The sequence below is a fragment of the Stenotrophomonas sp. 05L414_2 genome (assembly GCF_056397905.1).
Map to the genome: position 1 here is coordinate 1 of NZ_JBFTOJ010000004.1, position 52623 is coordinate 52623.

Sequence of the window (52623 nt, forward strand, 5' to 3'; positions counted from 1 at the left end):
CGTTGCTGCGGTTCATGCAGCCTCAGACAGAATTCTTCCGTGAGTTGAGCACCGATGGTTGGCTCTGCATCCCGCAATGCGCAGAGCCACTACATGCATGCGAGTCGCCCCATGGCGCTGCTTCGTTCGCAGCACTGGGCGCGCATCTCGTCCACGATGTCCACGCAGGCTTCCGAGGTGCACGATGAGCAACGAATCGAGAGGAGCCCTGCCGCCCCTGGATCTGGATGATGCCAAGGCCGCGCAGATGATTGGCAAGCTGGTGCTGGTGGGCGTTACCCGTTTTGGCGGCGATGGCCAGGTGCAGGGGCTGGAGCAGTTTGCCGGCACCGTGCTGAGGGTCAGTGCCGAAGAAGGGCTGGTGCTGGCCGATGGCGATGACGGCCATGAGCGCTACCTGCCGCCCATGCTGGACCAGTACCTGCCGGCCGCGCCAGGCGAGTACCAGTTGCGGTCCAGCGGGGTGACGGTGATCGATCCTGATTATCTGTCCACCTGGGAGTTGCACGCGCGGCAGTAGGCGAAGGGCATCCAGAGGGGCCGGGCCAGGCAGGGCCACGCTTTGCAGGATGGGGCGACTAGCCCTTCCGGCCCATTTCCCGGTGGGCAGGGGGTGTTAGATTCGGCCCATGCCCGCCGTGCGGGTACCCAACTCACACCCCAGGGGAAAAGGATGCTCATCCGTCGTACCTCTCTGGCGGCGGCCGTTGCCGTTGCCACGCTCGGCCTGCTGGCCGCCGGCCCGGCCTTCGCCGACTACGCCAAGCCGCCGGAACGCCTGCTCAAGGTGCTCAAGGCGCCGCCGCCGCCGGCACCGAACATCGACCCCAGCGGCCAGCGCCTGCTGCTGACCACCGCACAGACCTATCCGTCCATCACCCGCGTCGCCCAGCCGTACCTGAAGCTGGCTGGCGTGCGCCTGGAACCGAAGAACCGCAGCCGCCACGACACGCCCGGCGGCTATGGCATTCCGGCCTGTGTGGCCGACTTCACCCTGGTCGAGATCGTCAGCGGCAAGAGCACCAAGGTGAACCTGCCGCAGGGGTGCGCAGGTGGCGCACAGTGGTCGGCCGATGGCAGCCGTTTCGCCTTCCAGAATGCCGTCGATACCAGCGTGCAGCTGTGGGTGGGCGACGCCGCCACCGGCCAGGTGAAGCAGGTGCCGAACGTGCAGTTGAACCCCATCTTCGGCAGCACGGTGCAGTGGCTGGGCGGCAGCCAGAACCTGCTGGTGAAGCTGGTGCCGGCCAACCAGGGGCCGGCGCCGTCCAACGGCGGTACGCCCACCGGTCCGGACGCGCAGGAGTCGCTGGGCAGCAGTGGCGAGAGCAGCACCTATGAAGCGCGCGACACGCTGACCAGCGTGCACGACGAAAAGCTGTTCGCCTATTACGGTGCCTCGCAGCTGGCGGTGGTCGATGCCGCTGCCGGCAGCGTGCGCCCGGTTGGCCAGCCGGCGCTGTACAACGACGTCAACGCCGCACCCGATGGCGTGCATGTGCTGACCGAGACCCTGAAGGCGCCGTTCTCGCATGCGGTGACCTACCAGCGCTTCGCCAATGATGTGGCGGTGCTGGACCTGGCCAATGGCCGCAATACGGTTCTGGCCAGCCTGCCGCTGGCCGATCGCGTGCCGGTACACGGTGTGCCGGAAGGCCCGCGGGGTTACGACTGGCGCTCCACCGATCCGGCCACCCTGGTCTATGCCGAAGCGCTGGACAAGGGCGACTGGAAGGTGAGCGTGCCGCATCGCGATCGCGTGCTGATGCTGAAGGCCCCGTTCACCGGCAAGCCGGTGGAAATCGCCCGCACTGCACAGCGCTTCGAGGGATTTGCGTGGTCGGCCGACCCGGCCGTGTCGTTCCAGTTCGAGAACGACGAGAACCGTCACTGGATGCAGGCCCGCATCGTGGATGTGGACCAGCCGAAGAAGGAAGGTCGCCTGCTGTGGGACATGTCCAGCGATGAGCTGTACGGCAACCCGGGCAACCTGGTGTTCAAGCGCCTGCCCAGCGGTGCGCCGGTGGTGCGCCAGGAGGGCAACACCGTGTTCCTGCGCGGGCAGGGGGCGTCGCCGCAGGGCGACCGTCCGTTCCTGGATGCGCTCGATCTGGCTACGTTGAAAACCGAACGCCTGTTCCGCAGTGATGCCGATGCGTACGAGCAGTTCCTGGGGTTCAGCAACACGCCGGGTCGCTTCCTGACCTGGCACCAGTCGGTGATGGACCCGCCGAACGCATTCGTGCGTCTGCTCGGTGAGCGCATCAACGATGCCAAGGCCGGCGAGGCACAGTTCCAGTCCAAGCCTGCTGCGTTGACCAAGCTGGTCGACCCGAGCCCGGAAGTGCGGCAGATACAGAAGCGCCTGGTGACCTACAAGCGCGCCGATGGCGTGGACCTGTCGTTCACCCTGTACACGCCGCCGGGCTACAAGGAAGGCCAGCGCGTGCCGGCGATCCTGTATGCCTACCCGGCCGACTTCGCCAATGCCGCACAGGCCGGGCAGGTCTCCGGTTCGCAGCAGACGTTCACCCGTCTGCAGCCGTACCGCCTGATGCTGCTGGCCGGCTACGCGATCATCGACAACGCCTCGTTCCCGATCGTGGGTGACCCGAAGAACGCCTACGACACCTATCTGGAACAGCTGGAAGCCGACGCCAAGGCGGCGGTGGACAAGGCCGTGGAGCTGGGCGTGGTCGACCGCAACCGTATCGGCGTGACCGGCCACAGCCATGGTGGCCTGATGACCGCCAACCTGATCGCCCACACCAACCTGTTCAAGGCCGGCGTGGCGACCAGTGGCTCGTACAACAAGACCTTCACCCCGTTCGGCTTCCAGAACGAGCGTCGCTCGGTATGGCAGGCGCAGGATGTGTACCTGAAGGCCTCGCCGTTCTTCTACGCCGACAAGATCAAGCTGCCGCTGCTGCTGGTCCACGGCGAGGACGACGCCAACCCGGGCACCGAGCCGTTCCAGTCGCGCAAGCTGTACCAGGCGATCCGCGGCAATGGTGGTACCACCCGCCTGGTGATGCTGCCCAACGAGCCGCACTGGTACACCGCGCTGGAATCGAACGAGCAGCTGGTGTCGGAAATGCTCAACTGGTTCGACACCTACGTGAAGAACGCGAAGTAATCCGGCAAGGCCGCCCTCCGGGGCGGCCTTTCTGGTTCAGGCGTCCAGTAGCACCGAGCCATGCCCGGTTGTGATGCACGAAGGCTGCATGTGCCACAGAATCCGCTTTCCAAGGAGCGTCATGAAGGCCTGGTTTCTCGTCGTCGTAGCCCTGTGTCCGGCCGCTATGGCTGCTGCAGCCGATGGGCCCATGCGCATCGACGTGGCCTACGATTGGTCCGGTTGGGGAGGTGTTTCAGAGCACTGGCTTATCGAGCGCGATGTACGTGGAATCACCACGCGTGTTCGTGTCACAGATTCGGCGGGAAGCCAGGAATTGCCCAAGCAGATATTGCCGGCTGCTGCGGTCGAAGCGTTCGAAGCGTTCGAAGCGGCTATTGATGCTGCCCCGCTGTCCAAGGAGGCCACGATCAGTCTGATTGCGGGCCGCCTTGATCGCGCTGAGATGCTGGAGTTGGATCCGAAACTGCGGTCAATGCCGCCGGCATCGTGCACATTCGCCGATCAGCAGGCGTGGGCCCGTCGGACGTTGACTGTCAAGGGGCTGCACCAGCGGGTGCAGCAGCACTTCAGGGGGGACGCGGTGGCGTGGACTGACGATTATCCGGTGATGTCGGTCACGGTGAAGCGCCAGGGCAAGCCTGACGTGGTGTTTCTGTCGAGATCGCAGAAGGCCTTGATGTTGCCATGGAAGCAGCTGTCTAGTGGGCAGGTGAATCAGCGATCACTGTCGCTCGCGCCGGATCAGTGGCGCCCCGCGCTGAGTGACGCGTTGACCCGGTTGCTGCCAGAGGGGGAGGCAACACGTGCCCGCTTCAAAAGCACCTGGCTGCAGCATCGCTTGAAACAGGAGCTTGAGCTGGAGGCATTGAAGTGCACGACCGGGCCATGAACAGGGGGGGGGGGGGGCTGCGAGGGCACAGCCGGGCCAGGTATCCCCCTGTGGGTGTTGCGTAACCATCTGTGATGCAGGCATGGATCGGCCACAAAGCTGCGGTACGCTGCGCATCTGATGTCCGCTACGGGTTCGCTCCATGAAGGCCTTCATCCTCGCCGTATCGCTGTCGATTTCCGTTGTCCCGGGCATTGCATTCGCCCAGCCGTTGCCGGCTGAGCTGGCAGCGTTGGGCATCACTGCCGGCATGCCCTACAGCAAGGCCAAGCGCCTTCTTGATGCCGCAGGATGGCAGGCCAGCCCGCCACGCGATGCGCCCGAAGTGTTGGACGGTTTCCCGGAAGTGGGTTGCCAGAAGGGCGGCAACAATTGCCGTAGCACCTTCGCCAAGGATGGGCAGCAGGTCGCTCTGCAGGTGGGAACCACGCTGGCGGGCCAACCCTTCGTGCAGGGCGGCCGCTGAGCACGACGGGCACTCAGCCCAGCGGCAGGTTCTCCAGCGCACGCGACATCCGGTCATGCAGGTCGCGCACGCGTTCGGCCTTGGCATCCACGCGGCGCTCATCGCCGAAGCTGCGGACATAGGCGCATGCGGCGAAGCCGGCGCTTTCTCTTTCGTACTCGGCGATCCACGCCAGGCGGTCGGGGTTGCTGGCCTGCTCGGCCGACCAGGCCGCCACCGGCGGACGGATGTGCGCGATGATGCCAAGCCGCCACGGTTTGGGTGTCAGCCGCGCACGGAAGCAATGCTGCAGCGTGCACATGCGTGCATACAACGTGTCGGTGCCCAATGCCTTGAAGAAGGCATGCACCTGCGCATCCTGTGGTTCGAACGTGGCATGCATCGCCAGTATGCGCAGCCCGGCCGGGGTGCGGTAAGCGCGCAGGTGCCAGTCGGGGTGGTGCTCGACGAATGCCTGCACGCGCTGCAGTGCGATGCCCTCGACGCCGCCGGACCGGGCCAGCCGTCGATTGCGCCGCCCCGACAGGATCTGGTTGACCACCACCATCGCGATGCCGCCGGCCGCCAGGCCGATGTTGAAGTTGCCCAGCGCACCGCCGATCAGCGCACCGGCCGCCAGAAGCCCCAGCGCACCGAGCAGCGGCAATGCGCAGCCTGACGGAGTGGACACGTGGTCGATATCCGCAAACAGTACGTCCGGGGTGTTCAGGCACAGCGCGCCGTAGCTGTTGCGGGTAACGATGACGTCATCGCTGCGCTGCACGATCTGCTCGCGGATCGGGATGCCTTCCACACCGTAGTTGGTTCGTCGCTCGCGACGCGGCACGGCCTGGCCGCTGAGGATGGCATCGAGCGCTTCGCGCGCACGTGCATCGGCATGGGCCTGCGCGGCATCCTGGTCGTCGTCGGACCAGCCGAACCGGCGTACCACCAGCGGGCGGCCCCTGTACCTGTCCTGCAGACGGGCTTCGGCCCAGTAGGCTGGAACGATCATCATCCTGTCTTCCCCTTGCTTCCATGGCAGCCGCTCGCCGCGAGTCTGGCATAGCAGGGGAGGGCGTTGCACGATACGGCAGCGCATGCGATGACGCGGTGGTAGATTGCGCGCTTCGCGTGCACTCCACCAAGGACGGAGCCATGTTCGTGTCATTGCGTTGCCTGCTTGCCCTGGCCCTCGGCGGGGTGATCGGCACTGCCCAGGCGGCCGCGCCGGGACCGGAAATCCTGACCGCCGATGCCACCCGTTTCTACGCGCTGTACGAGGCCGCTGGCGGCAAGCCCAGCGTGGCCCAGCTTGAGCAGTACCTGGCACAGGGCACGCCGAGCCTGGCCCAGTTCGCCAAGCTGCGCCGGGTGACCGCCCAGCGCATGGCCGAAGCGATGGCGCGCGACCCTGCGCTGTACGCCAATGGACGGGCCTGCCTGGCGGAGTTGCCGGCGGTGCGGCAGCGACTGGTGCAGGTGTTCGCCAATCTGCAGGCGATCTATCCGCAGGCGAAGTTTCCGCCGGTGGCGATCGTGGTGGGGCGCGGCAAGCCGGTGGGCATGACGTACCCCGATGGCGTGGTGATCGGCCTGGAAGCACTGTGCGCGGCCGATTTCATGAACGCCAACGCGCAGGACCGCTTCGTGCACGTGATCGCGCATGAGTACGTGCATATCCAGCAGACCGGCGTGAGCGAGTACGAAGCAGGCGACCCGCAGGCGACGGTGCTGCGCGAGTCGCTGGGCGAGGGGATCGCCGAGTTCATCGCCGAGCTGATTTCCGGCAACGTTGGCAATGGCCGGCATGCCGGCTGGACGCGGGGCAGGGAAGTGCATATCGAAAGTGCCTTCGCGCTGGACGTGGACAGCACCGATCTGACGCCCTGGCTGTACAACTACACGCCGGGTTCGCAGGAGCCCTATGATCTGGGTTACTGGGTGGGCTACCGCATCGCCAAGGCGTATTACCTGCAGGCCGGCAACAAGCGCGATGCCGTGCGCGCGCTGATCCAGCAGAAGGACGCCAAAGCGATCCTGCAGGCCAGTGGCTGGACGCCGGGCATGTGGATGCCGGCGAAGGTGACGGGTGTGGCGGCAAGGGCGGCTGCATCGGCCAAGTGACCATTGGCAGGCCGCGCTAGACTGCCCAGGTCGACAACGGAGGATGCTCATGCGCAGGAGGACTTCACTGGCCTGGCTGCTGGCCGGATCGCTCATGGCGGGGCTGGCCACGCCAGCGTTGGTGCAGGCGGCCAGCAATCCATTGCTGACCAAGCCAGTGGAGCAGGTGCAGCCAGATGAAGTGCGCTTCATGCAGCAGCGTCTGTCCGATTGGCCGCAGCTGCAGAAGTACCGCGCAGCCAATGCTGCATTGCCCGCGCCACGGGACGGCCAGTCACGCGTGGTGTTCTTCGGCGATTCGATCACCGAAGGCTGGGGCAAGGAAGGCAGCAGCAGGTTCTTCCCCGGCAAGGGTTACCTCAATCGCGGCATCAGCGGGCAGACCACCGCACAGATGCTGGTGCGCTTTTCGCAGGATGTGCTGGCGCTGCGCCCGAATGTGGTGGTGATCCTGGCCGGCACCAATGACATCGCCGGGAACACCGGCCCGTCCACGCAGGCGATGATCGAGGACAACCTGCAGGCCATGCTGGATCTGGCCAAAGCGCATGGCATTGCGGTGGTGCTGGCGTCGGTGTTGCCGGTCAGCGAGTACCCGTGGATGCCGGGCATAGCACCTGCGCCCAAGGTGCGTGCATTGAATGCTGCGTTGAAGCGGCAGGCCGATGCGCGCGGGCTGGTCTATCTGGACTACCACACGCCGATGGCCAACCGTGCCGGCGGACTGGATGCGCAGTTGGCAACCGATGGCGTGCATCCGACGGCGAAGGGTTATGCGCTGATGGCACCGCTGGCCGAGGCGGCGATCAAGCGCGCGCAGGCGAACGCGCCCAAGCGCTGAGATTGGGGTAGTGGCGGGGGGGGCGGTGGCCGCCAGGGACGACGAGGCAGGGAATGCAGAACGGAATCGGCAGCAGGCTGCGCTTGGCCGGCGTGGCCACGGTACTGATGTTTGCAGGTCAGGCGAGCGCCCTTGCCGCGCCTGCAGCGTCACCGGTCACACGTGAGGCGGTGGCCGGCATTTCCCTGAGCGAATGGACAGCGCGTTGGTGGCGCTGGGCTGACGAGCAGAGGGTTGCGCCTTACCTGGATCCCGATGGTCGCCTGTGCGAACTGGGCCAGGAGGGGCCGGTCTGGAACCTGGCAGGAACCAATGGCCGCTTCCAGCCACGCAGGCAGTGCGTGGTGCCCGAAGGCAGGCACCTGTTGCTGCCCATCATCAACATGGCCAGCTACCAGACCGGGGAAGACGTCTCCTGCGAGGAGCTGCAGGCCGGCGCGGCGATCAACAACGACCATCTTGTCAGCGCTGTGGTGCTGCTGGACGGGCAGCCGTTGGGTGACGTGCGCCTGCACCGGGTGAAGAGCGAAGGTTGCTTCCGCATGGATCCGGATGACGACGACTCGAGATTGGCTGCGGCCGACGGCTACTGGCTGATGCTCAAGCCACTGACGCCCGGTCGGCACACCGTGAGCGTCGGCGCCAACTATGGTGCGCCCGAAGGTGGCGCGTACAGCCAGATGCGGCAGACCTTCGAGTATGTGCTGCATGTGGGTGGCCGCACGCAGATCACCTTCGTGACCCCCATGATGGTGGAGGCGTCTGCCCCCTGATCCGCGTGGCAGGGGTCAATCATGGTCCTGCTTCAACGCCAGATCGGCAGCCAGCAGCGCCTCCGCTGCCGCACTCAGGGCCGGCGAGGGCGGAGCAACCACGCCGATCGATTCCATCATCTGTGGCATGCCGACGAACTGACGTGCGCGGCGGTCGTAGATGCCGGTGATCAGCAGTGCACGCGTGGCGGTTTTCTGCTCCGGGCCGATCAGTACGCGCTGCTCCATGATGCCGCGTGTGCCGACCCAGCCGACCAGTCGCGTTTCCAGGGTGAAGCGCTGGAACGGCTTCAGCTCGCGCCGGAACTGGATGGTGCCGGCGCCAACAATCGGCGCCCACTTCTCACGCAGCGCCACCTTGCCCAGGCCCATGCGCAGGATCAGGTCCAGCCGGCCCAGGTCGAAGATGTTCCAGTAGCGGCCGTTGGTCATGTGCAGGTTGCTGTCCAGGTCGTTGGGCAGCACCCGGAACTGCAGGCGGGAGACGCCGAACGGGGCCTCCAGCTTCGGCCGGAACAGGCTGCACAGCAGCAGGTGGAGCAGGCGGAACCAGAGATTCATGATTATGACGACTGTTATAGAGCGGTCGATACGCTAGTCTATGACGACTGTCTTAGCAAGGAGCCGGCCGTGAGCCCGCGATCGTCCGATGCCCCCCAGCGTGTGATCGATGCCGCAGCGCAGATGCTCGCGCGTGTGGGCCTCAACGCGACCAGCATCCGCGAAGTGACCAAACTGGCTGATGCGCCGCTCGGGTCCACGTATCACCACTTCCCGGGCGGCAAGCAGGAATTGTTGGCACGGGCCACCACGATGGCCGGCGACAAGGTGGAGGCGCTGCTGATCGAACTGCTGAAGGGCGGCGCGGTGCAGGGGTTGCAGCAGTTCCTGGCGCTGTGGCGCGAGCGCCTGCTGCGCACCGGTTTTCGTGCCGGCTGCCCGGTGCTGGCGGCAGCCGTCGAGGAGCCGGTGGAGGCCACGCCGAGCCAGCCACGCGCGGCGGCCGCCGAGGTGTTTGCCCGCTGGCAGGGGCACCTGGCTGAGGCGTTCGTCGCCGATGGGCACGCGCCTGCCCAGGCGACCGGCCTGGCCAGCCTGGTGATTGCCAGTGTGGAAGGCGCAGTGGCGATGAGCCGCGCACTGCAGGACATCGCCCCGTTCGACCAGGTGGCTGCGCAGTTGTTGAAGGCAGCCGCACCGCCTGCTTGAGCGGCGCGCGGACCACTTGAAGAACATGTAGACCCACCCGGCAAACATGGGCACCATCACAGCGATACTGGATGCCACCAGCCAGCGTACATAGCGGCTGGCCGCATCGGCCCCTTGCCTTTTCAGTGCCCAGGCATGCAGAGGCAAGACCAGCAGGGCCTGCAGGAACAAGGCCGCCATTGCGCCAAGCCAAAGTGCAAACACGCCCAGGCAGCCGTCACTCATGCAATAGGTCGCGAACCACGACCCCCAGCCTGCCAGGCCGATCATCGGCAGGAACATGACGATGGCAACAGGACGGGTGAACTGGGACGCTTGCATGCAGGAGCCGATCCGTTCCGTGGCTGCCCAGAATATAGGATCCACACCGGACTGCGGTTGCCGTGGATCCGGCGGAAACTGGACGGGACGTGACCTGTAGACGCGGCGCCACGGCAGGGTAGAATCCGGCCAGCGCAGCCCGCGCGTGCCTGGCAAGGATGTCTGCATGCTGCACCACCTCTCGTTGGGTGTCCGCGATCTCGAGCGTGCAGGTCGCTTTTACGATGCCGTTCTTGCAGCACTCGGTTACCGCCGCGTTTTCGAAGACGACACTGCGATCGGCTATGGCCTGGTCGAGGATGAAGACCTGTTGTGCCTGAAGCTGCGCGACGATGCGGTTGCGCCGGGACCTGGCTTCCATCTGGCGTTGACGGCAACCTCGCGCGACGCCGTTGATCGGTTCCATCATGCGGCCTTGGCCACCGGAGGCCAGGACAACGGACCTGCCGGTCTGCGCCCGGACTATGGCGAGCGCTACTACGCTGCGTTCGTGATCGATCCAGATGGCCATCGCATCGAGGCGGTGACCAAGGCGGCGGCATGAAACACGCACGCCAGCCCGTTTCAATGCCGGGCAGCCGCAGCGGCGAAGCGATGCGTGCACGTCGGCAGCTGCAGCATCGTGGCTGGCCGCGGCTGCAGATGGCCGTGATTGTCGTGCTGACCGGTGCCGCCGGGTTCCTCGCCTCGCACGTGCTGCGCCTGGCAGGCATGGACGCGATGCTGCTGCGCTATCCGCTGGCCGTGCTGATCGCCTATGGCGTGTTCCTGCTGCTGATGTGGGTCTGGATCCGGTGGCGCTGGGATGCAGTGGCCGATGGGTTGGGCTCCGCGCCCGGCGGCGGTGACAGCCAGGCATCGCCGTGGACCGGCAGCGGCGGGCATTCCGGCGGTGGTGGCGCGTCCGCCTCCTGGGGCGAAGCCGCAGCGTCCTCCAGCGCGAGCGCCGACAGCGCATCGTTGCTGGACGTGGCCGACGGCGAGGCAGGCCTGCCGTTGCTGGCCATTCTCGGCATCATGGCGCTGGTGGCTACAGTGCTCGTGGCCAGTGCCTGGGTGGTCTGGTCTGCGCCGGTGCTGATGGCCGAGCTGCTGGTGGATGCGGCCATCGCCGGGGGTCTGTACAAGCGGATGCAGGGCATGCAGGCACAGGGGTGGTGGCGGCTGTGCCTGTCCCATACGATCTGGCCGCTGCTGAGCCTGCTGGTGTTTTTCGCCGGGCTGGGCTGGCTTGCGCAGCAGTTGGCGCCGGATGCGGTCAGCCTGATGCAGGTATTCAAGGCGTTGTAACAGGATCTGCCACGACGTTTAATATCAATCACACGCAAGGAGAAGCGCATGGATGTCGCTGCACGCAGGAACAGGAAGTTCGTTCGTTGGCTGATGGTGGCGATGTTCGCCCTGTTGATGCCCTTCGCGGTGCTGGCCCAGTCCGGGCCTGCGGCCACCCCGCCCACAACAGATGCGGCCGCCGAAGAGGCGCAGTGCCGCGCCTGCACCTATGAACGCATCGGGCACAAGGTAGACATCGGCCTGGTGGCCTTGGTGTCGCTGCTGGTGGTCGGCCTGCTGGTGGCCATTTCCCGCGAATGGGGGACGACCTCGCAGCGCTGGACCTGCCGCACGATGGCCCTGCTGCTGGTGGGCATCGGGCTGGCCCTGCTGTGGTGGGCGGGCAGCATCATCTACCTAGGCTATAACCCGTGGCAGGAGGACGCCGCTCCGCTGGATGCCGCGTTGGCCTCTACACTGCTCAGCACGTCGCCGAAGTGGCTGGCAGGGCTGTTGATGATGGGTTTCGCGCCAACCGTGTGGCGGCGCAGCGAGCGCCTGCCGTCCTGGCGCATTGCATGATCCATGGGGCGCCGGGCGATGCCCGGCGCTCCCCTTGTGAATCAGTCGAAGCGCCAGCGCACGCCTGCATACACGCCGCGGCCTTCGCCGGGCGTCGAGCGCGCCACGTCCTTGCCGGCATCGTTGTAACCGGGGGTGACGGTGGCGGCGTAATGGCGGTCAGCGATGTTGCGCATCTCCGCCCACAGCTGCCAGCGGCCGCCCGGTGCGTCGTAACCAATGCGACTACCGAAGATGACGTGGCTGTCCGCCCAATAGCTGTTGGCGTAGTCCACCGCGATGCGTGAGGCGTACTCGGTGTTCAGTGCGGCATACAGGCCCGAGGCATGGTCGAAGCGCAGTTCGGCCTGGTAAGCGTGGCGCGGCAGGCCGGGCAGGCGGTTGCTGCCAAAACGTGCATCGTGGCGATAGCGGAAATCGCTGAAGGTGTACACCTGGCGCAACGACAGACGGCCCGGTGCAGCCTGCCACAAGGTGCTGTCCAACCCGGCCTCGATGCCACGGTGCACGGTGGGGCTGGCGTTGTTCTCAGCGATGAACAGGTTCGGCACCGGCTGCAGTTCCACGCTCAGCAGCTCGTGGTTCACGTGCGCGTAGTAGCCGGTCAGTTCCCAACGACCCAGCGCCGCTTCACCGCGTGCGCCCAGTTCCAGCGTGGTGGCGGTCTGGTTCTGCATCGGCACCGGCGCACGCTGGCGGCCGGTGGAAGGGCCATTGCCCGCGCCGAAGTACTGGTTCGAGCCCCAGATCATCGACCACGGGTGCGGCGCTTCCACTGAGCGGCTGAGGTTGCCGAACCACTGCGTCTGCGGCGTCTGCTGCCAAGTGAAGCCCAGCCGCGGCGCGTAGTCCCAGTCGTGGTCGCGCAGGCGGCCGCCGCTGCTCGGCCACGTGACCTGCACATCGCGGCGGGTGTTGATCAGCGCAAAACCGGTCTGTACGCGCAGGCGATCATTCACGGCCAGGTTGTTGCCGATGTGCAGCGTGCTGTCGGTGCCGTGGTGGCGGAAGTCGCGCGTGCGGGTGCCGGCGGCATAACCGTTGTTGGCAAAGCGCAGCGACTCGCGCACATCGGCATCCAGGTCGTGGGTAATGCGCAGCCCGATGGTGGTCTCGCTGTCCAAACCGAACAGCGTGTGCCGGCGACGGTAGTCCAGCGTGGCATTGAGGTTGGCGTAGTCCAGCTGCTGGCGGTACAGGCTCTCGTTCAAGTCCATCGGGTAYKTGTGRTASACCAGCCCGGCCTGCAGCGARGAAKCYTCGTCGATCTGCMRGGTGGTSAKRTTGCCSAYCCAGGTGCTGCCCGGCTGCGGACGGCGCGCRTCGATGGCCAGGTTGGCCGCGTTCGCCGCGCGCGGATCATTGCGGATCTGCTCGCGGGTCAGGCGCCCGGGTGTCTCGTGGTTGGTTTCGCGGTAGCGCACGAAGAAGCGGGTCTGCAGATCGGGGGTGATCTGCCAGCCGATGTTGGCCATCGCGCCCTTGCCATCGCCGGCCGCATGGCGCTGGTAGCCATCGAATTCGGTATCTGTATAGGCCAGGAAGTAGTCGACGTCACCACTGGCGCCGCCCCAGCTGATCCCGCGCTTCTGGTAGCCGCGKSYGCCRGCTTCGTAGTGCAGCTGCACGCCAGCCGAGTCGCGACCGCTGCGGCTGATGTAGTCGATGGCTCCGCCCAGTGCCAGCGCGCCGCGTTCGAAGCCGTTGGCACCGCGCAGCACTTCCACGCGCGACAGCCACAACGGTTCCAGCAGCTCGTAAGGTGTGCCGCCCGGGCCGGTCAGTGGAAGGCCGTCGATCGACACCGCAATGCCGGAAGCATGTGCACCTGGGCCGCGGTTGATGCCCGAGCCGCGGATCGACACCTTGGTGCCTTCATTGCCCGGCGACTGCGTGCTGATGCCGGGCTGGTAGGCCAACACGTCGGCGCTGCTGGACAGGCGGCTGTCCGCCTTGGCCACGTCGATCACGTTGCTGGCGCCCGGCACGCGCTTCAGCGCCTCGCGCGCCTGCGCGCTGGCATCGGCGGCAGTGACCTGCACCGCGTCCAGGGTGGTGGCCTGTGGGGCGGCGTGGGCGGTGGCGGACAGGCCAAGCAGGATGGCCAGCGACAGCAGGGAGGGGGCGGGGCGATGCGGCAGGAAGGGCATGCGGACAGTCTGTAAACCAAAAAACAGGCGCGAAAGTTAACAGATCGAGTGCGGTACGTCACCCCCGGCAGGCCGGGAATCGGCTACATCCCAGGAACAACTCGCCAGTAGTCCGGTTCTTGCGCTCAACCAGCGGCGCAGCGCACTTCCGGCAGGTCGCGGCAGTTGCGGCTTGCGTGGGCGTTGCCAGGGTTGGCTCCAGCCGTTCCAACGGTTCGGTGATCGGCCGAGTCTGCACTTCGCGGATCATCCGCAGTAGCTCGGCGCCGGGCACCAATGCGACGGGTTTGCCCGCCACGAAGGCTTGGGCATCACGGCTGAACTTGCCCGAGCTGACAACCATTGCCGCGTCCGCCTTGTGGTGCGCGAGCAGCCCGTACATCTCGCGCACGACCGCCACGCCTACCTGCTGCCGTCGCCATTGCTTGCATTGCACCAGCGTGCGCTTGCCGTTGCGTCGCAGGATCAGGTCGATGCCACCGTCCGCGCCGCCCAGTCCGGTTTCTTCGACTGCATAGCCTTGGCGCCGGAAGGCTTCGCCGACAAGAAGCTCGAAGTTTCGCCAGCCCGTCGTGGCCAGGCTTTCCAACCCGGTTCGGGTATCCAGCAGCTGGCGTCGCTTATAGGCGCCAGCCAAGGAAAACAAGGTGGCAAGCATGCAGATCGCCAACCAGGCCCAGGCAAATACCGGTTGGGCAAGAACCTGAAGGAGGATGTCGCCAGTGGGGGCAGTGACAGGTTGGCGCCAAGCCGGTAACAACCAGCGCAGAGTGGCGAAGCCGAGCCCGCCCACCGCTGCGTTGATGTACCACGGCCATGTGGCCATGACATCCAGAAGACTGTTGCGCCTGCGTCCCATGCATTTTTCTCCGACGTGCTCGCCATTGTTCAGTCGAGCCTTCCGATTGGTTTTCCGGTGTGCCCCACAGCAAATTCCAGTAGAAGAGGCTCGACTCTACAAAGCGGATTTCACCAGTGCTTTTGATTTGGCGTATAGCGTTTTGGCCATCTCAGCGTTACCGAGCGCAGCATGGCATTCGGCAAGGCTGTCCCAGGCGTTGGCCGAGGTGGGATACAGGGCCGCGTTGAGGGCGAAGACCTTCAGCGCGGGCCGGTTGCCCAGATTGTTGCGGATCGCGTAGCCGGTTGCATTGATGGCCCGCTCCAGTTCGTCGGATGCAATGCCACTGCTTTCGCTCAGCCACGCACGCAGATCACTTTCACTGCTGCTGTCGCCGGTCAAGGCATAGCCGACCAAACGTTCGGACAGTGCTGCATGCGGAAACTCGCCTGGCGCAGCCACTGCCATCGTGCTTTCCACCAGCGTGCTCGACCAGGCACTGCGGGCGCTGCCATTGGTCAGGTACACGAACACCCAGTAGCCGCTGGCCAGCGTGCCCTTGTAGGCCAGCCGCGCGCGCACGCGGGTGCCACCATCGTGGCCGACCTGTGTGTAGCCATCGCTGCGGGTCGTATCCCAGCCGGTGGAGAAGAAGTTGCTGCCACCGCCGGTCAGTGTCTGTGGCTGCCACAGCGCTTCCAGCGTGGCAGTGCGCACCAGCTTGCCGGTCGCCAGTGCCTGCAGGAAACGGTTCATGTCGCCCACGGTGGTCTGCAGATCGGCGTGGCCCCAACCGTAGTTCGGCCATGGATCTTCATTGGCCGGCTGCAGCTGGCCGTCCTTGCCGATGTACGGCATTGCCGCGCGCTGCGCCGGCACGCTGGCTGCTCCCCACGAGGTGCTGGTCATTTTCAGCGGCTGCAGGATGCGTTCGCGTGCAATGACCGGATAGGGCTGGCGGTACTGCGCCTCCAGCAACGCAGTCAGCACCAGGTAGTTGGCCTGCGTGTACTGCACGCGGCTGCCGGTTCTGAACTGCAGCGGCGCCGAACCGGCCACCTTCAACGCAGCAGCAAGATCGGGTGCCACGCCCGGGTAGCCTTTGCTCACCCAGCGGTTGTCCACGCGGTCGTAGTATTCGCCGATGCCAGAGCTGTGGTTGAGGAAGTCACGCACGTGGATGGCCTGCCACGCGGTCGGCAGGTCCGGCACATAACGACTGACGGGGGCATCCAGATCCACCTTGCCCTGGTCCACCAGCTGCATCACCAGCGTGCTGGTCAGCAGCTTGGCCATCGACTGCGCGGCGAAGATGGAGTCGACGGTGGCGGGCGCGTGGGTGGCGGGATCGCGCTCACCACTGGCGTCCTCGTAAAGCACGTTGCCGTCGTGTGCGACCAGTACCGCCTGGCCGGCGATGCCGTAGCGTTCGCGATTGGCCTGGAGCTGGCTGTTGAGCTGGGAAGCAAGATCTGGCGGAACATCCCGCGCCGAAGCGAACGGGGTGGCAAACAGGGCGCAGAGCAATGCAGCAGCGAGCGTGCGGTACATCGCGGTGATCCGTCAGCGGCGATGGCGCATCTTGGTCACGGCGGGGGATAGGGTCAAGCCAGGAGGGTTGTGCCGACCAAGGTCGGCATCCACCAGAGCGATGGCCATCAGGAAGAGCCGGCCAGCGGCCGGCACTACCCGGGTGCTGGGTCAGCCGAGGATTCCCGGCAGATCCAGACCCTTCTCCTTCGCGCACTCAATCGCGATTTCATACCCCGCATCGGCATGGCGCATCACGCCGGTAGCCGGGTCGTTCCACAGCACGCGTGCAATGCGCTTGGCCGCCGCTTCAGTGCCATCGCAGACGATCACCATGCCGGCGTGCTGCGAGAAGCCCATACCCACGCCGCCGCCATGGTGCAGTGACACCCACGTCGCGCCACTGGCGGTGTTGAGCAGGGCATTCAGCAGCGGCCAGTCGGACACAGCATCGGAGCCGTCGGACATCGCTTCGGTTTCGCGGTTCGGCGAGGCCACGCTGCCGCTGTCCAGATGGTCGCGGCCGATCACCACCGGCGCCTTCAGTTCACCGTTGGCCACCATCTCGTTGAAGGCCAGGCCCAGTCGATCACGATCGCCCAGACCGACCCAGCAGATGCGCGCCGGCAGGCCCTGGAACTTGATCTTCTCGGCGGCCATGTCCAGCCAGCGGTGCAGGTGCGGGTTGTCCGGAATCAGCTCCTTCACCTTGGCATCGGTCTTGGCGATGTCTTCCGGGTCGCCGCTCAGCGCCGCCCAACGGAACGGGCCGATGCCACGGCAGAACAGCGGCCGGATGTAGGCCGGCACGAASCCSGGGAARTCGAACGCATCCTCGACRCCTTCTTCCAGCGCCATCTGCCGCAGGTTGTTGCCGTAATCCACGGTAGGCACGCCCAGCGAGTGGAAACCGAGCATGGCGCGGATGTGGTTGGCCATCGACGCACGCGCGGCCTTTTCCACTTCCTTCGGGGCGGTCACGCGCTTGGCATCCCATTCTTCCACCGTCCAGCCCTGCGGCAGGTAGCCGTTCACCGGGTCGTGGGCGGAGGTCTGGTCGGTCAGCAGGTCCGGCTTCACGCCGCGGATCAGCAGTTCGTCCAGCACGTCGGCAACGTTACCGAGCAGGCCCACCGACAGCGGCTTTTTGGCGGTGCACGATTCTTCGATCAGGCGCAGGGCCTCGTCCAGATCATCGGTCCAGGTATCCAGGTAGCCGGTGCGCAGGCGCATCTCGATGCTGCTCTTGCGGCATTCCACCGCCAGGCACGAGGCGCCGGCCATCACCGCGGCCAGCGGCTGCGCGCCACCCATGCCGCCCAGCCCGCCGGTGAACAGCCACTTGCCGGCCAGGCTGCCGTTGTAATGCTGGCGGCCCATTTCCACGAAGGTTTCGTAGGTGCCYTGRACGATGCCCTGKSYGCCGATGTAGATCCAGCTGCCGGCGGTCATCTGGCCATACATCGCCAGGCCTTTCTTATCCAGCTCGTTGAAGTGATCCCAGTTGGCCCAACGCGGCACCAGGTTGGAGTTGGCGATCAGCACGCGCGGTGCATCGGCATGGGTGCGGAACACGCCCACCGGCTTGCCCGACTGCACCAGCAGGGTCTGGTCGTCGTCCAGGCGCTTGAGGGTTTCGACGATGGCGTCGAAGCTCTCCCAATCGCGTGCGGCACGGCCGATGCCGCCGTACACCACCAGCTCCTGCGGCCGCTCGGCCACGTCCGGGTGCAGGTTGTTCATCAGCATGCGCAGCGGCGCTTCGGTGAGCCAGCTCTTGGCGGTGAGCGTGGTGCCGGTCGGTGCGGCAATGGTGCGGGACGGGTCGTTGCGGGTCATGCGGCGCTCCGGTTCGTAGCGAATTCAAGGCAGGCATTGAGCACCTGCGCCAGGGTGTGGCGCAGCGGTGCGGCGTGTTCGGGGTCGAGCGGGGTGGGCCAGCTGTGCTCGTCCACCTGGTCGGGTAGTGGTTCGTGCATGTAGCCGCGGCAGGCCAGTTCCATCTGCAGGCTGTGCACACCACCGGCAATGCTGCTGTAGTGGCGGGTGATCCAGCCGCCCTTGAAGCGGCCGTTGCGCACCTGGCTCATGCCGCTGAGCGCCAGCAGGTTCTCCACCACATCGCTCAGTGCGTTGTCGCAGGAGGTGTCCGGTGCACCGGACGGCCCGGCGGTGCCGAGATTGAACTGCGGCAACTCGCCCTCGAACAGGTGCGGGATGTGCGAACGGATCGAATGCGCGTCGTACACCACCACGGTGCCGTGGCGTGCACGCAGGCGTGCGATCTGCGTGGCCAGTGCGTTGTGGTACGGCGCGAAATACGTGTCGCGGCGCCGGGCAATCTCGGCGTCGTCCGGCTCGCGACCGGCGTGGTACAGCGGCTGGTTGTCGAAGGTGGTCAGCGGGCACAGGCCGGTGGTGTTTTGCCCCGGGTACAGCGACACGCCGCTGGGGTCGCGGTTGAGGTCGATCACCGAACGCGAGATTGCCGAGCGCACGGTGGTCGCGCCCATGCCGCGTGCGAAGTCGTACAGCTCATGCACCCACCAGTCGGCATCGCGGCGCGCCAGCCACGGCGAGTGGAAATCGCCGATCAGGTCATGCGGCAGCTCGCTGCCGGTGTGCGGGAAGCTGACGATCAGCGGCGCGTCGCCTTCGTGCACGGTCAGCCATTCGGGATGGCCGTTCATGCCTGCGGTTCGACCGTGGGCAACAGCTCGGCCAGACCCTTGGCCAATGCGCCGCTGCGGACCAGATCGGTTGCGATCACCATGTCCGGGTGGAAATAGCGGTCGTCCTGCAACATCGGCACCTGTGCACGCAGCGTGGCGCGCACGTTTTCCAGCGCCTTGCTGGAGCGCAGCGGCGCATGGAAGTCGCAGCCCTGCGCAGCGGCCAGCAGCTCGATACCGATTACGTTGGCTGCGTTCTCGGCCATCTGCATCAGGCGGCGCGCACCGTGCGCGGCCATCGACACGTGGTCTTCCTGGTTGGCCGAGGTGGGAATCGAATCGACGCTGGCGGGGTAGGCGCGCTGCTTGTTTTCCGAGACCAGCGCAGCGGCGGTCACCTGCGGAATCATGAAGCCGGAGTTCAAGCCCGGGCGCGGGGTCAGGAAGGCTGGCAGGCCGGACAGCGCAGGGTCGACCAGCATCGCCAGGCGGCGCTCGCTGATCGAACCGATTTCGCACACAGCCATCGCCAGCATGTCGGCGGCGAAGGCCACCGGCTCGGCGTGGAAGTTGCCGCCGGACAGCGCCTCACCGGTGTCGGTGAACACCAGCGGGTTGTCGGACACGCCGTTGGCTTCGATTTCCAGCGTGGTCGCAGCCTGGCGCAGSAYGTCCAGCGCCGCGCCCATCACCTGSGGCTGGCAGCGCAGGCAGTACGGGTCCTGCACCCGCACGTCGTTGTCGCGGTGCGATTCACGGATGCCCGAATCCTGCATCAGCGTGCGCAGGGTGGCGGCGGTGGCGATCTGCCCACGCTGGCCACGCAGCGCGTGGATGCGCGGATCGAACGGCGTATCCGAGCCCTTGGCCGCTTCCACCGACAGCGCGCCGGTGACCAGTGCGGCCTGGAACACGGTTTCGATCTCAAACAGGCCGGCCAGTGCGTACGCGGTGGAGAACTGGGTGCCGTTGAGCAGGGCCAGGCCTTCCTTCGCGCCCAGTTCCACCGGCTGCAGGCCGGCGCGTGCCAGTGCGTCCACGGCGGGCAGGCGTTCTTCGCCGACGAAGGCCTCGCCGACGCCGATCATCACGCTGGCCAGATGCGAGAGCGGTGCCAGGTCGCCCGAGGCACCGACCGAGCCCTGCGCCGGCACCACCGGCAGCACGCCCTTCACCAGCATTGCTTCCAGCAGCAGCAGCGTTTCCTCGCGCACGCCGGAAGCACCCTGGGCCAGGCTGACCAGCTTCAACGCCATCATCAGCCGCACCACATTGGCCGGCATCGGCTCGCCCACGCCCGCGGCATGCGAGAGCACGATGTTCCGCTGCAGGGTGGCCAGGTCCTCGCGCTCGATGCGCACGCTGGCCAGCTTGCCGAAACCGGTGTTGATGCCATACACCGGTGCGCCCTTGGCGACGATGGCAGCCACCGTTGCGGCACTGGCGCGCACCGCCGGCAACGCGGCCGGGTCAAGCGACAGCGGCGCACCGCGATACCCCTGCCGCCACTGGGCGAGGGTGACATGGCCGGGGCGAAGAACCAGGGTGTTGCTCATGTGTTGCTCCAGGAGGCAGGCAGGTCGGGCTGTCCGCGCACCACGCGCGCGTGCAGCGGGTTGAATCCAATGCGATAGACCAGGTCGGCGGGGGCGTCGATGTCCCAGATCGCCAGGTCGCAGTCCATGCCGACGGCCAGGCGGCCGATGCGCTCGCCATGGCCCAGCGCACGCGCCGCTTCACGGGTGAAGCCGGCGATGCACTCGTCCACGGTCAGGCGGAACAGGGTGGCGCCCATGTTCATTGCCAGCAGCGGGCTGGTCAGCGGCGAGGTGCCGGGGTTGCTGTCGGTGGCCAGTGCCAGCGGCACGCCGGCCGCACGCAGCGCGGCGATCGGCGGCAGGGTGGTATCGCGGGTGAAGTAGAACGCGCCCGGCAGCAGCACGGCGACGGTACCGGCGGCGGCCATCGCGGCGATGCCGGCGTCGTCCAGGTGTTCGATATGGTCGGCCGACAGTGCACCGAAACCGGCCGCCAGTTCGGCGCCATGCTGGTTGCTCAGTTGTTCGGCGTGGATCTTGATCGCCAGCCCATGCGCACGCGCAGCGTCGAATACCTGGCGGGCCTGCGCCGGCGAGAACGCGATGTTCTCGCAGAAGATGTCCACGGCCTCGGCCAGGCCTTCTGCAGCGATGGCCGGAATCATCACCTCGCACACCTCATCGGTGTATTCCTGCGCCTCGCGACCGGGCGGCACCGCGTGCGCACCGAGGAAGGTCGGCACCACGTTCACCCGGCATTCCTCGCCCAGCGCGCGGGCCACCTGCAACTGCTTGCGCTCGTCCTGCAGGGTCAGGCCGTAGCCGGACTTGATCTCAATGGTGGTTACGCCTTCGGCGCGCATCGCCAGCAGGCGCGGGCGGCTCTCGCGTGCCAACTGCTCTGGCGAGGCAGCACGGGTGGCGCGCACCGTAGAGACGATACCGCCACCGGCACGGGCGATCTCTGCATAGCTCACGCCCTGCAGGCGCTGCTCGAATTCGTTGGCGCGGTTGCCGGCGTAGACCAGGTGGGTGTGGCAGTCGATCAGACCGGGCGAGATCCATCGGCCTTCGCCGTCGATGCGGGTGGTCGGCTGCAGATGGGCATCGCTGCCGGCGGGGCCGACATGCACGATGCGGCCATCGGTGGCGGCCAGTACTGCATCGCGCAGGACACCCAGGCCCTCGCCATCAAGGGTCATCAGGTGGACGTTGGACCAGAGGGTATCGACGTGCATGGCATCCACAACGCAGCTGTGCTTATATGTCTATACAATATAGGCGTCCAATTCGGGTTGTCCAGCCATGTCCGATTCGCGTTCCGCGCACTCCTTCCATGCCGCCCACGCCCTGCTGGCCGACGGCTGGGCCGCCGACGTCCGCCTGCAGGTGCAGGACGGGCGCATCGCCGCGGTCACGCGTGGGCAGGCTGCGCAGCAAGGCGATACTCGCGTGGGCGTCCTGGTGCCGGGCCTGCCGAACCTGCACAGCCACGCCTTCCAGCGCGGCATGGCCGGCCTGACCGAGATCGGTGGCGGCGACGGCGACAGTTTCTGGAGCTGGCGTGAACTGATGTACCGCTTCCTGGCCCATCTGCGCCCGGATGCAGTGCAGGCCATCGCCGCCCAGGCCTACATGGAGATGCTGGAAAGCGGCTTCACCCGTGTCGGCGARTTCCACTACCTGCACCACGATGCCGATGGCCGCCCCTACGCCAATCGCGCCGAGATGAGTGTGCAGATCGCTGCTGCGGCCGCGCAGACCGGCATCGGCCTGACCCTGCTGCCGGTGTTCTACGCCCACGCCGATTTCGGTGGGGCGCCGCCGAACCCGGCACAGCGCCGCCTCATCCATGACGTAGACGGGTTCGCGCAGCTGCTTGATGGTGCCCRCACCGCGCTGGCCACGCTGCCCGATGCGGTGCTSGGCATCGCCCCGCACAGCCTGCGCGCGGTGACGGGCGAGGAGCTGAGCGCACTGCTGCCGCTGACCGATGGCCCGATACACATCCATATCGCCGAGCAGGTGCGCGAGGTCGAGGCCTGCCTGGCGTGGAGTGGCCGGCGACCGGTGCAGTGGCTGTACGAGCATGCCCCGGTCGATGCGCGCTGGTGCCTGGTGCACGCCACCCACATCACCGACGACGAGCGCGCGCAGATGGTCGCCAGCAACGCCGTGGCCGGGCTGTGCCCGATCACCGAGGCCAACCTGGGCGACGGCCTGTTCCCGATGCAGGCCTTCGCGCGCGAGGGCGGGCGCTTCGGCGTGGGCTCCGATTCCAACGTGCTGATCGATGCCGCAGAAGAGTTGCGCCTGCTGGAATACGGCCAGCGGCTGACCCTGCGGGGTCGCAACGTGTTGGCCCCGGATGCCGGCCGCAGCACCGGGCGCTTCCTATTCGAGGGTGCGCTGCAGGGCGGTGCCCAGGCGCTGGGTGTGGCCGCCGGCCTGCAGGTCGGTGCCAGCGCAGACATGGTTGAACTGGACGCCGCGCACCCCGCGTTGCAGGCGCGACACGGTGACGCATGGCTTGACAGCTGGGTGTTCGCCGCACGTAATGGCGGGCTGCGATCGGTCTGGCGCCATGGCCGCCAGTGCGTGGCCGACGGCCGCCACCTGCAGCGCGAGGCCATCACCAGCGCCTTCGCCGCTGCCCTGCGTGGCGTGCTGGGCTGATCGCCTCCCACCATCGAGACTCCACTACGTGAAGGCCAGCAAGTCCGCCACGCTCAACCAGCGCATCCGCAGCGATCTGGAAAGCCGCATCCTCAGCGGAGAGTGGGCGCCGGGCTTCCGTATCCCGTACGAGCACGAACTGATGGAGCAGTACGGGTGCTCGCGGATGACGGTGAACAAGGTGCTGACGGCGCTGGCCGAGAGCGGCATGATCGAGCGCCGCCGCCGAGCGGGCTCCTTCGTGGCTCGACAGCCACCGCACCTGGAGCAGGTGGCGCTGGAGATCCCGGACATCGCAATGGAGGTCGGATCGCGCGGACATCAGTACGGCTACCGGCTGCTGCAGCGTGAACTGCGCTTGGCCGAGGCAGCCAATGCCGGCGAAGTGGAGTTGGCCGGCAGTGAGCAGTTGCTGGCGATGCGCTGCCTGCATCTGGCCGATGGCCGGCCGCTGGCGCTGGAGCATCGCCTGATCAGCCCGGTCGGCGTGCCCGAGGTGCTGGAGGTGGATTTCAGCACCACCGCGCCGGGCAGCTGGCTGCTGCAGAACGTGTCGTGGACGCGCGCCCAGCACCGCATCAGCGCCTGGGGCGCCGATGCGCCCACCGCCAGGCTGCTGGACGTGAAGCCCGGTACCGCCTGCCTGGTGATCGAGCGCCTGACCTGGCGCGGCGAACAGCCGATCACCCGCGTGCGCCAGATGTTCCTGGGCGATGCCTGGGACCTGGTCGCCCGTTTCGCACCCGGGGCGCGATAGGGGCGAACCCACGCTCGGCTTCTTCCCTGAGCGCTTTCAGCCAAGCGGGAATGAATCGCCGTGAGTAGATCCACGCCATGCGTGGATGTGGTGCCGAGCAGCCGAGCTCGGCACCATCACGCCTCAGCCTATCAATACGTCGCGCACTGCCGCCAGCGCACCGGCTCATCCACACCGGGGCGGGCGTTGAGCTGCACGCGCACGTTGCGCAGGGCGGGGTAGCGCAGCACTTCCTGGCACACGCGTGGCCACACCGTTTCCAGTTCACCGGTGCGGTTGATGGCCAGCGTCTGCCGGGTCAGCCAGACGCCGCTGGCGATGCCGGATTGACCCGCCAGCGCGCGGGCCAGTTCGGCCTGGTAGCGGTCCAGCGTGGCAGCGTCCGGGTTGGGATTGCTGCGCGTGTCGTCGCCATTCTGCGGCGCGGCTGCGGCGACCATGGGAGCGGGCGCATTCGCGGCGCTGTCCGGCGCGGCGGGCGTCGGCACAGGACGTGCAGCCGGCGGTGCGACAGGTGCAACGGCCGGTGCCGGGATCGGGTCCGCCTGTTCCGGGCGCAGGCCCTGCAGGCCAAGCCCGACCAGCAGGCCCAGCGTCACTGAGGCCAGTGCGGCAATGGCGATGCGGCGCAGCGCCTCATGGCGGGCGATCGCGCGCACGCGGGTCTCAACATCGGCCGGCAGGTAGGGCTGCAGCAGTGGCCACAGGCGCGGACCATCGATTACTTCCACTGCCTGCTTTTCCGCCGCGCCCATGCCATCGCGTTCAACCCGGCCTTCGGTGATCAGCATGCCGCCCTTGGCGCCTGCCAGTCGCGCGGCAGCACCCAGTTCGTTCACCGCAGCGGTGCCGATGCGATAGGCCAGGCCGTGCTTGCACGACACCCGCCAGGTGTTCGGTCCATCGCTGAGCAGGAAATCGCTGCTCGGCTCGCGGCTTTCCTCGCTCGGATCCTGCAGTTCACGCAGGCCGCGCTGCTCGCGCAGCATGCGCTTGATCAGCGTGGAAAACTCACGCCAGTGCATGCCCGCCAAGGCCTGCAGGCCCAGTTGCATTTCGGTACGTCGACGCTTGAACCACCACAGGTACACGGTGGCCAGGGTGCAGGTAAGCAGGGCCGACAGCAGGGCCAGAATCCAGGGAAGCATGCAGGGCGACGACGGAAGGGGCGAAAACGGAAGCCCACAGTGTAAAGGGCCGACCGGTTGATTGCGTCAGGGTGTTCCCGACAACAACCGTGATGCAGCCCGCAGATCCGCACGCGCCAGACACGAAAAAACCCGCCAATCCTGAAGCCGTGAGGGGAGGGAACAAACGGCAGCCGAAGCGATTGGCGGGTTCTACGCGATTGTCAACGAAAATTTATTGCGTTGCAACAAAGGCGGTTCAGGGCGTGCTTCCCGGCGACTGGTGGCTGCCCGGCGAGGGAGCATCCACGTCGGTGGAGGCACGGTGTTCGAGCTTGGCCAGGCGCGCGGTCAGGGCATCGATGCGGGCTTCCAGCGCGGTCACCTGATCGGCGGTCGGCACGTGCAGTCGCTTGAGTACGCCCTGCACCTGGTCATCGAAGGCCTTGTTGACCTTGTCCCAGGTTCCGGACGCCTTCTCGCGGGCTTCGTCCAGCGAGTGCTCGACGTTGTCGCGCCAGCCCGGTTCCTGCTCGCCGCTGCGTTCACGGCGGCGGGCTTCCCAGGCTTCGCCTTCCTTCACCAGGCCATCGAAGAAACGGCCTCCCTCTGCCTGCGCGCGCCCCAGGGCGCCCAGACCGGCCAGCCAGACCTGCTGTGCCGAATCGCTCAGCTTGCGCGAAAAGCGCTCTGCCTGGTCGCCGAAGCCGGCATCGTCGTCGCGGCGATCGTCATTCTCGTAACGGTTCATTGCATTCCCCGTGGGAGTTGGGCCTATCCCCGAGAGTAGCGCGGCGCGCCGTTGCTGGGCCGTGATGGCTGCAGCGCAGGTTCAGCCCAGCTTTTCCTTCAACACGCGCTGGATCTCGCTTTCCACCATGCCCTTCATTGCCGACAGCAGGAAGCCCAGCTTGGCCGTGACCCGCACCGCGCCCGGCTGCAGTTCGATCGCACCGTCCACGCCACTGCCGGAGAAATTCAGCACGTCGGCGGCCCACGACGACTTCAGGCCGAAGCGTTCGCCCAGCTTGGCGGCAACCTGCTCGATCGCTTCACGTGCCTGGGTGTCGGGCAGGGTGTGGGCGTGGCGGACATCGATGGTGGACATGCAGGCTCCTGGCGCAGGGCGGGGATCAATTGAGAGGGCGAGCATTGTGCGCATCGACGGCGCCCACGCCAAGCGCTCATCGCAGGTTCTTCTTCGTGGGCGGCCAACCTGCTAGTCTGCGCCGCGTGCAGAACCTGCTAGTTCACTTCAGTCAACAACAACAGCCCGACCAGCCGCTGCGGCCCGGGGTACAGCGCATCGTGCGCCAGGCAAACGGCAGCGTGCGCCTCGGTGATGCCGGCAACGGCGCGCTGCTGCTTGCGCAGTTCTGCATGGACGACCGCGGCCTCTGGCTGCAGGTCGGCAACGGTATCCGTGGCATCCATGTGAATGGTCGCCCGGTGCGGCGCATGGCCCTGCTGAGGGCGGGCGACGCGGTCTACGTCGATGGCGTGGAAATGGTCCTGCAGGGCGAGGTCGACACCCTGCTGCAGGCACCGGCGCCGGCAGCCAGCGTCGAAGGCAGCGGTGACGAGCAGCGCCTGCTGCGCGGTGTGGGCGGCCTGCACCACGGCCGCAGCTACCCCCTGGCGCGCGCGCGGGTGATCGGCCGTGGCAGCGATGTCGACATCGAGATCGRTGAACCCGCCTTCGCCGAACAGCACGCGCGGGTGGAAGTCCATGGCGAGCGGGTACTGCTGCGCGACCTGGGCAGTGCCGATGGCACCCGGGTCAACGGCGTTGCCGTACGCCACTGCTGGCTGCAGGCCGGCGACCAGGTCGTGTTCGACGGCCAGCACCGGTTCGTGCTGGAAGTGCCGCATGACCCGCGCCGGCGGCCGCCACTGGCCGATGACGAAGGCAGCGACGAAGCCGAACAGGCACCGGTGGTACCGGTCGCTCCGCGTCGGGTGCGGCGCTGGCCGTGGCTGCTGGGCAGTGCGTTGCTGCTGGCAGCCGTGCTCAGCCTGCTGCTCTGGTTCGGCGCGCGCTGAATTCGTTCCGCCGGGCATGGCCCGGCGCTACCACCCGGACCAACCCGCTTTGGGTAGTGCCGGCCGCTGGCCGGCAACCTCGGTGAACCAAGGTGATTGCAGTTGCCGGCCAGCGGCCGGCACTACCAGTGCCGCCGCGGCAATGGATACGGATGCAACCAAATTTCCCTTGCGCCACAAGGCCGCAAGGCTGGTGCAGTGCGGCATACTAGGGGTCTTGCCCCACAGGTGTGCCATGACGCGCGCGTTCAACTTCAGTGCCGGCCCTGCAACGTTGCCGGAATCGGTCCTGCGCCAGGCGCAGGCGGAAATGCTGGACTGGCACGGTAGCGGTGCCTCCATCGTGGAAATGAGCCATCGCGGTCCGGAGTTCATGTCCGTGGCCGCCGAGGCCGAGGCCGACCTGCGTCGCCTGCTCGATGTTCCCGAGGACTATGCGGTGCTGTTCCTGCCCGGTGGTGCCACCACCCAGCAGGCGTTGATCCCGCTCAACTTCGCCAGCCCCGGCCAGCGTGCCGACTACGTGGTCACCGGCCACTGGGGCAAGACCGCAGTCAAGCAGGCCAGCCCCTACGTGGACGTCAACATCGCCGCCAGCAGCGAGGCCGAAGGGTATCGCCAGCTGCCCGAGCGCGCCGGTTGGCAGCTCTCTCCCGACGCCGCGTACGTGCACATCACTGCCAACGAGACCATCCACGGCGTCGAGTTCCGTGATGTGCCCGAGACCGGCAACGTGCCGCTGGTGGCAGACTTCAGTTCGTCCATCGCCAGYGAGCCGCTGGACGTGCGCCGCTACGGTGTCATCTATGCCGGTGCGCAGAAGAACCTGGGCCCGGTCGGCATCGCGGTGATGATCATCCGTCGCGACCTGCTGGAGCGTAGTGGCCAGCCACGCGCGGACATCTTCGATTACCGCTCGCACGTCGCCCGCGATTCCATGCTCAACACCCCGCCCACCTGGAACTGGTACCTGGCCGGTCTGGTGTTCAAGTGGATGCTGGCCGAAGGTGGCGTGGTCGAGTTCGCCAAGCGCAACGCCGCCAAGGCCGCGCTGGTGTACGGCGCCATCGATGCTTCCGGCGGCTTCTATCGCAACGAGGTCGCCCATTCGGCGCGCTCGCGGATGAACATCCCGTTCTTCCTGCCCAACACCGACCTCGATGCCCGTTTCGTCGCCGATGCCAAGGCCGCCGGCCTGCTGGCGCTGAAGGGTCACAAGGTGGTCGGTGGCATCCGCGCCTCGCTCTACAACGCCATGCCGCTGGCCGGGGCCGAGGCGCTGGTCGCCTTCATGGCCGATTTCCAGCAGCGTCACGGCTGAGCAATGAACGGCGCGCATCGTCGGGTGCGCGCCCCGCAACAAGGAATTCCGATGGCAAGCAAACCCAGCAAGAAGGCGTCGAAGAAGGCCGAGCCGGCCAAGGACAGCGCCACTTCCAAGCCCAAGGGCAAGTCGAAGGCAACCGCGGTGCCGACCCTGGCGCCACTGGCACTGGCCGATGTGCGTTCGAAGATCGACCAGATCGACCGTGACATCCAGAGCCTGATCGCCGAACGCGCACAGTTYGCCCACCAGGTCGGCAAGGCCAAGGGCAAGCTCGCCGCCGCCGTCGACTACTACCGCCCCGAGCGCGAGGCGCAGGTGCTGCGCATGGTGGTGGATCGAAACGAAGGCCCGCTCAGCGATGAGCTGCTGGTGCACGTCTACCGCGAAATCATGTCGGCCTGCCTGGCCCAGCAGGAGCCGTTGAAGATCGGCTACCTCGGTCCGGAAGGTACCTTCAGCCAGCAGGCCGTGCTCAAGCATTTCGGCCGCTCGGCGCTGGGCCTGCCGATGGCCAGCATCGAAGAAGTGTTCCAGGAAGTGGAAGCGGGCAACGCCGATTTCGGCGTGGTGCCGGTGGAAAACTCGGGGCAGGGCACCATCCAGATCACCCTGGACATGTTCCTCACTTCCAACCTGAAGATCTGCGGCGAAGTGGAACTACGCGTGCAGCAGTACCTGATGTCGCGCAGTGGCCGCATCGAGGACATCGAGCGCGTCTACGGCCATCCGCAGTCGTTCATGCAGACCTCGGCATGGATGCGCGCCAACCTGCCCAAGGCCGAGAAGATCCCGGTGGCCAGCAACGCCGAAGGTGCGCGCCGTGCGCGCAACGCCGACGATGCCGCGGCCATTGGCGGCGAGAGCGCCGGCCATGTGTACGGCCTGAAGAAGGTCGTCACCAAGCCGATCCAGAACGATGCCGACAACACCACCCGTTTCCTGGTGGTGGGGCGCAACATCTTCCCGACCTCCGGCCATGACCGCACCTCGGTGCTGGTGTTCATCCATGACAAGCCCGGCGCGCTGTTCGATGTGCTCAGCCCGTTCGCGCGCCATGGCATCAGCATGAACCGTATCGAGTCGCGCCCCTCGCACCACGGCAAGTGGGAATACGGCTTCTTCATCGACCTGGCCGGTCACATCGACGATGCGCCGATGCAGGCCGCACTGGCCGAACTGGAAGCGCACTCGGCGCAGATCAAGGTGCTTGGCTCCTATCCGGTAGCCGTGCCCTGATCCCTGCTGCGGCGGCTGCGGCCGCCGCCCCTGATGCACCGCCGGCGAGCCGGCGTTTACGGAACCATTCAACGATGAGCAACGCGCAGCACTGGATCGCCCGCAAGGGCCAGCCCCTGCAGGGCAGCCTGACCATTCCCGGCGACAAGTCGGTCTCGCACCGCTCGGTGATGTTCGCCGCGCTGGCCGATGGCACCTCGCATATCGAAGGCTTCCTGGAAGGCGAAGACACCCGCGCCACCGCGCGCATCTTCAGCCAGCTGGGCGTGCGCATCGAAACCCCCAGTGCGTCGCAGCGCGTCGTGCACGGCGTCGGCATCGATKGCCTGCAGGCACCCAGCGCACCGCTCGACTGTGGCAATGCCGGCACCGGCATGCGCCTGCTGGCCGGCCTGCTGGCCGGTCAGGCCTTCGACTGCACGCTGGTCGGCGACGAATCGTTGTCCGGCCGTCCGATGCGCCGCGTCACCGGTCCGCTGTCGCAGATGGGCGCGAAGATCGACACCGAGGAAGACGGCACGCCGCCGCTGCACGTGCATGGCGGGCAGACGCTGCACGGCATCGACTTTGCCTCGCCGGTGGCCAGTGCGCAGATCAAGTCCGCCGTGCTGCTGGCCGGCCTGTACGCGCACGGCGAAACCAGCGTCACTGAGCCGCACCCGACCCGCGACTACACCGAGCGCATGCTGTCCGCGTTCGGCSTGGACATCGCGTTCTCGCCGGGCAAGGCCCGCCTGCGTGGTGGCCAGCGCCTGCGCGCGACCGATATCGTGGTGCCGGCCGACTTCTCCTCGGCCGCGTTTTTCCTGGTCGCGGCCAGCATCATTCCCGGCTCCGAACTGCGCCTGAAGCAGGTCGGCCTCAATCCGCGCCGTACCGGCCTGCTGCACGCGCTGCGCCTGATGGGCGCGGACATCACCGAACAGAACCCGGCAGAGCAGGGCGGCGAAGCGGTGGCCGATCTGCTGGTGCGCTACGCGCCGCTGAAGGGTGCGCGCATTCCCGAGGAGCTGGTGCCGGACATGATCGACGAGTTCCCGGCATTGTTCGTGGCCGCTGCTGCCGCCGAAGGCCAGACCGTGGTGACCGGCGCCGCCGAACTGCGGGTGAAGGAATCCGATCGCCTGGCCGCGATGGCGACCGGCCTGCGCGCGCTGGGCATGCAGGTGGACGAAACCGAAGATGGCGCCACCCTGCACGGCGGCGTATCGCTGGGCAGTGGCACCATTCAAAGCCACGGTGATCATCGCATCGCAATGGCCTTCGCCATTGCCGGCCAGATCAGCCATGGTGAAGTGCGCATCAACGACATCGCCAACGTTGCAACGTCCTTCCCGGATTTCGACGGACTCGCACGCAGCGCCGGCTTCAACCTGGCCTGAGGTAGTCCCGGCGCCGCTGCGCTCGCCGGGCATGGCCCGGCGCTACCCTTCGGCGCCTGTTCCGGTAGCGCCGGGCCATGCCCGGCGGAATCCCAACGCGCGCGCAAAAAAACGGAGGCCGAGGCCTCCGTTTTCATTTCAGGCGTCAGCCGGCGATCAACGCTGTTCGGTACGGAAATCCACCGGCACGCGTACCACGCTGGCCACCGCACGGCCCTGGTGCATGGCCGGCTCGAACTTCCAGCCCTGCACGGTGTTCAGCACGGCACGGTCCAGGTCGCGGCTGCGCTCACCACTGCGCGACACGATCGCAGCGTCGGTCACGTTGCCACGCGTATCCACGTTCAAGCTGGCAACCACGCTGCCCTGCACGCCACTGCGCAGCGCGGCGGCCGGATAGCTGGGCTTGCTGTTGCTCGCCAGCGGACGCGCCTCACGGTTGCGTACGGCGGGGGCTGCCTTGCGCTCGCTCTGCGCGGGCACGGCCTGTCGCGCAGCCGGGGTGGGCGTGGTGGCGACCGGCGTTTCCGTGGCCGGCAGCATGCGCTCGCTTACCGGCGCAGGCGCAACATCGTCATGGCTGGAGAATCGCAGCCAGACCAGTGCCGCAGCGAACATCGCCACGATCAGGGCCAGCCACAGCCAAGGGGAGGTCGAGCGCGGCTCGAGCTCGCGGTCCTGCTGCAGTTGCGGCGAATGAAGGTTCTCGTGGGTGGTGGCAGTCATCGCAAACTCCTCACGTCAGTAACGACGCCCAGAGTGTTGCCCGAGGCGGCGTCGAAGCGTGTCAGCATTGCGTCAACGCAACCTGCAAGGTTCAGCTTTTCTGCGGGGAAGCGTTCAGTTACTGCGGCTTGAAGTCGAACGGCACTTCAATGCTGCCGGGTACCGGCTGGCCATTGCTGACTGCCGGGCTGAAGCGCCAGCGACGCACCGCGTCCGTTGCTGCACGGTCCAGCTCGCGCGAACCGCTGCGCTGGATCACAGTCACGTTGTTCGGGTAGCCGGTGGCGTCCACCTCCACCCGCACCACCACGCTGCCCGCTTCACCGCGTCGCAGGGCGGCGGCCGGGTAGGCCGGCGGCGGCGACTGGCCGGCAATCGGCATCGGCTGCGCATTGGCGGTTGCCGGTGCCGCAGTACCCGGCGCGGCCGGAGCGGGTTCAACCGTGGCCGGTGGCGGGGGCGGGGCGGTTTCCACCAGCTTCGGCGCATCTTCCTCGTCCGGCACCGGGGCCGGCTTGGCGTCTGGCAYGTCGCTGGAACCGGCCGCCGCGGCCAGTGGTTCGGGCAGCGGTTCCACCTGGGCGGTTTCCTGCGGCGTCTGCGCGGCCGGGTCGGCACGGAAGAATTCCTTGTCGCGTCCGGTCAGCCAGACCAGCACGAACAGCAGGATGCCCACGCCGAAGGCGATGCCGGCGATCTTCAGGGCGTTGCGCGGGATATGCACGGTGAACGACTTGGCAGGCGACGGACGGGGAGCAGACATGGACCAGACCAGTACGGAATGCCTCGATTCTGCCACGGCCGGAATGAACCGGGCGGCAGAATTCCGTATAACAGGCGATAATCCCGTTCCTGTTACCCACCACGACGCCTGCCATGCTTGATCCAGCCCTGCTCCGCCACCAGCCCGCCGACCTCGCCGAACGCCTGCGCACCWSSCGCGGYTTCGAGCTCGACGTSTCYGSSCTGGAGTCRCTGGAGGCCGATCGCAAGCGCATCCAGGTGCGTACCCAGGAGCTGCAGAGCCTGCGCAACAGCCGTTCCAAGGCTATCGGCCAGGCCAAGGCCAAGGGCGAAGACGTTTCGGCCATCATGGCCGAGGTTGCCGCGTTCGCCGATGAGCTGAAGGCCTCGGAAGTGGCCCTGGACGAGCTGCGCGAGAAGATCGACACGATCTCCATGGGCATCCCGAACATTCCCGCCGATGACGTGCCGGCTGGCGCCGACGAGAGCGAGAACGTCGAGCAGTCGCGCTGGGGTACCCCGCGCCAGTTCGATTTCAAGGTGCTCGACCACGTCGAACTGGGCGCCCGCAACAAGTGGCTGGACGGCGAGACCGCCGCCAAGCTGTCCGGTTCGCGCTTCACCGTGCTGCGTGGCCCGATCGCCCGCCTGCATCGCGCCCTGGCCCAGTTCATGCTCGACCTGCACAGCGGCGAGCATGAGTATCAGGAAACCAACGTGCCGGTGATCGTCAACGCCGACAGCCTGTACGGCACCGGCCAGCTGCCCAAGTTCGAAGAGGACATGTTCATCACCCAGCTGGGTGAGCAGAAGCGTTACCTCATCTCGACCTCGGAAATCTCGCTGACCAACATCGCCCGCGACGAGATCCTCGACGCCGAGCGCCTGCCGCTGCGCATGACCGCCCATTCGCTGTGCTTCCGTTCCGAAGCCGGCAGCGGTGGCCGCGACGTGCGCGGCATGATCCGCCAGCATCAGTTCGAGAAGGTCGAGCTGGTTTCGATCTGCCGCCCGGAAGACAGCGACGCCGAACACCAGCGCATGACCCGCTGCGCCGAAGTGGTGCTGGAGAAGCTCGGCCTGCCGTACCGCAAGGTGCTGCTGTGCACCGGCGACATGGGCTTCTCGGCCATCAAGACCTACGACCTGGAAGTCTGGCTGCCGTCGCAGGAGACCTACCGCGAGATTTCTTCGTGCTCGAACTGTGGTGACTTCCAGGCCCGCCGCATGCAGGCCCGCTGGCGCAACCCGGCCACCGGCAAGCCGGAGCTGGCGCACACCCTGAACGGCTCGGGCGTGGCCGTCGGCCGCGCAATGATCGCGGTGATGGAGAACTACCAGAACGCCGACGGCAGCATCACCGTGCCTGAAGCCCTGCGCCCGTACATGGGCGGCATCGAAACCATCGGCTGATCAGCCGGTAGCGCCGGGCCATGCCCGGCGGCCTTCTGATGGGTGCCGGCCATGTCGGCACCGCATCCACGCATGGCGTGGATCTACTGAGGCGGTGCGGCATCCACGCCATGCGTKGATGACGCAATCCATCAACCTGCTACGCGCAACTTCTCCAGCGGTACCCAACCGGCCTCGCCAGCCGCCGGCACACACCACGCCCACCCATTGAGCGTGCGCACGCCGCGCAGGTGCTGCCCCGGGTCCACATCAAGCTCCCGCGCGCAGTAATCCTCCGTGGCAAACGCGCCACCCTGCGAATCGCGACCGATCACCGGCGCCGGCACGAACCCCGGCTGCTGTCCCTCGGCCTCGCACAGAAACCAGTCCTCCCAACCCTCGGGCCCCTCATAACGATCGCCCACCACCAGTGCCTGGCCACGGTGCAGGGTGATCGGGTGCGGAAATTCGCTGCGGTGCGCAGCCATCACGATGTAGTTCATCGCCTCATGGTGGCAAAAAAAAGCGGCCCCGCAAAAGCAGGGCCGCCAGGGTGGGCCGGGATGGGGGAGGGAATCCCGGCCCGCGTTCAGCGCCCAGACGAGGGAGAGAGGCGCCGAACGCTGGAACGCGTTACGCCGCTGCCACTTCCGCCGCCTCATGCGACGGCAGCGCTGCCAGTGCACCGGCAATGGCGTCTTCGCGATGCTGCGGCGAATAGGCGATGCCCTCGGCACGCACGAACTCGATTTCGTTGATGCCCCAGAAGGCAAACGTCTGGCGCAGGAAGGGCTCCTGGAAATCCGCCGGCGAATCGGTGTAGATGCCGCCACGGCTGCTGACCACGATCACCCGCTTGCCACCGGCCAGGCCCACCGGGCCGTTCTCGGTGTACTTGAAGGTGCGCCCGGCCACCGCCACGCGGTCGATCCAGGCCTTCAGGGTGGAGGGCACGCTGAAGTTGTACATCGGCGCACCGATCACCACGATGTCTGCGGCCAGGAACTGCTCGAGCACCTGTTCAGCATCAGCGGCCTCGGCCGGGTCGGTCTTGGCCAGCGACCCGCTGCGCAGATGCGGTACCGGATTGGCGTCAAGATCGCGATAATCAACCTGCAGGCCGTCGATCTGCTGCTTGAACTGGGCCACCACGGCGGCGGTCAGGTGGCGGGAGACGGAGTTGTCGCCAAGCACGCTGGCGTCGATGTGCAGAAGCTTCATGGCAGTACCTATGTTCGGGAGAGGTGGCGGGCTTGCCGCCGACGGAGAGAACGATAGGTTGTTGCATCGACGGGATAAAGGTGGTTGAATGCCACGTATTGTTCTATCAATGGAACTCGGGTATGCATGACCTGAATGATCTGTACTACTTCGCGATGGTGGTCGACCACGGCGGTTTCGCCGCCGCCGAGCGCGCACTGGGCATCCCCAAGTCGCGCCTGAGCCGCCGTATCAGCCAGCTGGAAACGGACCTGGGCGTGCGCCTGCTGCAGCGCTCCACGCGCCGCTTCGCCGTCACCGACGTCGGTACCAGCGTGCACCGCCACGCCCAGACCATGCTGGCTGAGGCGCAGGCCGCGCGCGAGGTGGTGGACCGCCTCAGCGCCGAGCCGCGCGGCCTGGTGCGCGCCAGCGTGCCGGTGTCGCTGGCGCAGATGCAGCTGCCCAAGCTGCTGCCCAAGTTCCTCGAGCAGTACCCGAAGGTGCGGCTGCAGCTGAACATCAGCAACCGCCGTGTCGACATCATCAACGAGGGCTACGACGTCGCCCTGCGCGTGCGTTCGCGGCTGGATGACGACGGCAGCCTGGTGATGCGCAGCTTCGGCCAGGTGCAGGAACTGCTGGTGGCCAGCCCGAAGTACTTGGACCGCGCCGGTCGCCCGAAGGACCCGGAAGAGCTGGCCAACCACGTAACCCTCAGCATCAGCGAAGACGAGGCGCGCCAGCGCTGGGAACTGCACGGACCGGAAGGCGCGGTGCGCCGGGTGGACCTGCAGCCGCGCGTGGCCGGTTTCGACTTCCCGCTGCTGCAGAGCATGGTGAAGGACGGCTTCGGCATCACCATGCTGCCGGAAACCGTCTGCGCCGATGCCGTGCGCAACGGCGAGCTGGAAGTGGTGCTGCCGGACTGGTCGCTGCCCCAGGGCGTGTGCCATGCCGTGTTCGCCTCGCGTCGCGGCCTGCTGCCGGCGGTGCGGGTATTCATCGACTTCCTGGCCGAACACCTGCCGCCGCAGCTGGAGGCCTCGCGCCTGGATTGCGGTGGCGCCTGCGAGAAGGCCAAGGAGCGTATCAAGGCCAGTGCGCTGGGTGCGTTGGCGGTGGACGCGGGCTGAGGCCAGCCTCCGATGGAACAACGGTCTTGGGCAAATCGCCTGGCCGTGCGAGAATGCGTGCCCGGCCAGCAGGCTGGGCCGATACGGAGAGATGGCCGAGCGGTTTAAGGCACCGGTCTTGAAAACCGGCGAAGGGTTAAACCTTCCGTGGGTTCGAATCCCACTCTCTCCGCCAGAATTTTCGAAAAGCCCCTAGAAATATGGGCTTTTTCTTTGTCTCAGCTATTGCTACCCGCCCGCTTACCCATCCACCTACAGCGACCGATTCAGCGCGATTTGCTGCCGAACCCAGCCCTGCACCTCGGATTGTATCCACAGTGCGCGCCGGCCAATGCGGATTGAGCGCGGGAAGCGGCCGGCCTTGATCTCGCCGTATATGAAGGTGGTGCCCATGCCGGTCACCTGCCGCACCCGTTCCAATGACAACAGCTCTTCCAACTTCTCAGCCGCGGCCATGATTGCCTCCTGCCGCGCGCTGCAGCTTTGGTGGCTGCTCGGCCAGACCGAGCTTGAACTGCACGATGTTGCCGGGAGCGGTCGGCACGGCGCGCGGGCTCCGCGCTGGTCGGTTGATCCGCCGCCACTCGGCCAGCGCTGCATCGGGGTCCGGCTTCTTGCCGGTCGATCTGCAGCAGCATTCGACCAGGTGGCCACCGCCGGCGCTGGTGCAGCGCATGTCGTGGATGTGGCGCGCGCGGTGGCCGGCGGCGCAGGCCGGCAGCCCTTCGGGATGGCTGATCTGTCGCTGTGTCATGGCTTCTCGCACTCCTCGATGTAGGCATTCAGTTGGTCCCGGAGGAACGCCGCTTCCTTGGACCTAAAACGCCTGTCAAAACTGTTGATGGGGATAGGTCCGGCGTCGATCAGCCACTGCAGCGGCTGTAACAGCCAGCGCGGATCGAACGGAAGCCGGCTGCGCGGATCCACCGGCTGCGCCGATGGCATGCAGTCCGGGCCTGCCCAGTCTTCGGGGTCGCCGCACCTAGTGCAGGTGCGGTTCTTGAACACGTGTTCCTTCTCCGGCTGCGGCACGCGTGGTTTGTCGAACAGGGCGCGGATGACCAAGCCGCGCGTATCTGCGTAGCAGACCTGCGCGGCATCGGCTTGCATCCAACAACCGGGGCCAACGTCGTCCTTGTGGCGGTATTCCCAGCGAACCACATGGGACGAGTAGAGCTCGTCCTTCAGTGCATGCCCAAGTGCGTGGGCGCGCTCGGCGGGCACCGGTGGGCCGGCCGGATCGATATGGCACAGCTCGGAGACAATGGCTGCAGTCCGCGACGATGCCTTGGTGGCATCAATCACGGCGGCCGGGCTGCTTGGGAACGATGTGGCGGTCATGCGAACAGGTCCAGTTGGGCCGGCAGGGGTGGTGGAAAGGGCGGGACAGGTGCCGGCGCTGATGCAGCCCGGCGCGGCTTTGCTGCACGCACTGCACGCTGCACCAGCTCCAGGTATTCGCCGTCGGCGCGCATCTGCCACGGCCGTCCTTTGATCGGGCATACGTCGTGATTGCCGGCGTTGTAGTGGTCTGCGGAGGGGCCTTCCTGATAGCGCAGCTTCAGGAGGTAGTGGGGCCGACCGGCGCAGAACCCTCGTTCGGTGAACGGCCCGCTCACACCGCGAACGGTGAACAGCCGCGGCCTACGGCGCCAGTTGCTCGCGTCGCCAGGAAGGTCTGGCAGGCCGTAGTTGGCGTTTGGCTCGTCCTTGTACCAGGACCACACCTTGTCGCCGACCCGGAACGGCTGCAGCTCTTCGACACCTGCATGCGTTCGATCAGAAAGCGGAGGCAGCAGATCGCGAATCGAGAAGAGGCCACCTCGGCCCGAAATTTCGCTGAAGCACGTGAACGCAAACGGCCCGATTGCGATCCCACCAGCCTTCATCATGTAGAAGCCGCGCCGGCATGGTGTGCGACCGAACTCGATGCTGGAGAGGATCGTCTGCCTCGACCAGCCGCGGGCAACGCGTCGGGCGATCATCGACGCGGCAATCTCGTGCGCCAGGTCTACGTCGATGCTGCCGTGGTCGACTGGGGCAGCGGTGAGCAGCTGGTCAGCCATCGGCCACTCCCTGACGCTGCCCTGCAAACTGTGAGGCGCAGCACGAGTTCACGGGTGCTGACAAGGGCTTCACGCCATTCCTGCGTTTATCCGACAATAGCGATCCGTGGAACGTGTGCTCACCGTCCTGGATGCCAACGTCACTCAGGGAGGGGGTGCGCCATGTACGAGGTTGTAGGTCCGTATTTGATTGAATGGAGTGTGGTCGGGGAGCAGTGCGCGGCAGCGGGCCACTGGAAAGGCAGTTGGCGAGTGCACCTGATCGGATCGCGCGATTGCACCAAGCCCGTAGCCGAGGGAACCACGGATGCGAAGCACAGCTTTTGTGAAGCGCTGACGCTTGCGAAGCAGCAGGCGCAGGACGCTGCCGCTGCGCTGTGCGCGCTGGAATAGAGCGGCTCATTTGCCCACCGCCTGGCCGGTAAAAATGGCGACTTCCAGCGCTGAGCGCGTCTCATGGATGCACCTGCTACCATCCGCTTGCCCCGCCCACCTGGCGAGCGCATTGGCAGCGGCTTCCATCATGGGCGCAGTGATCGCATCCCCCTGATCCGCCGGGGAGGGCGGGATGGAGAGGATTGCGTCCTGCGGCTCCATGATTTGCTGGCTGTAGCCAATGCCGCGCGTGCCGGTGCAGTACGCATCGCCGATGAGGTCACGCGCGCGATCATACGGAACGGTTGCGAAATGTATGCAACCTCCGGGCTTTACGATCGCCAAGGGGGCGGGGGTCATCTCGGTAGTCATGCGTTTTGCTCCTTGCGTGCGGTGGTGGCACGCGTGCTGTGCGCGGCCAGGCTTTCCCAGCGTTCGGCTTCGCCGAGGTAGTGGGCAGCGCGGCTTTGCCGCTCGGCTTCGGTGAACTGCACGTCGTGCAGCGCGTGGTCTGCGGCCGCGCGGTTGGCGGCGACCATGCGGGCTGGGTCGTGGTCGAAGATGTCGAGCTGGTTACGCACGCTGGACTCCTGGTATGGATTGCCGGCTGGTGGAACCCGGCCGGCGCGGGTTCCCTGAGCTACAGGGAAGAGCGCAGGGCAGGGGATCAGTGGGTGTCGTCGGCCTGCATCGGCGCGCGCTGTCGTTCCGCCGCGCGCTGTCGCATTTCCTTGCGAAAGGCGGGCCAGTTGCGCAGGAGGTCGCGCACGCCGCACCAGGCGAAGTAGGCGATACCGGCGCCGCAGGGCAGGAGGAACGACGCGGCTCCGGTGTAGATGGCGCGCGCGAGCAGCGCCAGCAGCAGTCCGACGATGACGGCGCAGTAGAAGGGCAGGGCCAGGTGGCGCATCAGGAGGCTCCCGCTTTGGCGCGCGCTGTGCTGCGCGCCTCTGCGACAGCACCCGCGACGCTCTGGCCGTGCAGGAGGACGCCGGCGGCTGCGTGACCGGCCACGTAGCGCACAAGCTCGGGGCGCACGCCCCAGCGGCCAGCGGCGCGGCGCACGATGCCGGCGGCGGCTGCCGCGCGCTGTATGGGGGAGTGGTTGGCGATGACGGCGCTCATGCGGCGGCGTCCTGGCTTTCGCCGCGCAGCTGCAGGACCGCGCGCTGCAGCTCTACTGCCAGCTGGTCGGCCTCTTCCGGGCCGAGGTGGATGCTTACGCAACCAACGCTGAGGGCGACGATGCCGGCGCCCACGTCTGGCATCGGCGCGGCGGTGGGCTGCAGTTGCTTGAAGGCGCCGAGGGACAGGCTGGCCATGTGTGATCTCCTGCGCCCGGCCCCGGGATGGGGTGGTGTTGGGCGACGGAGAAAGACTACGGAATTCCGTATTGAGGTGTCAAACGGAATTCCGTACTAGATTCTGAATATACGGAATTCGGTTCATCTTTGACCGAATGGAGCGTGACCATTGGAACGAAAAAACCCCCGCTAGGCGGGGCTCCCTCTTTGTCCCAATTTGGGACGCCACTTAGAACTTTCGCAGGCCTGCGTGGATCAGGGCCTTGCCGAGAATGCTCACGTCACCGGGATCTGGCCGATAGGCGGGGAAGTCCGTGTTGACGCTGACCACATAGAGCCCATCGCCGCGCTTCTGCAGCATCTTGATCTGCGTCTCGCCACCTATGTTGATGAGGTAGTAGTCGTCGCCGTCGAAGTAGTCGCAGCTGGTGTCGATCCACACAATGTCGCCGTCTTCCAGCTTCGGCCGCATCGAGGGCCCCCGGCCAGTGATGAGCTGGATGCGGCCAGGCTGGGGCAGGTAGCCGAGCTTCCTGCGCACCTCCCATTCGGCGACCTCGATGGTCTTCACTACCTCCGGGTAGTCTTGGTTGACCATCCCTGCTCCCATCCCCGCACTCCCTTCAAACAAGTCGAAGCGAACATAGCCGGGAGGCGTCTCAGTCTCCGAGAACGGTGCGACGGGACGATCTTCTGTGGTCTTCGGACCTTTGCCGCTTTCCAGCCAGTCCGCGTGGACGCCTAGGCGGGAGGCGATCTTGTGCAGGGCCGTGCTGGACTTCGACAAGCCGAGTTCAAGGTTGGAAAGGGTTGTCGAGGCAATGCCGGCGAACTTCGCCAGTTCGGCACGGCTAATCCCCTGGGCCTCGCGCTCGGCGCGGATTCTGCTGCCAATGGTTTCCATTTTGGTATTGGAACGGAATGCCGTAACGGAATGCCGTTGACTGCAACCTACGGAATACCGTAGTGTGGGCGGTATGGACAAATCATGGGCGTGCATCATCGGGGAGCTTCAGTCGGGGGGCATGACGTATGCCCAGATCGGCGAGGCGATTGGCTCAGCCGGATCGACGGTCGGCGATCTCGCGTCTGGGCGCTCACAGTCGCCTCGAGCGGCCGCAGCTCTGGCGTTGTTGAAGCTGTACGCAAAACGAGCCGCGCCGGAATGCTCGGCGGCAGTCACGAGGCCGGTCGTCGGCCGAATCAGTAAGCGCGCGCTGCGCGAGAAGCTTGGCCTGAGCACCGACATGCAGTTGGCCAAGGTTCTGAAGTTGCCCACAGAGCTGGTCGAAACGTGGGCGGAAGAGGATCAGGTGCCAAGCATTCCGCAGGTACTTCGCTTGCTCGGCATCGAAGAGCCGCCGCCGTCCATGGCGCCCGTGATCCATGACCCCGACGCGAACCGCATAGGCCCGGTCGACACCGCCTGAAAGGCCATCCCTGGCCGTCTTCCCTGAGTTGTTGATCTCCATGGCGCCAATCCTGCGCCACCCGAGCACAGCCCGAAACCTTGAAAAACCGTCCCTCCCAAGGTGACCCCATGACCTGCCGCACCTCACCCCTTAGCTGGCTCGACACCCTCTACAACGCTGTGCGCGAGACGCCGGGCGGTGTGCAGGCTGCAGCCGCGTACCTGGCACAGCGCCGGGGCAAGTCGATGCACCCGGAGACGCTGCGCGCGAAGCTGCGCGGCCTTGAGGGCGAATCGGTAACCATCGAAATCGCCGAACTGCTGACCGAGTGGATGCAGGAACAGGTGGGCGGTGCAGACCGCGCGCTGGGTTGGATGCAGGCGCTGGCCGGGCAGTTCGGCATGGCCGTGGATGTGGTGCCGCCGGCACCGGAGGGGGGGTGGTCGGACGAGATCGCCGCGTTGCAGACCAAGCTGCTGGAGATCCAGCGCAGCATGGGCGCCCTGTCGGGCACCGCGTTGGACGCCATCGCAGATCAACAGATCGACAGTGACGAAGCGCGACTGATGCTGGCCGAGGTCCGCTCGCTGCGCACGATGGCGCACCGTCTGGAGCGCAACATTGCGCGCGCTGCGGCGAAGGGGAGGGCGGTGCTATGAACCATCCCGCTCGCTCCACCGATCCCAGCACCAGCCACGAGGCAGCCAACTACATCGCTGCTACTGGCATCCAAGGCGACCAGCAAGCCGCAGCAGCTTCCGCCGTGCGTCGCTTCCCGGGCCTGACAAGCCTCGAACTGGCGAACGAGACGGGCATCTGCCGATACGTGCTCGCTCGACGCCTTCCCGAACTGGCCGAAACCGGCCGCGTGTGGCGGGGCCCGAAGAAGCCTTGCCCAGTGTCTGGCCGCAGTGCCTGTACCTGGTGGCCGGTGGCCCGGGGCCAGAACATGACGCTGGGACTCTGACATGTCGACCATCATCATGTCGCAGTGCTGGCCGCTGCAGGGCCTGAGCGTCACGCAGAAGGCTGTGTTGATCTCGCTGGCTGACCAAGCCAACGACGACGGYGTGTGCTGGCCGGCGGTGGGCACCATCGCCGCGCGCTGCTGCATGTCGCCGCGCGCTGTCCGCACCGCCATGGATCATCTGGAAGTCGTGGGCCTACTGACCCGCGACCGCAGGTTCAACAGCAGCACTGTCTACAACGTCACCCCGGCCAAGTTCGACAAGGCCGCAGCGCCATCGAAGGGCACTCGCAAGACCGGAAAAACCGGTACTGCATCGGGCGCAGGTGCTGCGCCCCGTGCAGGGGGTGCGCCCGATGCAGGTGGGGATGCGCCCCGTGCAGGAGGGGATGCAGCGGGCGCAGGTCTGGAGGTGCGCCCCGTGCCGCCTAACCGTCATATAACCACCAATGAACCGTCAGAAGAACCGTCATCTCCGGCGGGCCTGTCGGCCGCGCCGCTGACGAAGGCGGAGCAGGAAGAGCAGATGCAGCTGGCCTGCAAGGCGACGTGGGCTGTCTACCGGGCGGCCTACCGCATCCGCCACGGTGTGGACCCCGTCCGCAACGCCAAGGTCAACACCAACGTTCGGGATCTGGTGAAACGCCTGGGTCGTGAAGAGGCGCCGCTGGTGGCCGGCTGGTTCCTGAGCGTCAACGAGAACTATGCCGTGAAGCGGATGCACGACCTGGGCGTGTTGCTGGCCGGGGCCGAGGCGTACCGCACGCAGTGGGCGACCGGGCGGCAGGTGACCGACACCAGCGCCCGGCAGCAGGACCAGACGCAGGCCAATGCCAACGCGGCCGACGACGCCAAGGCGCTGCTGCGCCGCCTGAAGGGGAACGCCGATGCTCAGTGATGCCGAACAGGACACGCTGGTCGAAATGCTGGTGGCCACGGCCGAGGTGATGGGCGAGCAGATTCGGCCGACCGCTGCGGCGTACATGGTCACCGACCTGGCCTCCTACCCGCTGCGCGTGCTGGCCGAGGCGCTGACCGCCTGCCGCCGCGAGGTAAAGGGCCGGCTGAGCCTGGCCGCGATCATGGAGCGCATTGACGACGGGCACCCGGCACCGAACGAAGCGTGGGCTGTGGCGATCCGGGCCGCTGACGAGGCGGTGACCGTGGTATGGACCGAGCAAACCAGGGACGCATGGACGGCGGCGCTGCCTCTGGTCGAGGAGGGCGACAAGATCGCAGCCCGGCAGGCGTTTCTGGAGGTGTACGCCCGGTTGGTGAAGAGTGCGCGCGCTGTGGGTGGCTGCGCCGTCTATCAGCCGTCGCTGGGCCATGACGCGAGTGCCCGCGCCGCAGCGCTGCAGCTGGCGGTGGACGCTGGCCGCTTGGCGCACGAGCAGGTAGCCGATCACCTGGCGCTGCCGCCGGCCACGCCCGCGTTCAATCCGCTGGCCCTGCTCGCCGGCCGAGTGGAGGCGAGCCCGGAAGCGAACGAGCGCACCAAGCAGCGCCTGGCAGAAATCGCCGAGCTGTTCGGTCCCGCTCAGGACGCAGCGGCATGAGGCAGGACCACGTCGAACTGGAGGTGCGCCCTGTGTCCGAGCCGGTGGCGGTGGCCGGCTGGTATCTGGCCTATGGCTATGGGGTCAAGCCGCTGGTGCTGTACGCAACGCGAGGCTCAACGGTCTGGCGCGACGGCTGCAGGCAGATCCCGATTACCCGCTATGCCGGCCCGATTCCGGAGCTGCGCTGATGTGGTCGAACGCACCGCCGCCGACGATGGCAGAGGCAGCGCGCATCGAACTGGCGAAGACGGGACCGTGCATGGCGTGCCTCGTTCGCTACGCGCAAGGCCTGATGGCGAAGAAGCACGTGGTCTACGGCTGCGAGTACAACCACGCCAAGTCGGGGAACATCCGGCGCGGCCATTTCTTCGGCTATGCGCTGTGCCAGTGGCATCACCAGCGCTACCGCAGTGAACACATGACCCAGAAGCAAATGGTGGCCCGCTGGGGCCCACCCCTGCACTGGTCCAAGAGATTCCACAAGGCGTTCGGATCGGACGACGAGCTGATCGCGCAGCAGACCTACATCAACGAACTGAGGGCGGCAGCATGAAGACAACGAAGAAATTGGCGCCGAGGCTGAACCCTCAAGTCGCGCCCCGGGAACGGCGGATGGACCACAACACGGTGTCCCGACCCAAGCGCAGGAAGCCGGGCACGTTCGCCGCCGGTCAGACCGAGACGGTGGAGCAGTTCGAGGCCCGTGGCGGCCAGGTGCAGCGCCTTCCTACCAGCTGGGAGCAGGCGGCATGAGCGAACTCGAAAGGACTGCGCGAAGCCTGCTGTGCGAGGCCATGGAACTGGCGCCGGACGGGGTCACGGCCGAGTTGATGATGGATCTTTCGATTCCGCAGCTGGGCATTGTTCCGACGGCCGCCGCGATTCGAGCGATTCGCATGGCATTGGCCCACGACTGGAAGCCCATCGGAGACGCGCCGCAGGACGGCACGCGGTTGATGCTGTGGGATTCGGTGAGCCAACGGCCGCTGTTCGGCAGCTGGCGGCCGGACAGCGCCCAGGACCACGGCCCTATCACGCACTATGCGACCGAGCCGGCCGGCCCGGAGGTGGCGTGATGCAGATCGACACCTTCGGCGCATACGTCCGGGGCGAGCTTGAGCATTGGGGACGCGAATGCGCACTGCATCGTGACAGTGGCCACCCCGGTAGCAATGCGCAGAGCATGCTGGCGGTGTTGATCGACTACCAAGGGGACATGCCCGGCCGCGCGCAGGGGTTCAAGCCGATGGAAACGGACACCCGCGCACAGCGCATCGAGGACCTGGTGAGCGTGATCGCCAAGGACAACATGGCGATGGCCTGCACACTCCGCGCGTACTACTGCGGGCGAGGCCGCAAGAAGGTGGAGCGCTTTGAAGTGGCGCTGCAACTGCTGGAGAGGGCCGGCGAGCGCGCGCTGCACGTCAAGGCGTATCTGGACCTTGTTCGGCGGGGCGAGGACCGTCTGCACGGGATGCTGGTCGGGCTGCAAATCGCTGCCTAACGCGCGCGCGATACCTCTTGACAGGTGCCACCTGCAAGGGGTTAAATGCGGGCACATTGACATAGAAGCCTTCAGCGCAAGCTGAGGGCTTTTTTATTGGACCAATGGTTCTAAATAAAAATCTTGTTTAATCTAAAGTTCTAATTTAATCTGTGTTCTCAATTTTAGAGGGCGCACCAGATGTCATTGCCGAAAGAGAAGAGACACCGTTCTGCTCTGCTGAGTCGAGTTGAGAAAGCGTGGCTGCACGGCGTAAGCCATGTGACTTTTGCTGAGTTGTACCTCTGGTTTGACGTCGAGAAGATCGCCAAGACGCCTTACCGCGGCATTGAAGAGGCTTTCGAAGAGGTTGCGGGCGACGACGCGCCCGAGGTGCAAATTATCGAAGGACGCGGTGGCTATCACTTGGTAGTTGAGCAGACCCGGGCAGGCAACAAGATGAAGCTCCTGTCGGAGTTGGCGGAGTAACGCTGCCCTCAAATGCGAGATCACTCTGACCCCGGCTATCCGGGGTCTTTTTTTAGGAAATTTCATGGCACGACTCACTCCCCAACAGGCTGGCGGCGTGAACGTCGTGGCCTTCCTCGACATGCTGGCGTGGTCCGAAGGGACCGACAACGGCAAGCAGCCGACGAAAGATCGTGGCTACGACGTGATCGTCGGTGGTCAGCTGTTCAATGGCTATGCGGATCACCCCCGAGTCTTGGTGGCTCTGCCCAAGCTGGGTATCCAGTCCACCGCCGCCGGCCGATACCAGCTGCTGCGCCGCTACTACGATGCCTACCGAAAAACGCTGGGCCTGAAAGACTTCTCGCCACTAAGCCAGGACCTGATCGCACTCCAGCAGATCCGCGAGCGCCGCGCTCTGCCGCTGATCCGGGCGGGAAGGATCGCGGAGGCCATCAAGCAAGTCAGCAACATATGGGCAAGCCTGCCTGGTGCTGGCTATGGCCAGAACGAGCACAGGCTGGCTGACCTGCTGGCTGCTTACCGGAAGGCTGGCGGGACGGTGGCTCCGTGACCGGGGTCGATGTGGACTGGCAAGCCATCGGTACGGCCGTTGGCGGTCTGATGGTCGGCGCTGGTGGTGTTGCACTGTGGTGGCGCAAGCAGTTCGTAGAGACCGCCAGGGAAGGGGCCGAGGTCAACGTGATCCAGCTGATGCGCGAGGAAGTGACCCGGCTGGGCGAACGGGTTGGGCGGATGGAAGCCAGGGAGCTGCGCTTGATCCGCCATATCTACCGGCTTGAAGGATTGATGCGCGCAGCCGGCTTGGAGCCGCCGCCATTTGACCCGGACAGCGACACGATCAGGGTAGGAGGTTCCGAGTGAGCAGGATCGCCATCGCGGTCGCCGCCTTCGCGCTTTGGTCCGGTGCCATGTTCGGTGCTGGCTGGGCTTGGCGCGGCGACCGATCTGAAGGTGTAGCCGCCAATCAACGCGCCGCCGGCGCTGAGGCATTCGCCGACCAGGTGAATCAAACCCGCGCCACCGAGCAGAGCAAGGCGCTGCAGCTGGCTGACATTGGAGCCAAGCATGAAGAAGACCGGACCGCGGCTGAGGCCGTCCCTGCTGCTGTTGTGGCTGGCCTGCGCAGCGGCAATCTCCGCCTGCGCGACGACCTCGCCACCTGCCATACCGCTCGCCTGTCCGAAGCTGCCGCCGGCGCCGTCGAACGTGATGCGCGCGCCGAACTACGTCCAGAGGTTGTCGGAGCTGCTGTTCGAATCGTCACCGACGCCGAAGACCACATCCGGGCCTGCCAAGCGGTGATCGCTGCCGACCGGCAGCCGGTGACGCAATGAACCGCCGGATGCTGGCCCTGGGCCGGCTGAAGGGCGGCGACATGAACAAGACCGAGACCGCCTATGCGGAACGGCTGCGCGCGCAGCAGGCTGTCGGCGAGATCCAGTGGCACCGGTTCGAGGGTCTGAAGCTGCGGCTGGCGGACAACACGTTCTTCACGCCGGACTTCGCCGTCCTGGCAGCCGATGGCGTCATGGAGTGCCACGAGGTGAAGGGCCATTGGCAGGACGATGCAAGGGCCAAGATCRAGATTGCCGCCGCCATGTACCCGTTCCGCTTCATTGCGGTGAAGGTCAAGCTCAAGCGCGACGGCGGCGGCTGGGCAGTGGAGGAGTTCTGATGAGCGGACATATTCATACCCCTGGAGACGGCCGAGGGCGCCGCAGGGTGCTGGTGGACGGGCGGGAGGTGAAGCGGGCTGTTTACGCCAACACAGTCACCGGTGAAGTGCGGCATTACGAGGATCCCATCCGCATGGACGGCGATGAGCCTGTGACCCATAGCGTGCACGGTCACGTCGAAGTGGAGCTCCTCAATGGCTGAGGCCGCGATGGTAGCGGTGCGCATGCGTTGGTGGCTGCGGTGCTACCTGGCTGCAGTGATGTGGTTCGCCAAGGCTACGGGCATGGAACCGGACTGGGATCGGGTCGAGGGCTGGATACGCCGAGGCTTGGTACTGCGAACAACGAGGGCTACTGATGGACGTTGCACGGATTGAAGCGCTGGCGGCTGAGCTGGCCGCAGAGAAGGCCGCGCGCATTGCCGGCGGCGCCGACGCTCGTATTGACCGTCTGGTCGGGGTGATCGAGCAGCAGGGCGAGCAGATCGCGGAACTGGGGGTGCATGTCGGCATGCTGGTCCAAGCTGTTGCACAGCTGCTGGGGGAGGAGGCGGGCACACCGGTCTCGGACGAAGGTGTCGAGTCTCCGCGCGTGGACTTGGATGGGAACTCGTACTGATGCCTGTCAGGCCACCGCAGCACCGAGCGGCAGGTTGGCGTCCCTACAAAGAAACCAGCGCCCAGGTGCGCAAGAGGCAGGCCCGCCGTGCGCTGGCCACGAACTCAGCGCTCTGGAGGCGGATCCGAGCGGTGGTGCTGGCCCGTGAGCCGCTGTGCAGGTGCTGTGCGGAGCAGGGAAGGGTGCGGGCAGCCACCGAGGTCGACCACATCGACGGGGACGATGCCAACAACGCTGACAGCAACCTGCAGCCCCTGTGCCGGCCGTGTCACAGCACGAAAACAGTGCTGGAGAACGGCGGATTCGGCCGAGGAATGCGGGACTGATGGTTCCACGAGCGTGGAACACGCATCATCATCGCAATTAACGAAATATTAACATTTGAACGGGGGGGAGGGTCAAAGTTTGGCGCCCTCTCGCGACGATACGCGCGCCCCCCTTTCTTCGCGCGTCCACAGAATTTGAATTTCAGATTTGGAGCTGACCGGCGATGGCCAGGCACAAGCAGCCCGCCGAGCTGGCCAAGCTCAAGGGGGCGGATAAGCGCAACCCGCAGCGGTACAAGACCGAGGCGCCAAAGACGGGGAAGGCGCTGGGCAAGGTGCCGGGTCATCTGTCGGCAGAGGCCTCAGTGGTCTGGAAGGAGCTGGAGAAGTGCGCCCTGCCGGGCGTCCTCACCAGTGCCGACCGTTTCATCATGGAAGTGGCGTCCTCGCTGCTTTCCGAGTTCCGTGCCAAGCCCGGCGAATTCGTCGCGGCCAAGTACTCCCACCTGATCGGCTGCTTGGCGCGCCTGGGATTGACCCCGGCGGACCGCCAGAAGCTGGGGACCGAGAAGACCCCGGAGGGCAACCCATTCGACGAGTTCTGATCCATGACCCCGACCGAATCAGCCAAGGCCTACGCCAAGGGCGTGACGGCGGGAAAGATCATTGCCAACGAGTTCATCCGGTTGGCCTGCCAGCGGTTCCTCGATGACCTGAAGCGAAAGGGGGCCGACTGGCCCTACAAGTACGACGCCGAGAAGGCAGACCGTGCGGTGCGCTTCATGGAGAAGATGCCGCACACCAAGGGAAAGTGGGCGGCGCAGAAACGGCTGCTGGTGCTTGAGCCCTGGCAGCGCTTCATTGAGTGCAATTTGTTCGGCTGGATCCACAAGAAGACGGGGCATCGGCGCTTCCGCCGTGCCTACGAGGAGATTCCGCGCAAGAACGGCAAGTCGCTTCGCCTGGCTGCCCGTGGCCTGTACTTGTTCTGCGCAGACGGCGAGGCAGGTGCCGAGGTCTACTCAGGCGCCACCAGCGAGAAACAGGCCTTCGAGGTGTTTCGGCCGGCCTGGCAGATGGTCCAGAAGCTGCCGGCGCTGCGCTCGCGCTTCGGCATTGAGCAGGCTGGCAACCCGAAGAACCCCGGCCCGCTCTTCGTCATGGAGGACATGTCGAAGTTCGAGACGATGATCGGCAAGCCGGGCGACGGTTCGAGCCCGCATGCTGCGCTCRTGGACGAGTACCACGAGCACGACGACGACCACATGGTCGATGCGATGGAAACGGGCATGGGCGCGCGCGAGCAGCCCCTGCTGTCGATCATCACCACAGCCGGCACCAATCTATCCGGCCCTTGCTTCGAAATGCGGGGCGATGCGATACGCATCCTGCGCGGCGAGGTCACCGACGAAACGGTGTTCGCCGCGATTTACTGCATTGATGAGGGCGACCGTTGGGACGACCCGGCGAGCCTGCGCAAAGCTAACCCCAACTACGGCGTGTCTGTGTTCGAGCAGTTCCTGCTCGATCAGCTGGCCAAAGCAAAGCGGTCAGCGAGCAAGCAGAGCGCTTTCCGCACCAAGCACTTGAACGACTGGGTGGGCGCCAAGCTCGCGTGGATGAACATGCTGGCGTGGCAACGGCAGAAGCGGGCGTTTGAGACTGACGACTTCGCCGGGTGCCCCTGCTGGATCGGCGTTGACTTGGCTTCCAAGCTGGACGTGGCCGCAGTCGTGATGCTGTTCGAGAAGGACGACAGCTATTACGTCATCCCGAGGTTCTATGTGCCGGAATCGGCCGTGGAGGACAACGAAAAGTACCAGCATTTCCTGCTGGACGAGCTGATCGTCTCCACCCCCGGCAACATGACCGATTACGCCTTTATCGAAGAAGAGCTGAAGGAGCTTGCCGCACGCGGCATCGACGTGCGGGATATCGCATTCGATCCAGCCCAGGCGGCGTACCTCATGACGAGGCTGGAGCAGGAAAGCCTGCCGGTGGTCGAGATGGCACAGTCCGTGCGCAATCTATCTGAGCCGATGAAGGAAGTGGAAGCGCTGATTCTCTCACGTCGCTTGTGGCATGACGGCAACGCGGCGATGACCTGGATGATGGGGAACGTGGTTGCGCGCCTTGACGCGAAGGAGCACGTCTATCCGCGCAAGGAGAAGATGGAAAGCAAGATCGACGGCGCGGTGGCGCTAATCATGGCCATGGGCCGCGCCATGCAGGCGCGGGACACCGGCACAACCCAACAAGGCTTCGTGGTGATCGACTGATGTTCGGACTATTCGAGAAGAACCGGCGGGCCGATGCCCGCGACCGTATCGAGCCGACGATCAGCAACTTGGTCGATGGCGAGGTGATCCAATCCTCCAGCCCGGCAATGTTCGAGGTGTTCGGGAACCCGACGACCGCCTCTGGAGCGGTGGTCAGCCCGGAATCCGCGATGCGGGTCTCGGCGGTGTTCGCTGCCGTCTCGCTGCTTGCCGGTGCGATTGCCCAGCTGCCGCTGCCCATCTTTGAGCGGGTGGATGGTCACCGCAAGCGGGCGGAGCACGACTATTGGTGGATGCTGAACGAGCAGTTTTCCTCCGGTTGGTCGAGCGCCACTGGCTGGGAGTTCATCGTCGGCCAGATGCTGCTGCGCGGTGATGGAGTTGCCTATGTGACGCGCAACCGCGCCGGCGTGGCGACCGGGCTGATTCCCTGGCCCCGCGACAGAGTGATGATCCTCAAGCAGGAGAAGGCCAGCCCACGGGAACCGACGCGCCTGCAGTACACGTTCCACGACGTGGACGGGTACTTCACCGTTGACCAGGACGACGTGCTCCATTTCCCCGGCTTCGGATTCAACGGCGTGCACGGCATGTCGGTGATCCAGTGGGGGGCCCGGAACGGCATCGGCATTGCCATCCAAGGGGATGAGCATGCCGGCAAGTTCTTCAGCGAAGGTGGTAAGCCGGAGGTGGCCATCACGGCGACCAACAAGATGAACCAGGCGATGCAGGATGACTTCCGCGATGCCTGGGTCAAGAAGTATGGAGGCACGCAGGGAAACCGCCGCATACCTCTGATCCTGACGGAAGGGCTCGATATCAAGGAACTGACCATGTCCGCCGTCGACCAGCAGCTGCTGGAGTCCCGGCAGTGGCAGGTCATCGACGTGGCGCGTGCATTCGGTGTTCCGCCTCACATGATCGGCGAGACGACCAAGTCCACCAGCTGGGGCAGTGGCATCGAGAGCATGGGCATCGGCTTCGTGAAGTACACGCTGGGTCCGYACCTGAAACGGATCAAGGACGAGCTGAATCGCAAGCTGTTCCGTACGCCGCGCTACTTCGTTGAGCACAACGTGGACATGTTCATGGCCGGTGACTCGAAAACGCAGGCTGAGTACTTCAGCAAGGCGCTGGGCGGCCCCGGAACGCAAGGCTGGATGGTCGTCAACGAGGTCCGCCGCCTCAAGAACCTGCCGCCCATCGAGGGTGGCGACGAGCTCTACCAACCGAAAGATCCCGCGCCACCGGCAAAGCCCAGCGGCGATGACCCTGAAAGGAACCCTGACGATGCCGATTCCTAAGCTGCTGCAGCTGGCCAAGAATAACGCCAGCCAATCCAAGCCCATCCGGGCCGACACGGAAGGCAAGGAAGCCACGATCTACCTGCATGGCGTTATCGGCGGGTGGTGGGGCGACATTGACGAAACGATGTTCGCCCAAGCCATGGCCGGCATAGACGCAGACGTGATCCACCTGCGCATCGATTCACCCGGCGGTGATGTATTCGCAGCCCGCTCGATGATGACCGCCATTGCCCAGCACAAGGCGACTGTCATCGCCCACGTTGACGGGCTGGCTGCCTCGGCAGCCACAGGCATCTGCATGGCCTGTGACGAGGTAGAGATCAGCCAGGGTGCCGGCTTCATGATCCACAACGCTTGGACCGTAGCCGTCGRCAACAAGGCGGACATGACCAAGACCGGCGAGCTGCTGGCGAAGATCGATACCGGCCTGGCTGGCGACTACACCCGCCGCACCGGCAAGGATGAGGCGCAGATCGTCCAGTGGATGGACGAAGAGACCTGGTTCACGGCTGACGAAGCCAAGGAACACGGGTTCGCTGACCGGGTTGTCGAGGTCGTGGGCAAGAAGAAGGCCTCCGCCACCTGGGATCTGTCCGCCTACGACAACGCGCCGGCCGCGCTGGCCAACCGCAAGACCGAACCCGACGACGGCGCTGCCGCCGCGGCCCACAAAGCCAACCTGTCGCGCCGTCTGGCGCTGCTGGAACGCTCCGCTGCGTAAGCGACTCCCGCCCGCAGATA

Annotated in this window: 68 protein-coding genes and 1 tRNA gene; 43 read left to right on the forward strand and 26 right to left on the reverse strand. The window is 66.0% G+C overall.

Translation table 11 applies throughout. The features are described from left to right. The first annotated feature begins 184 nt into the window (after positions 1-184). From AC1DJN_RS01185 to AC1DJN_RS01200, 4 genes are all read left to right on the forward strand, one after another. The gene (locus tag AC1DJN_RS01185; protein WP_025876944.1) at positions 185-520 is read left to right on the forward strand and encodes a hypothetical protein; all 336 of its coding nucleotides are present in this window, start codon (positions 185-187) and stop codon (positions 518-520) included. Positions 521-673: 153 nt separating this feature from the next. Continuing rightward, positions 674-3136, forward strand: coding sequence for a S9 family peptidase (locus tag AC1DJN_RS01190; RefSeq protein ID WP_442252042.1), 2463 nt, complete (start codon positions 674-676; stop codon positions 3134-3136). Positions 3137-3257: 121 nt separating this feature from the next. Next, positions 3258-4028 (forward strand): hypothetical protein, encoded by a 771-nt coding sequence (locus AC1DJN_RS01195; RefSeq protein WP_442252041.1) that lies wholly within the window; start codon positions 3258-3260, stop codon positions 4026-4028. 142 nt (positions 4029-4170) lie between these two features. After that, on the forward strand, positions 4171-4494 hold the full coding sequence (locus AC1DJN_RS01200) for a hypothetical protein (protein WP_032976281.1): 324 nt from the start codon (positions 4171-4173) through the stop codon (positions 4492-4494). Positions 4495-4507: 13 nt separating this feature from the next. Here the strand turns inward: AC1DJN_RS01200 and AC1DJN_RS01205 are convergent, their stop codons facing one another. Further along, positions 4508-5491, reverse strand: coding sequence for a hypothetical protein (locus tag AC1DJN_RS01205; RefSeq protein ID WP_282280533.1), 984 nt, complete (start codon positions 5489-5491; stop codon positions 4508-4510). A 140-nt stretch (positions 5492-5631) separates the two neighbouring features. On the opposite strand from AC1DJN_RS01205, the gene AC1DJN_RS01210 reads away from it, so the two are divergent. From AC1DJN_RS01210 to AC1DJN_RS01220, 3 genes are read left to right on the forward strand one after another with little or no spacing between them, the layout of a single operon-like run. Then, a complete protein-coding gene (locus tag AC1DJN_RS01210; RefSeq protein WP_442252040.1) occupies positions 5632-6600 on the forward strand; it encodes a DUF2268 domain-containing putative Zn-dependent protease in 969 nt (322 codons plus the stop codon). A 49-nt stretch (positions 6601-6649) separates the two neighbouring features. After that, on the forward strand, positions 6650-7441 hold the full coding sequence (locus AC1DJN_RS01215) for an SGNH/GDSL hydrolase family protein (protein WP_442252039.1): 792 nt from the start codon (positions 6650-6652) through the stop codon (positions 7439-7441). A gap of 53 nt (positions 7442-7494) precedes the next feature. Beyond that, on the forward strand, positions 7495-8214 hold the full coding sequence (locus tag AC1DJN_RS01220; protein WP_051584998.1) for a hypothetical protein: 720 nt from the start codon (positions 7495-7497) through the stop codon (positions 8212-8214). Between the two features lie 15 nt (positions 8215-8229). On the opposite strand, the gene AC1DJN_RS01225 is transcribed toward AC1DJN_RS01220, so the two are convergent. Further along, positions 8230-8775: a thioesterase family protein gene (locus AC1DJN_RS01225; protein WP_080148474.1), complete on the reverse strand. Its 546-nt coding sequence runs from the start codon at positions 8773-8775 to the stop codon at positions 8230-8232. Between the two features lie 69 nt (positions 8776-8844). Between AC1DJN_RS01225 and AC1DJN_RS01230 the strand changes: the two genes are divergently transcribed. From AC1DJN_RS01230 to AC1DJN_RS01245, 4 genes are all read left to right on the forward strand, one after another. After that, positions 8845-9423 (forward strand): TetR/AcrR family transcriptional regulator, encoded by a 579-nt coding sequence (locus tag AC1DJN_RS01230; protein ID WP_099842976.1) that lies wholly within the window; start codon positions 8845-8847, stop codon positions 9421-9423. A gap of 487 nt (positions 9424-9910) precedes the next feature. Then, complete coding sequence (locus tag AC1DJN_RS01235) at positions 9911-10288, forward strand: VOC family protein (protein WP_032976270.1); 378 nt, start codon at positions 9911-9913, stop codon at positions 10286-10288. Next, entirely contained in the window at positions 10285-11034 is a 750-nt protein-coding gene (locus AC1DJN_RS01240) for a hypothetical protein (RefSeq protein ID WP_478013518.1), read from the forward strand. Before AC1DJN_RS01235 ends, AC1DJN_RS01240 begins: the two co-directional genes overlap by 4 nt. A 48-nt stretch (positions 11035-11082) precedes the next feature. Next, positions 11083-11598: a hypothetical protein gene (locus AC1DJN_RS01245; protein ID WP_315828859.1), complete on the forward strand. Its 516-nt coding sequence runs from the start codon at positions 11083-11085 to the stop codon at positions 11596-11598. Positions 11599-11639: 41 nt separating this feature from the next. On the opposite strand, the gene AC1DJN_RS01250 is transcribed toward AC1DJN_RS01245, so the two are convergent. The 7 genes from AC1DJN_RS01250 to hutI form a co-directional block, all read right to left on the reverse strand. Further along, positions 11640-13748 (reverse strand): TonB-dependent receptor family protein, encoded by a 2109-nt coding sequence (locus tag AC1DJN_RS01250; protein WP_478038615.1) that lies wholly within the window; start codon positions 13746-13748, stop codon positions 11640-11642. Between the two features lie 58 nt (positions 13749-13806). Beyond that, positions 13807-14607: a restriction endonuclease gene (locus tag AC1DJN_RS01255; protein WP_032976265.1), complete on the reverse strand. Its 801-nt coding sequence runs from the start codon at positions 14605-14607 to the stop codon at positions 13807-13809. Between the two features lie 96 nt (positions 14608-14703). After that, positions 14704-16140, reverse strand: coding sequence for a serine hydrolase domain-containing protein (locus AC1DJN_RS01260; RefSeq protein WP_442252138.1), 1437 nt, complete (start codon positions 16138-16140; stop codon positions 14704-14706). Positions 16141-16290: 150 nt separating this feature from the next. Then, positions 16291-17958 carry a urocanate hydratase gene (gene hutU / locus AC1DJN_RS01265; protein WP_478038617.1) on the reverse strand — a complete coding sequence of 556 codons (1668 nt, stop codon included), beginning with the start codon at positions 17956-17958 and terminating at the stop codon, positions 16291-16293. Beyond that, complete coding sequence (gene hutG, locus AC1DJN_RS01270; protein WP_032976262.1) at positions 17955-18809, reverse strand: N-formylglutamate deformylase; 855 nt, start codon at positions 18807-18809, stop codon at positions 17955-17957. Before hutG ends, hutU begins: the two co-directional genes overlap by 4 nt. Continuing rightward, positions 18806-20347 carry a histidine ammonia-lyase gene (hutH, locus tag AC1DJN_RS01275; protein WP_478038619.1) on the reverse strand — a complete coding sequence of 514 codons (1542 nt, stop codon included), beginning with the start codon at positions 20345-20347 and terminating at the stop codon, positions 18806-18808. The genes hutG and hutH overlap by 4 nt, the downstream gene beginning before the upstream one ends. Beyond that, positions 20344-21567: an imidazolonepropionase gene (gene hutI, locus AC1DJN_RS01280; protein ID WP_025876976.1), complete on the reverse strand. Its 1224-nt coding sequence runs from the start codon at positions 21565-21567 to the stop codon at positions 20344-20346. Before hutI ends, hutH begins: the two co-directional genes overlap by 4 nt. Before the next feature lie 67 nt (positions 21568-21634). On the opposite strand from hutI, the gene AC1DJN_RS01285 reads away from it, so the two are divergent. Then, a complete protein-coding gene (locus AC1DJN_RS01285) occupies positions 21635-23005 on the forward strand; it encodes a formimidoylglutamate deiminase (RefSeq protein ID WP_478038621.1) in 1371 nt (456 codons plus the stop codon). Positions 23006-23033: 28 nt separating this feature from the next. Further along, positions 23034-23762, forward strand: a complete 729-nt coding sequence (gene hutC, locus AC1DJN_RS01290) for a histidine utilization repressor (RefSeq protein ID WP_093819095.1) — start codon at positions 23034-23036, stop codon at positions 23760-23762. 131 nt (positions 23763-23893) lie between these two features. Here hutC and AC1DJN_RS01295 read toward each other — a convergent pair whose 3' ends face one another. The 3 genes from AC1DJN_RS01295 to AC1DJN_RS01305 form a co-directional block, all read right to left on the reverse strand. After that, the gene (locus tag AC1DJN_RS01295) at positions 23894-24910 is read right to left on the reverse strand and encodes a restriction endonuclease (protein ID WP_313116569.1); all 1017 of its coding nucleotides are present in this window, start codon (positions 24908-24910) and stop codon (positions 23894-23896) included. Between the two features lie 238 nt (positions 24911-25148). Beyond that, positions 25149-25640 carry a phasin family protein gene (locus AC1DJN_RS01300; protein WP_025876984.1) on the reverse strand — a complete coding sequence of 164 codons (492 nt, stop codon included), beginning with the start codon at positions 25638-25640 and terminating at the stop codon, positions 25149-25151. A gap of 81 nt (positions 25641-25721) precedes the next feature. Continuing rightward, the gene (locus AC1DJN_RS01305) at positions 25722-25997 is read right to left on the reverse strand and encodes a polyhydroxyalkanoic acid system family protein (protein WP_025876985.1); all 276 of its coding nucleotides are present in this window, start codon (positions 25995-25997) and stop codon (positions 25722-25724) included. 125 nt (positions 25998-26122) lie between these two features. Here AC1DJN_RS01305 and AC1DJN_RS01310 point away from each other — a divergent pair, with 125 nt between their 5' ends. The 4 genes from AC1DJN_RS01310 (at position 26123) to aroA (ending at position 30877) form a co-directional block, all read left to right on the forward strand. Beyond that, positions 26123-26932, forward strand: a complete 810-nt coding sequence (locus tag AC1DJN_RS01310) for an FHA domain-containing protein (protein ID WP_478038623.1) — start codon at positions 26123-26125, stop codon at positions 26930-26932. A 235-nt stretch (positions 26933-27167) separates the two neighbouring features. Further along, a complete protein-coding gene (gene serC / locus AC1DJN_RS01315) occupies positions 27168-28253 on the forward strand; it encodes a 3-phosphoserine/phosphohydroxythreonine transaminase (RefSeq protein WP_442252144.1) in 1086 nt (361 codons plus the stop codon). A 51-nt stretch (positions 28254-28304) separates the two neighbouring features. Beyond that, the gene (pheA, locus tag AC1DJN_RS01320) at positions 28305-29495 is read left to right on the forward strand and encodes a prephenate dehydratase (RefSeq protein ID WP_025878757.1); all 1191 of its coding nucleotides are present in this window, start codon (positions 28305-28307) and stop codon (positions 29493-29495) included. 74 nt (positions 29496-29569) lie between these two features. After that, the gene (gene aroA / locus AC1DJN_RS01325) at positions 29570-30877 is read left to right on the forward strand and encodes a 3-phosphoshikimate 1-carboxyvinyltransferase (protein ID WP_478038628.1); all 1308 of its coding nucleotides are present in this window, start codon (positions 29570-29572) and stop codon (positions 30875-30877) included. Positions 30878-31033: 156 nt separating this feature from the next. Here the strand turns inward: aroA and AC1DJN_RS01330 are convergent, their stop codons facing one another. Both AC1DJN_RS01330 and AC1DJN_RS01335 read right to left on the reverse strand, forming a co-directional pair. Then, a complete protein-coding gene (locus AC1DJN_RS01330; protein WP_442251123.1) occupies positions 31034-31603 on the reverse strand; it encodes an energy transducer TonB in 570 nt (189 codons plus the stop codon). A gap of 118 nt (positions 31604-31721) precedes the next feature. After that, positions 31722-32366 (reverse strand): energy transducer TonB, encoded by a 645-nt coding sequence (locus AC1DJN_RS01335; RefSeq protein ID WP_478038631.1) that lies wholly within the window; start codon positions 32364-32366, stop codon positions 31722-31724. Positions 32367-32479: 113 nt separating this feature from the next. Here AC1DJN_RS01335 and serS point away from each other — a divergent pair, with 113 nt between their 5' ends. Beyond that, positions 32480-33760, forward strand: a complete 1281-nt coding sequence (gene serS, locus AC1DJN_RS01340) for a serine--tRNA ligase (protein ID WP_478038633.1) — start codon at positions 32480-32482, stop codon at positions 33758-33760. 131 nt (positions 33761-33891) lie between these two features. Here the strand turns inward: serS and AC1DJN_RS01345 are convergent, their stop codons facing one another. Beyond that, positions 33892-34242 carry an SH3 domain-containing protein gene (locus AC1DJN_RS01345; protein WP_442251124.1) on the reverse strand — a complete coding sequence of 117 codons (351 nt, stop codon included), beginning with the start codon at positions 34240-34242 and terminating at the stop codon, positions 33892-33894. Between the two features lie 130 nt (positions 34243-34372). Further along, positions 34373-34960, reverse strand: a complete 588-nt coding sequence (locus tag AC1DJN_RS01350; RefSeq protein WP_032976247.1) for an FMN-dependent NADH-azoreductase — start codon at positions 34958-34960, stop codon at positions 34373-34375. A gap of 122 nt (positions 34961-35082) precedes the next feature. On the opposite strand from AC1DJN_RS01350, the gene AC1DJN_RS01355 reads away from it, so the two are divergent. Then, positions 35083-36075, forward strand: a complete 993-nt coding sequence (locus AC1DJN_RS01355; RefSeq protein ID WP_025878750.1) for a LysR family transcriptional regulator — start codon at positions 35083-35085, stop codon at positions 36073-36075. An 85-nt stretch (positions 36076-36160) separates the two neighbouring features. After that, positions 36161-36250 (forward strand) — tRNA-Ser (locus tag AC1DJN_RS01360). Between the two features lie 77 nt (positions 36251-36327). Here AC1DJN_RS01360 and AC1DJN_RS01365 read toward each other — a convergent pair. From AC1DJN_RS01365 to AC1DJN_RS01380, 4 genes are read right to left on the reverse strand one after another with little or no spacing between them, the layout of a single operon-like run. Then, positions 36328-36531, reverse strand: a complete 204-nt coding sequence (locus tag AC1DJN_RS01365; protein WP_442251125.1) for a helix-turn-helix transcriptional regulator — start codon at positions 36529-36531, stop codon at positions 36328-36330. After that, positions 36518-36829, reverse strand: coding sequence for a hypothetical protein (locus AC1DJN_RS01370; protein ID WP_442251126.1), 312 nt, complete (start codon positions 36827-36829; stop codon positions 36518-36520). The genes AC1DJN_RS01365 and AC1DJN_RS01370 overlap by 14 nt, the downstream gene beginning before the upstream one ends. After that, positions 36826-37416: a hypothetical protein gene (locus tag AC1DJN_RS01375; RefSeq protein ID WP_442251127.1), complete on the reverse strand. Its 591-nt coding sequence runs from the start codon at positions 37414-37416 to the stop codon at positions 36826-36828. Before AC1DJN_RS01375 ends, AC1DJN_RS01370 begins: the two co-directional genes overlap by 4 nt. After that, entirely contained in the window at positions 37413-38141 is a 729-nt protein-coding gene (locus AC1DJN_RS01380) for a hypothetical protein (protein ID WP_442251128.1), read from the reverse strand. Before AC1DJN_RS01380 ends, AC1DJN_RS01375 begins: the two co-directional genes overlap by 4 nt. A gap of 162 nt (positions 38142-38303) precedes the next feature. Between AC1DJN_RS01380 and AC1DJN_RS01385 the strand changes: the two genes are divergently transcribed. Continuing rightward, positions 38304-38534, forward strand: coding sequence for a hypothetical protein (locus AC1DJN_RS01385; RefSeq protein WP_442251129.1), 231 nt, complete (start codon positions 38304-38306; stop codon positions 38532-38534). A gap of 6 nt (positions 38535-38540) precedes the next feature. On the opposite strand, the gene AC1DJN_RS01390 is transcribed toward AC1DJN_RS01385, so the two are convergent. The 6 genes from AC1DJN_RS01390 to AC1DJN_RS01415 all read right to left on the reverse strand — a co-directional run bounded on the left by AC1DJN_RS01390 (position 38541) and on the right by AC1DJN_RS01415 (position 40724). Further along, positions 38541-38888 carry a hypothetical protein gene (locus tag AC1DJN_RS01390; protein ID WP_442251130.1) on the reverse strand — a complete coding sequence of 116 codons (348 nt, stop codon included), beginning with the start codon at positions 38886-38888 and terminating at the stop codon, positions 38541-38543. Continuing rightward, positions 38885-39097: a hypothetical protein gene (locus AC1DJN_RS01395; protein ID WP_442251131.1), complete on the reverse strand. Its 213-nt coding sequence runs from the start codon at positions 39095-39097 to the stop codon at positions 38885-38887. The genes AC1DJN_RS01390 and AC1DJN_RS01395 overlap by 4 nt, the downstream gene beginning before the upstream one ends. Positions 39098-39183: 86 nt before the next feature. Next, positions 39184-39426, reverse strand: a complete 243-nt coding sequence (locus AC1DJN_RS01400; RefSeq protein WP_442251132.1) for a hypothetical protein — start codon at positions 39424-39426, stop codon at positions 39184-39186. After that, positions 39426-39641 carry a hypothetical protein gene (locus AC1DJN_RS01405; RefSeq protein WP_442251133.1) on the reverse strand — a complete coding sequence of 72 codons (216 nt, stop codon included), beginning with the start codon at positions 39639-39641 and terminating at the stop codon, positions 39426-39428. The genes AC1DJN_RS01400 and AC1DJN_RS01405 overlap by 1 nt, the downstream gene beginning before the upstream one ends. Beyond that, positions 39638-39838 carry a hypothetical protein gene (locus AC1DJN_RS01410; protein WP_442251134.1) on the reverse strand — a complete coding sequence of 67 codons (201 nt, stop codon included), beginning with the start codon at positions 39836-39838 and terminating at the stop codon, positions 39638-39640. The genes AC1DJN_RS01405 and AC1DJN_RS01410 overlap by 4 nt, the downstream gene beginning before the upstream one ends. A 211-nt stretch (positions 39839-40049) precedes the next feature. Continuing rightward, the gene (locus tag AC1DJN_RS01415; RefSeq protein WP_442251135.1) at positions 40050-40724 is read right to left on the reverse strand and encodes an XRE family transcriptional regulator; all 675 of its coding nucleotides are present in this window, start codon (positions 40722-40724) and stop codon (positions 40050-40052) included. A gap of 121 nt (positions 40725-40845) precedes the next feature. On the opposite strand from AC1DJN_RS01415, the gene AC1DJN_RS01420 reads away from it, so the two are divergent. The 22 genes from AC1DJN_RS01420 to AC1DJN_RS01525 all read left to right on the forward strand — a co-directional run bounded on the left by AC1DJN_RS01420 (position 40846) and on the right by AC1DJN_RS01525 (position 52603). Then, positions 40846-41250 carry a hypothetical protein gene (locus AC1DJN_RS01420; protein WP_442251136.1) on the forward strand — a complete coding sequence of 135 codons (405 nt, stop codon included), beginning with the start codon at positions 40846-40848 and terminating at the stop codon, positions 41248-41250. Positions 41251-41360: 110 nt separating this feature from the next. Then, the gene (locus AC1DJN_RS01425) at positions 41361-41891 is read left to right on the forward strand and encodes a phage regulatory CII family protein (protein WP_442251137.1); all 531 of its coding nucleotides are present in this window, start codon (positions 41361-41363) and stop codon (positions 41889-41891) included. Further along, positions 41888-42199 carry a winged helix-turn-helix domain-containing protein gene (locus tag AC1DJN_RS01430; RefSeq protein WP_442251138.1) on the forward strand — a complete coding sequence of 104 codons (312 nt, stop codon included), beginning with the start codon at positions 41888-41890 and terminating at the stop codon, positions 42197-42199. Before AC1DJN_RS01425 ends, AC1DJN_RS01430 begins: the two co-directional genes overlap by 4 nt. A gap of 1 nt (position 42200) precedes the next feature. Beyond that, positions 42201-43097 carry a helix-turn-helix domain-containing protein gene (locus tag AC1DJN_RS01435; protein ID WP_442251139.1) on the forward strand — a complete coding sequence of 299 codons (897 nt, stop codon included), beginning with the start codon at positions 42201-42203 and terminating at the stop codon, positions 43095-43097. Then, positions 43087-43758 (forward strand): hypothetical protein, encoded by a 672-nt coding sequence (locus tag AC1DJN_RS01440; protein ID WP_442251140.1) that lies wholly within the window; start codon positions 43087-43089, stop codon positions 43756-43758. Before AC1DJN_RS01435 ends, AC1DJN_RS01440 begins: the two co-directional genes overlap by 11 nt. Next, positions 43755-43949, forward strand: coding sequence for a hypothetical protein (locus tag AC1DJN_RS01445; protein ID WP_442251141.1), 195 nt, complete (start codon positions 43755-43757; stop codon positions 43947-43949). Before AC1DJN_RS01440 ends, AC1DJN_RS01445 begins: the two co-directional genes overlap by 4 nt. Then, positions 43949-44314 (forward strand): Ref family recombination enhancement nuclease, encoded by a 366-nt coding sequence (locus AC1DJN_RS01450; protein WP_442251142.1) that lies wholly within the window; start codon positions 43949-43951, stop codon positions 44312-44314. The genes AC1DJN_RS01445 and AC1DJN_RS01450 overlap by 1 nt, the downstream gene beginning before the upstream one ends. Before the next feature lie 74 nt (positions 44315-44388). Further along, a complete protein-coding gene (locus AC1DJN_RS01455; protein ID WP_442251143.1) occupies positions 44389-44514 on the forward strand; it encodes a hypothetical protein in 126 nt (41 codons plus the stop codon). Continuing rightward, complete coding sequence (locus AC1DJN_RS01460; RefSeq protein WP_442251144.1) at positions 44511-44837, forward strand: hypothetical protein; 327 nt, start codon at positions 44511-44513, stop codon at positions 44835-44837. Before AC1DJN_RS01455 ends, AC1DJN_RS01460 begins: the two co-directional genes overlap by 4 nt. Further along, entirely contained in the window at positions 44837-45265 is a 429-nt protein-coding gene (locus AC1DJN_RS01465) for a hypothetical protein (RefSeq protein WP_442251145.1), read from the forward strand. The genes AC1DJN_RS01460 and AC1DJN_RS01465 overlap by 1 nt, the downstream gene beginning before the upstream one ends. 180 nt (positions 45266-45445) lie before the next feature. Continuing rightward, positions 45446-45733 (forward strand): hypothetical protein, encoded by a 288-nt coding sequence (locus AC1DJN_RS01470; RefSeq protein WP_442251146.1) that lies wholly within the window; start codon positions 45446-45448, stop codon positions 45731-45733. A gap of 64 nt (positions 45734-45797) precedes the next feature. Further along, positions 45798-46286, forward strand: coding sequence for a glycoside hydrolase family 24 protein (locus AC1DJN_RS01475; RefSeq protein WP_442251147.1), 489 nt, complete (start codon positions 45798-45800; stop codon positions 46284-46286). Next, positions 46283-46597, forward strand: coding sequence for a hypothetical protein (locus tag AC1DJN_RS01480; protein ID WP_442251148.1), 315 nt, complete (start codon positions 46283-46285; stop codon positions 46595-46597). Before AC1DJN_RS01475 ends, AC1DJN_RS01480 begins: the two co-directional genes overlap by 4 nt. Continuing rightward, positions 46594-47070, forward strand: a complete 477-nt coding sequence (locus AC1DJN_RS01485; RefSeq protein WP_442251149.1) for a lysis system i-spanin subunit Rz — start codon at positions 46594-46596, stop codon at positions 47068-47070. Before AC1DJN_RS01480 ends, AC1DJN_RS01485 begins: the two co-directional genes overlap by 4 nt. An 8-nt stretch (positions 47071-47078) precedes the next feature. Next, entirely contained in the window at positions 47079-47411 is a 333-nt protein-coding gene (locus tag AC1DJN_RS01490) for a DUF1064 domain-containing protein (RefSeq protein ID WP_478038635.1), read from the forward strand. Next, positions 47411-47614 (forward strand): hypothetical protein, encoded by a 204-nt coding sequence (locus AC1DJN_RS01495; RefSeq protein WP_442251151.1) that lies wholly within the window; start codon positions 47411-47413, stop codon positions 47612-47614. The genes AC1DJN_RS01490 and AC1DJN_RS01495 overlap by 1 nt, the downstream gene beginning before the upstream one ends. Positions 47615-47769: 155 nt before the next feature. Then, positions 47770-48030 (forward strand): hypothetical protein, encoded by a 261-nt coding sequence (locus AC1DJN_RS01500; protein ID WP_442251152.1) that lies wholly within the window; start codon positions 47770-47772, stop codon positions 48028-48030. Further along, on the forward strand, positions 48030-48356 hold the full coding sequence (locus AC1DJN_RS01505) for an HNH endonuclease signature motif containing protein (RefSeq protein WP_442251153.1): 327 nt from the start codon (positions 48030-48032) through the stop codon (positions 48354-48356). The genes AC1DJN_RS01500 and AC1DJN_RS01505 overlap by 1 nt, the downstream gene beginning before the upstream one ends. A 164-nt stretch (positions 48357-48520) precedes the next feature. Further along, positions 48521-48901, forward strand: coding sequence for a hypothetical protein (locus AC1DJN_RS01510; RefSeq protein WP_442251154.1), 381 nt, complete (start codon positions 48521-48523; stop codon positions 48899-48901). A gap of 3 nt (positions 48902-48904) precedes the next feature. Further along, positions 48905-50575 (forward strand): terminase large subunit, encoded by a 1671-nt coding sequence (locus AC1DJN_RS01515; protein ID WP_478038638.1) that lies wholly within the window; start codon positions 48905-48907, stop codon positions 50573-50575. Beyond that, a complete protein-coding gene (locus tag AC1DJN_RS01520) occupies positions 50575-51879 on the forward strand; it encodes a phage portal protein (protein ID WP_478038640.1) in 1305 nt (434 codons plus the stop codon). The genes AC1DJN_RS01515 and AC1DJN_RS01520 overlap by 1 nt, the downstream gene beginning before the upstream one ends. Further along, positions 51842-52603, forward strand: coding sequence for a head maturation protease, ClpP-related (locus AC1DJN_RS01525; RefSeq protein WP_478038642.1), 762 nt, complete (start codon positions 51842-51844; stop codon positions 52601-52603). Before AC1DJN_RS01520 ends, AC1DJN_RS01525 begins: the two co-directional genes overlap by 38 nt. Positions 52604-52623: the final 20 nt, after the last annotated feature.

Excerpts from the sequence above, each read along its gene's own strand:
- AC1DJN_RS01190 (WP_442252042.1), top strand. The coding sequence starts at position 674 with ATGCTCATCCGTCGTACCTCTCTGGCGGCGGCCGTTGCCGTTGCCACG.
- AC1DJN_RS01210 (WP_442252040.1), top strand. The coding sequence starts at position 5,632 with ATGTTCGTGTCATTGCGTTGCCTGCTTGCCCTGGCCCTCGGCGGGGTG.
- AC1DJN_RS01510 (WP_442251154.1), top strand. The coding sequence starts at position 48,521 with ATGGCCAGGCACAAGCAGCCCGCCGAGCTGGCCAAGCTCAAGGGGGCG.
- AC1DJN_RS01330 (WP_442251123.1), bottom strand. The coding sequence starts at position 31,603 with ATGACTGCCACCACCCACGAGAACCTTCATTCGCCGCAACTGCAGCAG.
- AC1DJN_RS01500 (WP_442251152.1), top strand. The coding sequence starts at position 47,770 with ATGGACGTTGCACGGATTGAAGCGCTGGCGGCTGAGCTGGCCGCAGAG.
- AC1DJN_RS01370 (WP_442251126.1), bottom strand. The coding sequence starts at position 36,829 with ATGACACAGCGACAGATCAGCCATCCCGAAGGGCTGCCGGCCTGCGCC.
- AC1DJN_RS01225 (WP_080148474.1), bottom strand. The coding sequence starts at position 8,775 with ATGAATCTCTGGTTCCGCCTGCTCCACCTGCTGCTGTGCAGCCTGTTC.
- AC1DJN_RS01495 (WP_442251151.1), top strand. The coding sequence starts at position 47,411 with ATGAGCGGACATATTCATACCCCTGGAGACGGCCGAGGGCGCCGCAGG.
- AC1DJN_RS01205 (WP_282280533.1), bottom strand. The coding sequence starts at position 5,491 with ATGATGATCGTTCCAGCCTACTGGGCCGAAGCCCGTCTGCAGGACAGG.
- AC1DJN_RS01440 (WP_442251140.1), top strand. The coding sequence starts at position 43,087 with ATGCTCAGTGATGCCGAACAGGACACGCTGGTCGAAATGCTGGTGGCC.
- AC1DJN_RS01445 (WP_442251141.1), top strand. The coding sequence starts at position 43,755 with ATGAGGCAGGACCACGTCGAACTGGAGGTGCGCCCTGTGTCCGAGCCG.
- AC1DJN_RS01505 (WP_442251153.1), top strand. The coding sequence starts at position 48,030 with ATGCCTGTCAGGCCACCGCAGCACCGAGCGGCAGGTTGGCGTCCCTAC.
- AC1DJN_RS01400 (WP_442251132.1), bottom strand. The coding sequence starts at position 39,426 with ATGCGCCACCTGGCCCTGCCCTTCTACTGCGCCGTCATCGTCGGACTG.
- AC1DJN_RS01380 (WP_442251128.1), bottom strand. The coding sequence starts at position 38,141 with ATGGCTGACCAGCTGCTCACCGCTGCCCCAGTCGACCACGGCAGCATC.
- AC1DJN_RS01255 (WP_032976265.1), bottom strand. The coding sequence starts at position 14,607 with ATGGGACGCAGGCGCAACAGTCTTCTGGATGTCATGGCCACATGGCCG.
- AC1DJN_RS01475 (WP_442251147.1), top strand. The coding sequence starts at position 45,798 with ATGGCACGACTCACTCCCCAACAGGCTGGCGGCGTGAACGTCGTGGCC.
- AC1DJN_RS01460 (WP_442251144.1), top strand. The coding sequence starts at position 44,511 with ATGAGCGAACTCGAAAGGACTGCGCGAAGCCTGCTGTGCGAGGCCATG.
- AC1DJN_RS01465 (WP_442251145.1), top strand. The coding sequence starts at position 44,837 with ATGCAGATCGACACCTTCGGCGCATACGTCCGGGGCGAGCTTGAGCAT.
- AC1DJN_RS01300 (WP_025876984.1), bottom strand. The coding sequence starts at position 25,640 with ATGAACCGTTACGAGAATGACGATCGCCGCGACGACGATGCCGGCTTC.
- AC1DJN_RS01220 (WP_051584998.1), top strand. The coding sequence starts at position 7,495 with ATGCAGAACGGAATCGGCAGCAGGCTGCGCTTGGCCGGCGTGGCCACG.
- AC1DJN_RS01390 (WP_442251130.1), bottom strand. The coding sequence starts at position 38,888 with ATGACTACCGAGATGACCCCCGCCCCCTTGGCGATCGTAAAGCCCGGA.
- hutI (WP_025876976.1), bottom strand. The coding sequence starts at position 21,567 with ATGCACGTCGATACCCTCTGGTCCAACGTCCACCTGATGACCCTTGAT.
- AC1DJN_RS01200 (WP_032976281.1), top strand. The coding sequence starts at position 4,171 with ATGAAGGCCTTCATCCTCGCCGTATCGCTGTCGATTTCCGTTGTCCCG.
- AC1DJN_RS01240 (WP_478013518.1), top strand. The coding sequence starts at position 10,285 with ATGAAACACGCACGCCAGCCCGTTTCAATGCCGGGCAGCCGCAGCGGC.
- AC1DJN_RS01365 (WP_442251125.1), bottom strand. The coding sequence starts at position 36,531 with ATGGCCGCGGCTGAGAAGTTGGAAGAGCTGTTGTCATTGGAACGGGTG.
- AC1DJN_RS01345 (WP_442251124.1), bottom strand. The coding sequence starts at position 34,242 with ATGAACTACATCGTGATGGCTGCGCACCGCAGCGAATTTCCGCACCCG.
- AC1DJN_RS01430 (WP_442251138.1), top strand. The coding sequence starts at position 41,888 with ATGAACCATCCCGCTCGCTCCACCGATCCCAGCACCAGCCACGAGGCA.
- AC1DJN_RS01355 (WP_025878750.1), top strand. The coding sequence starts at position 35,083 with ATGCATGACCTGAATGATCTGTACTACTTCGCGATGGTGGTCGACCAC.
- AC1DJN_RS01215 (WP_442252039.1), top strand. The coding sequence starts at position 6,650 with ATGCGCAGGAGGACTTCACTGGCCTGGCTGCTGGCCGGATCGCTCATG.
- AC1DJN_RS01185 (WP_025876944.1), top strand. The coding sequence starts at position 185 with ATGAGCAACGAATCGAGAGGAGCCCTGCCGCCCCTGGATCTGGATGAT.
- AC1DJN_RS01450 (WP_442251142.1), top strand. The coding sequence starts at position 43,949 with ATGTGGTCGAACGCACCGCCGCCGACGATGGCAGAGGCAGCGCGCATC.
- AC1DJN_RS01245 (WP_315828859.1), top strand. The coding sequence starts at position 11,083 with ATGGATGTCGCTGCACGCAGGAACAGGAAGTTCGTTCGTTGGCTGATG.
- AC1DJN_RS01235 (WP_032976270.1), top strand. The coding sequence starts at position 9,911 with ATGCTGCACCACCTCTCGTTGGGTGTCCGCGATCTCGAGCGTGCAGGT.
- AC1DJN_RS01470 (WP_442251146.1), top strand. The coding sequence starts at position 45,446 with ATGTCATTGCCGAAAGAGAAGAGACACCGTTCTGCTCTGCTGAGTCGA.
- AC1DJN_RS01405 (WP_442251133.1), bottom strand. The coding sequence starts at position 39,641 with ATGAGCGCCGTCATCGCCAACCACTCCCCCATACAGCGCGCGGCAGCC.
- AC1DJN_RS01375 (WP_442251127.1), bottom strand. The coding sequence starts at position 37,416 with ATGACCGCCACATCGTTCCCAAGCAGCCCGGCCGCCGTGATTGATGCC.
- AC1DJN_RS01410 (WP_442251134.1), bottom strand. The coding sequence starts at position 39,838 with ATGGCCAGCCTGTCCCTCGGCGCCTTCAAGCAACTGCAGCCCACCGCC.
- AC1DJN_RS01305 (WP_025876985.1), bottom strand. The coding sequence starts at position 25,997 with ATGTCCACCATCGATGTCCGCCACGCCCACACCCTGCCCGACACCCAG.
- AC1DJN_RS01350 (WP_032976247.1), bottom strand. The coding sequence starts at position 34,960 with ATGAAGCTTCTGCACATCGACGCCAGCGTGCTTGGCGACAACTCCGTC.
- AC1DJN_RS01425 (WP_442251137.1), top strand. The coding sequence starts at position 41,361 with ATGACCTGCCGCACCTCACCCCTTAGCTGGCTCGACACCCTCTACAAC.
- AC1DJN_RS01195 (WP_442252041.1), top strand. The coding sequence starts at position 3,258 with ATGAAGGCCTGGTTTCTCGTCGTCGTAGCCCTGTGTCCGGCCGCTATG.
- AC1DJN_RS01295 (WP_313116569.1), bottom strand. The coding sequence starts at position 24,910 with ATGCTTCCCTGGATTCTGGCCCTGCTGTCGGCCCTGCTTACCTGCACC.
- hutG (WP_032976262.1), bottom strand. The coding sequence starts at position 18,809 with ATGAACGGCCATCCCGAATGGCTGACCGTGCACGAAGGCGACGCGCCG.
- AC1DJN_RS01385 (WP_442251129.1), top strand. The coding sequence starts at position 38,304 with ATGTACGAGGTTGTAGGTCCGTATTTGATTGAATGGAGTGTGGTCGGG.
- AC1DJN_RS01260 (WP_442252138.1), bottom strand. The coding sequence starts at position 16,140 with ATGTACCGCACGCTCGCTGCTGCATTGCTCTGCGCCCTGTTTGCCACC.
- AC1DJN_RS01415 (WP_442251135.1), bottom strand. The coding sequence starts at position 40,724 with ATGGAAACCATTGGCAGCAGAATCCGCGCCGAGCGCGAGGCCCAGGGG.
- AC1DJN_RS01420 (WP_442251136.1), top strand. The coding sequence starts at position 40,846 with ATGACGTATGCCCAGATCGGCGAGGCGATTGGCTCAGCCGGATCGACG.